The sequence below is a fragment of the Arthrobacter sp. B1I2 genome (assembly GCF_030816485.1).
Lineage (GTDB): Bacteria > Actinomycetota > Actinomycetes > Actinomycetales > Micrococcaceae > Arthrobacter.
The window spans coordinates 56,512-114,182 of sequence record NZ_JAUSYC010000002.1 but is presented as its reverse complement, the minus strand read 5'-3'; the positions used below and the strand labels follow the sequence as shown (position 1 = coordinate 114,182).

Below are 57,671 nucleotides of genomic sequence, written 5' to 3'. Positions count from 1 at the left end.
AAGGTCTCATTCACGGGTTCCACCCCGGTGGGCAAACGGCTGATGGCCGACGCGGCGCAGAATGTGTTGCGCACCTCGATGGAGCTCGGCGGCAACGCACCCTTCATCGTGTTTGAAGACGCAGACCTGGACCAGGCCGTAGAAGGGGCCATGGCGGCGAAAATGCGGAACATGGGCGAAGCCTGCACCGCCGCCAACCGCTTCCTCGTCCACGAGTCAGTTGCGCAGGAATTCACCTCCAAGTTCGCCGCAGCCATGGGCGCCCTGGCCACAGGCCGCGGCACCGATCCCGCCACCCAAGTGGGCCCGCTGATTGATGCCGGCGCCCGCGACGACGTCCACGCCCTCGTATCTGCTGCCCTCGACGCAGGAGCGACCGCCGTTACCGGAGGTGCACCAGTGGCCGGTGCCGGTTACTTCTACCGGCCAACGGTGCTGGGCAACGTTCCCAACGATGCCGAGATCCTCCGCCAGGAAATCTTCGGGCCCGTCGCCCCCGTCACGACTTTCTCCACCGAGGAAGACGCCATCCGGCTGGCCAACTCCAGCGAATACGGTCTGGCCTCCTACGTCTACAGCCGCGACTTCAACAGGCTCCTGCGCGTTGCCGAGCAGATCGAGTTCGGCATGGTCGGCTTCAATGCCGGCATCATCTCCAACGCCGCCGCACCCTTCGGCGGCGTTAAGCAATCAGGACTCGGCCGTGAAGGCGGCTCCGAGGGCATCGCCGAGTACACCACCACCCAGTACATCGGAATTGCTGATCCCTACGCCGGCAGGTAGTTGACAGGGTCCCTCGTCAGCGGGGGAAACCGTACCTTAGGCCCATTTATTACCGGCCCGGGCAGCACCAAACCCTCATCCGTGAGCGATCTCCCTGATCGTCAAACTCAAAGGAATCTTGATGAAAAGCATTGTTCATCAGCAAGCTCAGGGGACGGAACGTGAAGTAGCAGCCCGACGACCGGCAGGCGCCCACGCCCCTGCCGGCCTTCCCGCAGTGCCGGGGCCAGGAGTTGCCCGCCTGCTCCTCGCCCCGGCAAGCACTACGCCCCGGAACTGGACTGCCTCCCCTCGCCTCGAGATGAATGCCGCCAGGTTCACGCCCTCTGAGCGCCAGGCGCTTGGCGCCAGCACTGGTGCCCCTCATGGGATCAATGCGTCGGATTCCGCCGAGCGCTCCCAAGTTCTGCCAAAAGCTGCATTTCAGGTTTTTGACAGCGTCGACTCGCAGGACGGCTGCGAGGAAGGTTGCCACTACTGCAACGGCCCGGAAACTGACTGAGACCTGCAGGTACGGCGGCACCCGTCAGGGGGCCTTTTTAATCAACCTGCCCGGATCTCACCAGAACCGGGAACGCCATAGCTCGTGCCCAGCAGGCAGGCGAAAGCAGACTCCAGGGGAGGTGCATCCAAAAATCTAAAATCCCATGTTTTACATTGCGGTAACACGGTGGAACGAAAAAAGAGGATTTTCCCGCTCAGAATGGGTTTATCACCCAAGCGACCAGCCGTCTACCGTCCGCGGTTGAACATCTCCTCAAAATTCCTCACGTCATCTCTTGCGATTTCAAACATCTAAAACTAGAGTTATCAGTGACGCGGATCACGATGAGCTGATTCCAGCCCCCAAGCAGACTTTCTTTCCTTTCAGCGATAGACGGCGGCGCAGCCGTCCAAAGGAGTCCCCATGTCCACCAATGCCAAGAGTGCGGACCACTCTCCAATAGATGAAGACGCCGAGCAACTCGCCCGGCTGGGCTACACGTACGAAAAACAATTCAAGCGGGAAATGTCGTTCTGGGGGAACGTCTCTCTCGGATTTACCTACCTCTCCCCAGTTGTAGGCGTCTACACCCTCTTCGCCTCGTCCCTTGGCCTGGGCGGGCCACCCATGATCTGGTCATTCCTGATCGTCGGGGTGGGCCAGCTGTTCGTCGCACTGGTATTCGGCGAGATTGTTTCCAACTACCCCGTAGCCGGAGGTGTCTACCCGTGGGCAAGGCGCTTATGGGGGGCCAAGTGGGGCTGGATGACGGGCTGGGTCTACCTCATTGCCCTGCTGACCACCATCGCTGGTGTGGCATACGGTGCAGGAACATTCCTTGATGCCCTGGTCGGCATGGAGTCAACGACAACTTCCACCATCATTTGCGCCATTGCACTCATCCTGGCGGCAACCGCGATCAACCTGGGTGGGACCAAGCTGCTCAGCAAAGTTGCAATGCTCGGCCTCTTCGCCGAACTGGGTGGGGCGCTCGTTGTCGGCATCTGGCTCCTCGTTGCAGCACGCCAGCATGACCTCAGTGTCCTCTTCAACTCCTTCGGTGCCGGCGGTGACGGGAGCAACTACTTCATCGCGTTCGCGGCTGCAGCCCTCATTGGCATCTACCAGTACTACGGGTTCGAAGCCTGCGGTGACGTCGCTGAAGAAGTTCCCAACCCCGGTGTCCGAATCCCCAAAGCCATGCGCATGACGATTTACATCGGAGGCTTCGCCGCCACCTTCGTCTGCCTGTCCCTCATCCTCGCGGTACCTGACTACGCCGCCGTCATCTCCGGAGAGAACACCGACCCCGTCGGCACAGTCCTTGCCGGCGCATTCGGCGAAATTGGCCACAAAGTCGTCTTGGCGATCGTGCTCATCTCCTTCCTGTCCTGCGTCATGAGCCTGCAGGCTGCAGCGAGCCGCCTGAGCTACTCCATGGCCCGTGACCGTATGCTCCCCGCCAGCCACCTCCTCGCCCAGTTCCAGGAAAAGCGCCACGTTCCGCCATACTCGCTCCTGCTGGCCTGCGTCGTGCCTGTCCTGATCATCCTCGGATCCGTTGTCTCCCCGGACGCTCTGGTCGTGATCGTCTCCTTCGCCGCGCTGGGAATCTACCTGGGCTTCCAGCTGGTCGTCCTCGCCGCCCTGCGGGCCCGCCTCAAAGGCTGGAAGCCGTCAGGAGCGTTCCAGCTCGGCAAGTGGGGTGTGCCGGTGAACATCGCCGCCCTGACCTGGGGCGTACTGGGCATCACCAACATGGTCTGGCCACGAACCCCCGACAGCCCCTGGTTTGTGAACTACCTCGTCCTGCTCTCCGCCGTGGTTGTCGTCGGAGTAGGCCTGATTTACCTCTTCGCCAAAAAGCCCTACACCCACAGCGATGCCCCTGCAGCGGACGCCGTCCCGGCCAGCGGAAGCAACGGCTCCGTGGCAGATAACGCCCAGTCCCGCAACGTTGAAAACTACCTGTGAGAGAACCATCATGACTACACCCATTGCTGAAGCCCCGTACCTGGATATTTCCGATCCCACCTTCGCGATGCAGTCCGAAGCACTTCGGAACGCCCGTGAACAAAGCTGGTACGCACGCACAAACTATGGAATCGCCGTCCTTCGCTATGAGGAAGTCACCAAGCTCCTCAAGGACCCCCGGCTGAAGCAGGGCAGCGCTCAGTGGCCCCAGCACCACGGTGTCCACAGTGGCCTGTTCTACGACTGGTGGACCAAAAACCTCCTGGTCCTTGAGGGCGAAGACCACCACCGCATCCGCCGGCTCCTGAACCCTGCCTTCTCGCCCCGGTTGCTTAAGTCACTGGTTCCCAGGTTCCAGGCCCTGGCCAACGAACTTGTCGACGCGTTCATCGACAAGGGCGAATGTGAATTCGTCAGCGACTTCGCCGAGCCCTACGCCACCCCGCGTGCTGACCATCATGCTGGGAATCCCCAAATCTGAATGGCCGACCATCGCCCGCCTCGCCTCAACCATCGGCCTGGCCCTGGGAGTAACCCTCAAGCAGGATCTTCACAAGGTCGAAGAAGCCCTGGCCGAGTTGTATGAGTACGCCGAGGAACTCATCAAGGACCGCCAGGCCAACCCGGGCGAAGACTTTGTCAGCCGTCTGGTGCTTGCCAGCCGGGATGGCGACAGCCTGAGCGACGCCGAACTCCGGAACGCACTTGTGCTGCTGATCTTCGGCGGCATGGACACCACCCGGAACCAGCTCGGACTCGCGATGCAGTCGTTCATGCGCAATCCCGATCAGTGGGAGCTTCTGGCAGAACGCCCAGAGCTTGGATCCAAGGCCGTTGAAGAAGTCATGCGGATCAACCCCACTGTCACATGGGTAACCCGTGAGGCAGTCGAAGACTTCAGCTACGAAGGACTGGACGTCCCCAAGGGCACAACCGTCCACCTCTTCACGCAAAGCGCCGGCACCGACCCCAGAGCTTTTCCTGAACCGGAAATGAACCTGCTGGGCGAGCACGCACCGCACCACGGCTTCGGCGGCGGCGTCCACCACTGCCTCGGTCACTTTGTCGCACGATCGGACATGAGCGAAGCTCTCCCGCTCCTGGCGCGGCGACTCCGCAACCCCCAGATCAACGGCGCGGACGAATGGATGCCTGACTCCGGCAACACGGGTCCGATCCGGCTGCCGATCAGCTTCACCAAAGGCGAATAGCCGGACCCGCCCCCAACGGACCCACAAGAACAGGAATGACCATGAAAATCTTTGTTGACCGCCAGCTCTGTGAAAACCACGGCCAGTGCGCCATCGCCGCGCCCGATGTATTCCGGATGAACTCCGAAGGCATCCTCGAATACGAGGAGAACGTCAACGACTCGCTGCTCGCCGATGTTGAAGACGCCATGGACGCCTGCCCCGTCCAGGCCATCTTCATCCAAGACCAGCCATGACCCGCCGAATCGTCGTCGTCGGCGGATCAATGGGCGGACTCCGCGCTGCAGAACAGCTCCGGGCCGCAGGCTGGACCGAAACCATCACGGTCATCGGCACTGAGACGCATCTGCCCTACAACCGGCCGCCCCTGTCCAAGGAGCTCTTGGAGAACCCAGGAACGACCGCCGATGCCTTTGATTCGGTGAAGTTCCGCCACCGGTCTTCGGTCTCCGACGTCCAGTGGCAACTGGGCACGGAGGTTATCGGCGCGAACCTGGCCGAAAACACCCTCACCCTGGACACCGGCGAGACCGTGGCTTACGACGGACTCGTCATCGCCACCGGTCTCCGGCCCCGCAGGCTGCCATTGCCCGGACCGCTGCGCGGACGCCATGTCCTGCGCACACTCGAAGATGCAGTTGAACTGCACCAGGAACTCCGCCCGGGCACCAAGGTAGCCGTCATCGGCGCTGGTTTCATCGGCTGCGAAACAGCAGCCACCGCAACCAAGCTCGGTTGCACCGTCACCCTCATTGAGGGCACCAGCGGACCAATGCAACGGGCATTGGGTGAAGAGCTCAGCGCCGGTATCCGGGACTACCTGGTCCAGCAAGGCGTGACCTACCACGGGCATGCCAAGGTTGCAGGCCTTCTCTCCACCCAGGCTGATACCGAAAGCGACTCCAGCTGCAACGGCATCAGGCTTGCGGACGGCACCGAGATCATGGCGGATGTCATCATCGAGTCAGTCGGCTCGATCCCTAACGTCGAGTGGCTTGAGGGCAATGATATTGACATCAGCAATGGCGTACTCTGCGACGAACACCTGCGTGTTGTAGGAACAAAGAACGCCGTGGCGGTAGGCGATGTCGCCCGCTTCCCAGATCTGCGGAACGGCTCCGGTGCCCGACGGATCGAGCACTGGTCCATCCCGGGCGATACAGCGAAAATCGCAGCCAAGGCCCTTATTGCCGAGCTTAACAACACGGCACTTCCAGAGCCGGCCATTCCCCTGCCCAGCTTCTGGAGCAACCAGTTTGACCTCAAGATCCAGGGAGTGGGCAGCCCCAACCTGGCAACCAGGATCGTGGAACTGGAAGGCTCCGCAAAGACCCCCCATGACGGAGTCGTCATGGGCTACTACCAGGACCAAGCTCTCGTAGCAGTAGTAAGCGTGGGCCTGCCGGCTGACAGGCAGCTGCACTACAGGCAGCTCGTGGACAAACGGCATTCAAACCAGCCGCAGCAAGACACCCAGCTTCAAGCCATCTGACCCAAGGACCGAGATCACCATGACTACCCTTTCCGAACGCCCCGTCCTTGACATAGTCAGCGACCGCAATGCCTTCGCCGCCCACCAGGAAAAGAACCTCAGCGCCGCCGTCATCGAGGAGATGCAGCGCAAAATCAATGAGGCCGGCGTTGAGTACGTCTACTACATGCTCCCCACCATTGGCTCACGTGTCATCGCGAAGATGGTGCCTGCCAACCACTTCAAACGCAACCTTGAAAAGGGCATCGCGTTCCACCGCACCGCGCTGGCTGATCTTCAGACCGACCGGTTCGGCAACCTCATCGGTGGCGGAATTGAAGCGAAGGAATTTGTCGGGCTTCCGGACCCGGAAACCTTCGCACCCCTCCCGTGGGACACCAGCGTCGCCCGAGTTTTCTGCAGCGCATACGAGCCGCCCCACCTCAACGAAGTCGGTGGCCGCCCGCTGGCAACGGATTCCCGCAGCCTGCTCAAGCGCGCCCACGCAGCATTCACCGAACGCACGGGCATGGAAGTCCGCTCCGGCTGCGAACCGGAAATGACCTGGACCGGTCCGGGCATGGAAGTTATCAAAAAACCAGGCTCCAGCCCCGCCTACCAGGTGGAAAACCTCGAGCGCATGCGCGAGGTTTTCAAGAAGCTCGTGACGTACTCAAAGGCCCTGGGACTCGACATGATCGAGGGTGACTACGAGGACGACGGCCAGCTTGAGCTGAACTGGATGTACGACCGCGTCGAACTGACAGCAGACCGCCTTGTTACCTACCGCCAGATCTGTAAGCAGGTTGCTCGTGAACTCGGCGTTCACGCCAGCTTCATGCCCAAGCCCTACACCGGATCCATGGGCAACGGCTGCCACCACAACATCAGTCTCTGGAAAGGCGACACCAACCTCCTGATCGACGAGGGACGGGTTGAACTTCACCTCAGCGACATCGGCCGCTACGCGGTGGGCGGAATGCTTGAGCACGCCGCGGGATCCATGTCGATCATGGCCTCAACCGTGAACTCCTACAAGAGGTTCTGGGACGCCGGACAATTCGCGCCCAGCGCCGTCAACTGGGGCCTCGACAGCAGGGCCTGCATGGTGCGCATCTCCTCTAACGGGCGGATGGAATACCGCCTCCCGGACGCGAGCGTCAACCCCTACCTTTCCCACACCCTGCTGATCGCTGCCATGGAAGACGGCATCAACAAGCAGACCGATCCGGGCAAGCCCCTCGACGACCAGGTCCGGGGTTCGGCCGAACCCAAGTTCAAGCCCTTGCCGCTGACTCTGGGCGACGCCATCGATTCGCTCAGCGCCGACCCGTACATCCTGAATGCACTCCCCGAACAGCTCGGAGACATTTACACCGCACTCAAGAATGACGAGTGGGCCCGTTACTGCGGCGCCGTCACCGACTGGGACCGCGCCATGTACTGGGAGACCCTGCCGTGAGCGACCGACTGACACTGGCCTGCATCGACTCCGAGGCCCCTCCGCTGTTCAATGCCAGCCCTGACGGTGTGCGCCGAACCGGTTATGAGCCAGAAGCCGCAGCCCTTGTCGCGGGTGAGATCGGCCGTGAGGTGGACTGGCTTATCACGTCCTGGACCGAAATGATTCCGAAAGTCCAGGCCGGCGAAGCGGATGCTGTGTGGTGCGGACAGGGCATCACTGCAGAGCGGCAGGCCCACGTTGATTTCACTACTCCTTACGCGATCTTCGATGAGACGGTGCTCGTCCGCAAGGATGACCCGGCACGGGGACCCGGGGATCTTGCCGGTTACCGCGTTGCCGCCATCGCCAACAGCACGAACATGGCCCTTGCTGAAACTTTTCCAGGCATCATTCCCGTCCCCTTCGGTGCAAGTGATGACGTCTTCGCGGACATGCTGGACGCCCTTCGCAAAGGAACCGTCGACGCGGTCGTGGACGATGACGTCGTCACCGTGCCGCTCGGAGCAGACCCGGACTTCGCGATCGCCTTCACCGAACCGACTGGGAACCGATGGGGAGTTGGGGTAGCTAAGGGCAACTCGGAGCTGCTTCAGCAGTTGAACACGGCCCTGGAGACAGTCATTGCCGACGGACGGCTTGAAGCCATCTGGACGAAATGGATGCCCGATCTGGCCTTCCCACTGAACCAACCTCAAAAGGAACGGTAATGACAACGCCGCAAACCACAGCAGCTGGCGGCAACCATCAGCCCGACGACCAGGCACGGCCGCTGATTGGCGTGCCGGGCATGTGGTCCGGTTCGGTCCAAGGCCTGCGTTTTGACGGCATTGCAGTAGCGGTGGAAGTCCTGAGGTCGATTCTGCGCGCTGGCGGAGAGCCGGTAATTCTGTTCCCCAGCGAAGACCACAACGATCGCTCCCGCTACGCGTTGCTCGACGGTGTGGTCCTGCCCGGCGGCGCAGATGTATCGCCGGAACTCTACGGAGAGGTGCCTGCTGACACCACCCAGGTAGCGCACTACGGAGGGCAGGACGCCGCCGAAATCGCGGTGATCCGGGACTGCATCGAACTGGAGATACCGACGCTCGCCATCTGCAGAGGCCTCCAACTGCTGAACGTCGCATGCGAAGGGACCCTCACCCAGCACCTGGATGCGGAGGAGATCGACCACGTCAACAGTCTGCACACCGTGGACATTTCAGAAGGCTCCCGAACCGCGGCAGCAATTGGCACCCTCACGCCCAAGGTCTCGTCCTATCACCACCAGGCAGTGGCGAAACTGGGGCGCGGTCTCAAGATCGTCGGCCGCGCTGACGACGGGGTGATCGAGGCAATCGAGCACGACAGCGCCCCGATCATCGCCATCCAATGGCATCCGGAAGACAACGCGGCAACCCTGGCATCCGATCAAGCACTGTTCGACTGGGTCGTGCGGGAAGCCCGCACCAGGAAACTGGGCAAGGCCGAAGCACGTGCAGCAGAAGACAAAAAGAAAGTAGACCTTCACTCATGACAAACCGAGACGGCCGCGTCAGGACTTTGGTTCCCATTACGCCAGCTGATGTTATCCCGGCTGGCTTTGCGGAGCTCCCCGGGAATGCGCCGATCATCGCGGTGGTCGTTTCGTTGAACTTCCCTGACATGACCGTCGAGGTTTCCCAGCTGGTGAAGCGTTTCACCAGGACCGCTCTGGAGACCCTGCTTAAAGCGGGGGCCAGGGCAGTCCTGGTGGACAGCAGCGCCACCAACCTGCCAGACCCCAAACACATCGCTGGCGCCAGTGGCGTGCTTTTCCTCGGCGGTGGGGACGTTGATCCCAGCCTGTATGGGGTGCGCGGCCCGGTGCCGAACCTTTATGGAGTGGAACGCCGCGCCGACGAATACTGCATGGAACTGATCGACCAGACGCTGGCCCGCGATGCACCCCTGCTTGCCATTTGCCGAGGGTCCCAACTCCTGAATCTCACCAGCGGGGGGACACTCATCCCTGATCTGGACCCTTACGAGCTGCACCGCGGCGGCAAGGGAGAAAGCATGTTCCTTGACGAACCGGTCACTATCCTGCCGGGAAGCCGCCTTCACGGCATTCTGGGCAGAGACCGTATCACTGTCCGCTCGGGGCACCACCAGGCCGTCGAACAGGTGGGGCCGCGTCTCCGGGTCGCCGCTGTGGCCGATGACGGCATCATCGAGGGAACTGAACATAAGGACAACACCTGGGTCGTGGGCGTCCAGTGGCACCCGGAGGACTCCGACGGAAACGCCGAGGACCGGGAGCTGCTCTTCAAAGCATTTGTCGAACAGGCCAGCAGTCATGCCGAAAAGATGCAGAACCAGGCAATGGTTCACACAGGCGGTCCGGTGTGAACGCCTACGATGCCAGGTACAGGAAATGAAGATCCAGAGCCGGAACTTCCAGCGCGATCTTGTGTGCGCCCGGCGGGGTCTTCTTAACCCGGTCCCCCACCAGGAATCGGCCCGAGTTACTCACAATGACCCGGTCCTGGCTGTTCAGCACAGCCGCGTCCCCCGGTACCGCGCGCATTGCCGGAACGAATACTCCTTCCAGGTCCCTGACCCTGATATCACTTCCCGTAACACCAACGAAGCCACCATTGATGTACAGCGGCACCGTCAGGGTGAGAATGTACTCCCCCATCCCGAGGTAGTCGACGTAAGGCCCTACCAGGGTGTGGTGACCGGTACGGGCAGCAATCGTGAACCAGGGCTGCTGCTCGTAATCGTAGAAGCCGTCAGTATCAGGAACCAGGTCGAACTCCCGCTTGCTGATCCGGCCCGCATCATCCCGGAGCCACCACTCAAGAGCCCCCTGCGCCTTGCTGACGCTGGCCACCGCGAAGATGGCGCCGGCGCCAACGGCGGCATGGTGTCCTTCGAGGAACGAACGGGATATTTCAGGGAGGTCAAGCAAATCAGAATTATTGATCTTGGTGCGGTCGCCCATTCGACGCGTCAGCGATTCGCTCATTTTATCGGAAGCGGATTCAAGGTCCTGGTAAAAGGATTTAAACCATTGGCTGATCTTGTTCGCGCACTCCTGTGCGATAGCGTCATTGCTCATAATTGGTCCCTGTCATGCGTCGCGTATGTCAGCGTTAGTTTGACGTCAATCAGATGATAAATATTCGCACGAATGTGCTCGAGCGCAATTTTTTGGGCCAGCTCCCGGTCATCCCGGCGCAGGGCAGCAACAATGGCGAGGTGGTCCTCCGTCGCGCGGACCTGATCGAACTCCCTGGTAAGGGGCGCCCACAGCAGTTCACCCACTTCTCCCTGAAGGCGGACCTCGGACGTCATGAGCCGTTCGGACTGGGCCACCACCGCGATGCCGATATGAAACCTGCTGTCGGCACGCGTACGGGCGCCGGGGGAATCGGCACGCTCCAGTGCATGAGCCAGCGACTCAAGCATGTCCAGGTCGGTAGGGTCCGCCCGATCGGCCGCCATGCGGATCGCGCCAGCGGCGATGGTCGCGTGCTCGTCACCCAGATCCCGCAGCTCAGCCATGGACAGGGACGTGATGCGTTTGCGCAGCAGGTCCAACGAGGGGCTAGGCGAGCCGACGACGAACGTTCCCCCGAAGCGACCTCTCCGCGTCTCAACAACGTTGAGGTCCCTCAGCGTGGCCAGAGCCTCTCTGAGCGTGGCGACTGCGACACCGAACATTTCGGCAAGCTCAAGTTCGGCCGGAAGCTGGTCGCCAGGACGGATGAGGCCAAGCGACACTGCGGTGTTGATGCGCTGCACGATGGCATCGGCCCTGTCCAACTCGGGAAGGGTGCGGTAAATCTGTGCACTGAAGTCAGCCAGCTCTGCCATGCGCGTTTCAGCCTCCTTCATCAACCGAACTGTTTTCTATTCTATGCGATTCTATATTCCTTCCCGGACGACACAGCAGACATCCCGAGCGTGTTGGATATTGGCCGATTATATTTCTCGAACTTATCCTATTCGAGATCTTTTAACTTCACAGTCCGTCAAAAACTATCGATTGGTAAGGCAAATAAATGACTGCTTATAAAACCATTAACCCCGCTACTGGCGAGACACTTCGTGTATTTCCGGAAGCCACTTCAGCAGAAATCAGTGACGCAATCGCTCGCGCTCAGGAGGAATTCCTTAGGTGGCGTGAGACGCCGGTAGCAAGCCGCGCGAAGATCATTGCCAGGGTCGCAGAGCTTTATCGCGAACGCAACGACGAACTGGCACGCATCATCAGCCTTGAGATGGGGAAACCGCTCGCTCAGGCCCGTGGTGAAGTTTCATTCGTTGCAGACATCTTCGACTACTACGCGGTCGAAGGACCGGGCTTCTTGCAGGATGAACACCTGAGTGTAAAAGGCGGCGGTGAGGCCATCGTCAGGTCGACCCCAGTCGGCGTGCTCCTGGGAATCATGCCTTGGAACTACCCGTACTACCAGGTTGCCCGCTTCGCGGCCCCCAATCTGATGTTGGGCAATACAATCCTGCTTAAGCACTCGGCCAACTGCCCGCAGTCCTCACTGGCCATGGAGAAAATCTTCCATGACGCAGGCCTTCCCGAAGCTGCCTACATTAATGTGTTTGCACGGCGCGAGCAGGTGGCGCAGATTATCGCCGACCCGCGGGTTCAGGGTATCTCCTTGACGGGCAGTGAGGGTGCCGGTGCAGCCGTCGCCGAGGTGGCCGGCCGTAACCTCAAGAAATATGTTCTCGAACTTGGAGGCAGTGACCCGTTCATTGTGCTCGATACCGAGGACATGGATGCAACGGTGAAAGCTGCCGTCAGTGGCCGCATGAGTAATGCCGGCCAGGCCTGCACAGCCGCAAAGCGTTTCATTGTGGTAGCTGATCTTTACGATGAGTTTGTTCAGAAATTTACGGATGAAATGTCCCGGATTAAGCCTGGCGATCCGCTGTCCCCGGACACAAAATTTGGACCGATGTCTACCCAGGCAGCGGCCGATGACTTGATCGAGCAGATCCAAGATGCCGTTGACAAGGGTGCCACGCTGAAGACTGGTGGCAAGCACCTGCCAGGGCCCGGTGCCTTCGTCGAACCCACAGTCCTGGCGGATGTAACCCCGGACATGCGAGCCTTCTCAGAGGAACTCTTTGGGCCTGCCGCCGTTGTGTACAAGGTCGCTGACGTGGACGAAGCCGTCGAGCTGGCTAATAATTCCCCCTACGGCCTTGGCGGGGCGGTGTTCAGCAAGGACGTGGAAAAGGCCAAGGCCGTTGCTGACCGCCTCGAGACTGGGATGGTGTTCATCAACGGAAACACCGATTCCCAGGCCGATCTTCCATTCGGCGGAGTTAAGCGGTCTGGAGTTGGCCGTGAACTCGCGCGTTACGGAATGAACGAGTTCGTGAACAAGAAGCTGATCCGCACTCCTGAACGACCTGCTCCCAAGGTAGGGGCCGGGGATTCAGTAAAGCCCTAAGGCCGACAGGGACATCGGTCGCCAGCGGCGGGAGCCCGTGGATAACGGGCTCCCGCCGCTGCAACTCTTACTGCCCACAGCCATTCAAAGCAACATCACCGAAGCAGCAATCCGATCATCTGAACTGCCAGCAAGTAGCAGGGTCTTCCCAGAGAGCTCCAGACGCCGGCCGTTGAAATGAGTGCGCGCCACGGCTCCTAAGGAACTGAGCCCTTGAAAGACAGTGAAATATACATGAACACAGAAGACAGCGTGATGGGCGGCAGCCGCGTGAAGCGGGGCATGGCTGAGATGCTCAAGGGCGGCGTCATCATGGACGTCGTCAACGTCGAGCAGGCCCGCATCGCCGAAGATGCCGGTGCTGTTGCTGTGATGGCGCTGGAGCGCGTTCCGGCCGATATCCGTGCCCAGGGCGGCGTGTCCCGCATGTCCGATCCGGACATGATCGACCAGATCATCGACGCCGTGTCCATTCCGGTCATGGCCAAGGCCCGCATCGGCCACTTCGTCGAAGCCCAGGTCCTGCAGTCTTTGGGCGTGGACTACATTGACGAGTCCGAGGTCCTGACCCCGGCCGACTATGTCAACCACATCGACAAGTGGAACTTCAAGGTTCCGTTCGTCTGTGGTGCCACCAACCTCGGTGAGGCGCTGCGCCGCATCAACGAGGGCGCGGCGATGATCCGCTCCAAGGGCGAGGCCGGCACCGGCGATGTCTCCAACGCCACGGGTCACATGCGCCAGATCCGTTCCGAGATCGCCAAGCTCGCCGCCCTGCCCGAGGACGAGCTGTACGTTGCGGCCAAGGAACTGCAGGCCCCGTACGAACTGGTCAAGGAAGTCGCCGCTGCCGGCAAGCTCCCGGTGGTGCTGTTCACCGCCGGCGGCATTGCCACCCCGGCTGACGCTGCCATGATGATGCAGCTCGGCGCTGACGGCGTGTTCGTCGGCTCCGGCATCTTCAAGTCCGGCAACCCGGCCCAGCGCGCCGCCGCCGTCGTGAAGGCCACCACCTTCTTCGATGACCCCGATGTCATCGCCAAGGCCTCCCGCGGCCTGGGCGAAGCCATGGTGGGCATCAACGTCGACGAGATCCCCCAGCCGCACCGCCTCGCCGAACGCGGCTGGTAACAAGTACATCGAGCCCTTGAGTGTCGATATCAGATAACAGCTGGGCGGTCCGGTCCTGTCGCCGAGCTGTGCAGTCTTCTCATCAAGCCAAAGTGGGAGCAGTCACCCTTGACCGGCCGAACGCGGGTCGCCCTGGTCACCAGTTTGGACGGCAAGGCTAAGGCGGTCGACGCCATGCATAGCATCAGCTGCTCGCACGAGAGCAAGGTGGGAAAAAGCTTGCGGGTAGTTGCCCGCCATCCGCATCTCTTTTGCGTCGTACTCTTCGCTCAGCAGGCCTAGCTCATTGGTAAACCCTACAAGTTTGTCCATGAGGGACTGGGCATCAGCCCGGCGTCCCGTGCGGACGTACTGCTCAGCAAGCCAAAATGAACAGGCCAGGAAGGGGTGTTCTCCGGGCTCCAGTCCGTCAAGCCCGCTCTCCGTCCGGTAACGAAGCAACAGGCCGCCGTCCGTTAGAAGCTCTTCCTCCAACCGGGCGACGGTTCCCAGCATGTGTTGATCGTTGTAGGCGATGAAGCCAACCTGGGGCAGTACCAATAGGGAAGCGTCGGTCTGTCCCCCTCCATATGTTTGGGTGAAGGAATTGAGCTTAGGGTCAAAGCCCTTGGCCATGATTTCTGCCCGGAGCCGGTCGCGCAGACGCTCCCACAGGTCGGTATCGCCGGGTAGGCCGTGCTGGCGTACTGCCCGAATTCCGCAGTCGAAGGCTGCCCACATCATGACGCGGGAGTGGGTGAAGTATTGGGGTTCACCTCGCATTTCCCAGAGGCCAAAATCCTTATCGTCGAAGTGCTTCCCGACAAATCCCAATAATGCCCGCTGAAGGGCCCAGGAAAAGTGGTCCTCCTTGCCTCCGGCGAGGCGTAACCGTTCCAACGCCACCATCACTTCACCGACAACATCGGCTTGAAATTGCGACACCGCCTCGTTGCCGATACGGACGGGCTTCGAGTCCTCGTACCCCGGAAGATGCAGAAGCTCTCTTTCCGGCAGGTCCCGCTCGCCCCCAACGCCATACATAATTTGAAGATCTTCGGGATCGCCCGCGAGGGCGCGAAGGAGCCAGTTGCGCCACTGCAGTGCCTCCGTTTCGTAGCCGTGGGTCAGCATCACCTCCAGAGTCAGGGCTGCATCCCGTAACCAGCAGAACCTGTAATCCCAATTCCGTGGCCCGCCGAAGTCCTCTGGCAGCGATGTTGTGGGGGCGGCGACAATACCCCCTGTCTCATGATGGGTAAGGGCCCGCAACACCAACAGCGAACGTTTTACCGCGCCCCCATAGGTACCTTCGTCGCGGCAGTGGCTCCCCCACCGTGTCCAAAAGTCGACGGCCTCTTCCAACGCAAGGTCGACATCAATGGCTTGTGGGGCCGGACGGTACGAAGGAAACCAAGTGAATTGGAAATCCAGGGTTTCACCCTCGGATACGTCAAAAGTTCCTTCATGCCCGTGAGCGTACGCAAGTGGGAGTGTAGGTCCTCTTAATGCGAAAGCGTCAGGACCCGCCATCGCGAGCAGGACCGCCACACCTGTGCCGGCAACGTCTTGGACGCGGCTCACCCAGGGCACGACCCCTGCATACCCCGGACGAATAATGAGTTCCTGACGCATTTCCACCGTTCCTGATTGCCCCGTCACCCGGCGCACAAGAGACGAACCTTCGGTCCCTACCGGCATGAAATCTGTGACAAGTACCTGCCCTGTCGTCGTCCCCCAGGTGGTCTGGAGCACAAAGGTTGATTCAATGTAACGGCGTTCGACAACCACTGCTGTTGGCTCATTTGGAGCTAATAACCACCGGCCGTGCTTGGCGGTTCCCAAAAGGCTGCTGAAAACCGATGGTGAGTCAAAGCGTGGGAAACACAGCCAGTCAACGCTCCCATCCCGGGACACCAGGGGCCCGGTACGGAGATCTGAGAGCAGCGCGTAATCCTCTATGGGGGCGGCCATGGCTTCACTCAACCACAACTGTTGTAACGGCGGCAGGCCTCAACTGCGAAAGTAGCCTCTTCTACTCCGTTCCCGTTCAATTAGGAATCGACCAGAGGGGTTCCAGGCCGCCCTGGCCACAACACGTAGACGGCCCAACCCGGGGCACCGTCGCTGTCTTTCTCCTCCTAGGGCACATCCTCGTTCAATCATTTGGCCTTAGATTTTTGAGGCAAAGCGGATAAGCCCGCAGAATCTGCTGTTTGTAGGAGAAACTTTGAACTACCCCTTCCAATTGGAAACATCTAAAACTATAGTTATAAACGAGATCACAACCAGTAGTTGCCGGGGTCGGGACCGATCCGCCATCTACTGCTCGCCGAACTACTTGACACAGTCCAAAGGAGAACGAGATGACTCGGGAAGAAGCCTACGCAAAATGCCCTTCCGATTCGTATGTGGAGTTGTACGGCGGCCAGTGGCTCGTCGTCCCTTTCGCGCCTGTCGTCCAACCCCCGTTTTTCACCTGCCTGCCAGGCACTCAGCATGTGGCACGGCAGATGGCAGTCAGCGGAACCTAGCCGGGCTGGAGCTCAAGCTCCAGCCAACTAAGGCGCCAGTCTGCAGCGACGAACTACGGCAGGACAGACTCGAGCCCGTTCCCCGGAGGATCACCTAAACCACTAGGGCCTCCCACTCTCGCAACTGGGAGGCCCTAGTCCACCACCCCTGGATTCAGTCTGGGAATCTGAGGACATAGGCGTCCGTCAACGGCGACCTCATGCATTAGGAACATCAAGGACCATGACGCCAGCCAATGAACAACACGTGCAAGAGCACCAGGAAGCGTGCCTCAATGCAGCTAGCGGGGACCTTGCGCCAGTAAGTGGTTGGTGGCGGCCGGACGGTGACCCCGCGCCATTTCGCTACCTCGAACAAGGGGAAAACATGCCCCGGCTGGGCGGAAGACCTACCATTTGGACCCTAGTTTTCGACATAGCGCCATCAAACAGAGCCCAAGTTGGCAAGTTGCTGCCCTGACCTGCTGAGAGAACACTTCCGCGCACAGGATTTGAAAGTACGAATACCAGTTCAATCACTGAGACAGGAGGCCAGCATTGGTGGAGCATGAGAGCATCTTCCACGACCCGCTCGCCGGCTTAACAGCATACGAGCTGAACCCTAAGCCCCTCCGACAGCGGGGCAACAGTCCCGGGAAGCGGAAATATCCAAAGACGGCAAGTAGCAGTACTGCGCGGATAGAAGCGATGGCAGCTGTTTCACGAGACCTCGCCCGCCTCGCATCCCGAAATTTGAGCGCAGGTCGCTGAGGGGTGGCGCGGCTGGTCCCCTCGCAGCCCGCCGCTGTCAGCACAACCCAAGATTTAGTACCAATGACAAAGGTCTTAACGACCATATGAGAGGAAATCATGCAAAGGATCATTGCCGATTTGCACGTACAGAACCCGGCAGACAAGGAGACTCAGCTGACCCTAGCGCTGCGAACCGCTATCAAAGCAGCAACAGCTGAAAAAACCTGCGGAGTGCTCGTTACACGCCATAATCACGCCAAATTCACCGTCGCCCTATCTCCGACGGTGCCATATGGGCAGACGCATGAACTCGACCTGACCCCCAGTTACCGGTGAGCAACCGGCATCTAGCAACCTAAGAGGAGGGCAAGAAATTTGGGACTGCCCGCTTTTGATTAGGGTCTTAGGCCGCTTTGAGCGCGGTCCGATTGATTGTTTTACATTCGATTGGCGTGAGTTTTCCCAGCCCACCTCAAGGAAGAACTCTTTTACCGTGTCCGGTTCCTCAACACCGAGGCCCTGGCAACGGCGCTGAACAAGTACGTCCGCTGGTACAACAACGAAAGAATCTCCGCAGCTTAAGGGTCTGAGCCCGGTGCAATACCGGGCCCAAACCCTCGCAGCCTAGAATCCCATTTAGCCAGTCCAACTATCGGGGCCCAGTTCATCAGGGAACGACAGCGGGAAGGCATCGCCCTGGCCCTGTCTTGTGTCGTTCGCCATCATCAAGCCGCGTAACCAGGCAACTGTCGCGACGGTGTCGGCCGGAGTGATCCTTTTGATCAATTCCCGCCTGTGGCTGCAGATGCCGGTGGTGGACCCGATGTCCTTGGCCCTTGTTGCCTGGACCGCTGCCGCAGGAGGCGTCGGATCGGCCGTCCACTCACAGAGGGGATACGTTCAAGCTCCGGAAGGCCAGACACAGGGTGCCGCCGCGACCCGGCGTGCCATCGAACACCGCACTGCTCTGATGCCAACGTTGCTGCTTCGCTACCTGGCGCCGGTGCGTGCTTTCAGCGTTTCCAGGAAGGCGTTCAAAGCTTTGCGTCCCTCAGGTATGGGAAACAAAATGTGAACATGGGGCATCCCCGGATCTTCGAGGTACTGATGGGGCACTTCTTCTTCTGCAAGACGCGTCCGCAGACGGCGGTTTTGGTGAACGAGCAGATCGTCGTCGCCAACGGTGATCCAGGTAAAGGGGAGGTCGGCAAGGCGTCCGTGCAACGGGCTGACGCGGGGATCGTCAAGAGCCAGCGCACCGGCGTAGGCTTTCGCGGACTGTCGGAGCCTATGGAGGTCCAGCATGGGATCTTCAGCGGTCTCTTCGCGCCAGTCGGACATTGTCAGGTCAACCCAAGGCGCGAACATGCCGAGCATCGCGGGCATCGGCAGGCCTGACGCGGCGGCCGCTTGCACCGTTGCCAGGGCAAGCCCGCCACCGGCTGAATCGCCGGACACGGTCACGGCTGCAGGGGCCCAGACGGAAATCAGTTTTTCGTACATGGCATGCCCAACAGCCACTGTTGTTTCGGCCGTTTGCCGGGGCGCCAACCGGTAGGCGGGTATCCACACCTCGGCATCGGCGTCCTTGACCATTCGGGCGCCGAGTGTCCAAGTGCCTACCGATGTGTCTTCAATGTAGCCGCCGCCGTGAAAATACAGAACGGCCCTTCTCGGCTCCCTTCGTTTGGGCCTCAAGCGGAAAACGACTGTGTCTGCAATCATCATCCGTGTTACTGCCAGGCCTGATAGAGCCGAGCGGGTGGGGGTTGGGTCAGGTCTGCCATCAACTTCCTCCGCTTGATATTTAGCGACGGTAGCAGCGATGTCGCTGGTGTTCTTGGTGCGGAGCAGGATGGAGCGCATCAGGCGACTGTGCAGGGAAGGCCGGGGTGAGGTAAGTGTTTTCATGTGCTACTCCGTAAAGGTGTGGTTTCCGTGCCCGACCGTGTACCGCGTCCCGGAGGGCATGACGACCTGGGCGGTGCAGCCGGCAGGAACTCTCACGTCCAGAGTGAACGTACTGTTCTGGATGTGCCATGAGCTGGTGATCGTTCCGCGCGCGGTGCGCATGGTGGCCCGCGCCCACCTCAGTCCGTGTCCGGGCTTGGGCTCGATGCTGAATTGCTCGTACCCGGGGTAGTTTTCGTCGGGACGGATACCCGCGATGTATTCGTGCAGGAACGTGATTACCGCTCCTTTGGAGTAGTGATTCAGCGACTCATGTGGGATCCCGTCCTCGCTGATTCCTTCCCATGATTCCCAGATCGTGGTTGCTCCCCTGTTGAGCATGGTCATCCAACTGGGAGCCGTGTCCTGGAAGAGGAGCTCGTATGCCGTATCTGTTCTGCCGTGATCTGCCAGTACTGGCAGGAGGAAAGGTGTCGAGAGGAAGCCTGTGGACAGGTGGGTGTCCTTTTTCCGGATGAGTTCGACGAGGCGATTGACGGCGTTGGTCTCAAGCTTTGCTGGGATCAGACCGAAAGCGAATCCGCGCACATAGTTCGCCTGTGACTCCACCGTGAGGTGGCCCTCCGCAGTGAGGTACTCGGTCCGCCAGGCGTTAACAGCATTGGTGTGAAGTTCCCGGTAGTGGTGGGCGAGGTCGTTTCGGCCGAGGACGGCGGCGGCTCTAGAGACAATGTCGGAGGAGCGGGCCATGTATGCGGTGGCCACGATGCCTTTGTCCCCGGCAAAGTCGAAGGCTCCTCCCGGCTCGGCCCATTCTCCCCAGTGGAAGCCTGAGTCCCAGAGGAAGCGTTCATGGGGTGCCGGGTTGGGCCTGATTTCCTGGCGGGATTGGTGGCGTTGGGTTGCGGCGATCCGGGCGGCGTAGTTCACCCATCGGGTCATCATGTCGAAGTTCTCTTTGAGGACGCGGGCATCGCCGTAGGTTACGTAGAGCTGCCAGGGCACGATGGTGGCTGCGTCGCCCCAGCCAGCGGACCCGTCAAAGGAAAGCGGGATTTCTGGGTTGTCGACCACTCCCGTGTTGGGGGCGACGTTGGTGATGCAGCCGTTGTCGAGCTGGTCATCGGCCAGCGATTTCAGCCACTTTCTGGAGAACCCGTAAACATCGTCGAGGAAGGCAGCGCTGCGGACGAAAATTTGGTAGTCGCCGGTATATCCCCAGCGTTCCCGCTGGGGGCAGTCAGTGGGCACATCGCAGGCGTTGGCGCGCCAGCTGGCTTTTGCGATGCGGTGAAGCTGGTTGAGGAGTTCGTCGCTGCAATCGAAGGTGCCGGTAGGGGCCAGGTCAGTGTGCACGAGGATCGCAGCGATATCGGTTGAGTTGAGGTCCTCGGGAAGTCCGTCGACGGCAACATAGCGGAAACCGTGGGTGGTGTGGCGTGGTTCGAACACGTCACGGGAATTCCCGCGGGAGATGACAGTGTCGGTCTGGCCGGTGGGCAGCGGGTTGGGGTCCGGGTATTGGGTGTAGGCCAGGTGTGCGGTAGTGAGGTCACCGGTGCGGTCGAGGGCTTCACCATGGGTAAGAGTGATCCTTGTTCCAGCCGGGCCGAGTGCGGACAACCTGACCCAGCCGTTAAGGTTTTGTCCGAAATCCACAATCTGGCGGCCGCCGGGCAGCTTGGTGATCGCCGTGGGCGCGTACTCCTGAACACGCCGAACGGGTGGCGCCGGCGAAAACGATAGCCGGGACCGGTCCAGGGTCAACGAATCACGTGCGATCCTGACAGGCTGCCATGCAATATTTCCGGCTCTCGTGAAGTCCACGGTCTGCCCGTCCATGAGGTCTGCCGCGGTGATGGGGCCGGTGCCGTATTCCCAGTCAGGTCCTGTAGCGATCCTGATGACGTCGGCTGACGTTTGAACTTCAAGCTGTGCGATAAGAGCGGTACGCGTCCCGAAGTTATCGGGAACCCGGCTGGGTCCGCACCTTCCACGGAACCAGCCATCACTCAGCACCAGGCGCAGTTCGTTCAGGCCCGTGCTCAGCAGACCTGTGACTTCGTGGTCCTGAACGTAGAGCGTTTTGGCGTAACTGCTCAGACCTGGTGACAGCTCCTCATCGCCAACACGAAACCCGTTGATAAAGGCTTCGTAGATCCCGTGCGCCGTTACCGCCAGGCTGGCATGCCATGGCACCTCGTCAAGTGTGAATTTTGTGCGGAACTCGTAAGCCGGGCGTGCGCCCGCTGGAGGGATAGTGTCTTCAGCGGCCTGGATCCAGGCGGCCTTCGCAAGGAGGTCCTGGACGGTGGTATTAGTCTTGGCAGTCAAGGAAGTCTTTCTGCAGTCTGTGGAGTCATGGGTGAATTCAGGAATTGGCCCCGTCTCAATGGCATACGACCTGGCCGCGGCCAAACAACGGTTGAGCCATTTTTTCGGGTAGTGGAGAAGTTGGCGACGACCGTCGCGCCGTCCTCGACGGGGAGCGGGGCGGCACTCCTGGATCCACCCCGCTCCTAAGGGTCGCTCTTTTGGGATGGGTGTCGCAGTCGTTCACTTTAGCCCGCGACTACCTGCGCATTCTGAATGGTCTTTTCAGCGCGAACGTCATCGCTGGCGAAGCCCACCATGACAGTCAGGTCCCCGGCTTCGAGCATTCGATGGTCTTCCGAGATGCTGTAGGCGAGCCGGGTGAGAGGGACTGCGAATTTGAGGGTCTGTTGTTCTCCGGCGGCCAGGGATACCCTCTGGAAGGCGACGAGCTGTCGTACCGGCCGGACGATGACTGCGGCCTCGTCGCGGGCATAGACCTGCAAGACGGTGTCTCCGCTGGTGGCGCCGGTGTTGTGTACCGTGGCACGGACCGTAAGTTCATCAGCTCTTGCCGTTACTTCTTCGAGTGTTGTCTCGAAAGTGGTGTAGCTCAGTCCGTGGCCGAAAGCGAACAGTGGTGAGTTCTCGGGCAGATCCGTGTACCCGTGGCGGGTGCCGGTGGGGTGGTCGTAGCCGCTGCCGTACTTGTGTCCGTGATAGAGGGGTAACTGGCCGAGGTGCCGGGGGAAGCTGGAGGGCAGCTTTCCGCTGGGGTTGGTGTTGCCGAATACGACGTCGGCCAGGGCTGGCCCTGCATGTTCACCGAGCAGTGGGGCGATGATGGTCGCGGCTGACGAGGTGACGACGGCTTCGAGGAGCAGCGGCCTGCCAGTGATGACTATAGTGACGACTTTTTTGCCGAGCCGGGAGAGGGCCTGGATCAGCTGTTCTTGGTTGCCCGGCAGGGAAACCAGGGCGCTGGTGCGTCCCTCCCCTGCTGTGTGGTTGCCGACCCATCCGGTGCGCTCACCGACCACTGCGACCACGGTATCCACATCCTCGAGGCTGAGGGCAAGCTCATCCTCGTTGATGGGCGCGGCGTCCTGGTGAACACTGCCGACCGGGTGGTAGCCCGCTCCCGGGGACGCCTTCCGGATAGCGTCGATAATCGTGGGCGTTTCAGGGTGGATTTCGCGGGCGCGTGCCTCGAATACCGGCTCGATGCCAGGCAGGCGGGTTTGGAAGAGATCGGTGAAGATGGCGTTTGCGGGGTCGATTCCGCGGACTTTGCCGGACATGATCTGCATGATGCCCAAGGGTTGCTCTTCGTTGGCGACCGCCGTGTAAGCCCCGAAGTTGATGCGGATTTCATCGGCCAGTTCACCGACGACAGCGATCCGGCGTGCCGGGTTAAGCGGGAGTGTTCCGTCGTTGTCCAGCAACACGATGCTCTTGTCGGCGATCGTGCGTGTCAGGGCCGCGGCGTCCTTGGGCTGAGGGTCCCGGGCTGGCTGGAGTTTGGGCCGTGGTGTCATATCCGGGATCAGCCCGAGTCGGGCTTTGAGTGTCAGGACACGTTCGACGGCGGTGTCCAGGACGTGTTCGGCCAGACGGCCACTGGCGATTTCATCGCGCAGGGACCCGAATGTTTCGTTGCCTGGGAGTTCGACGTCGAGCCCGGCTGTCAATGCCTGAGCTGCCGCTTGGCCGGCGGTTGCGGCGGTGTGGTACGTCTTCAATAGCATGCTGACGGCATCGTAGTCGCTCACGACAAGGCCGCTGAAGCCGAGCTGTCCGCGGAGGAAGTCGGTGAGCAGCCATGAATCGGCAACGGAGGGGGTCCCGTCAATCTCGTTGTAGGAGTTCATGACCAATGAGAGGCCTGCCTCAGTGATGGCGCGGCGGAAGGGCTCCGCGTAGACATCTGCGATGGTCCGCCGGCCCAAGGATGCCATTGCCTGATTAAGGGCGCCTTCGGATGCTCCGTAACCCACAAAATGCTTGGCGGCACAGAGCACACCGGAGTCGTTATGTTGTCCTTGTACCCCCCGGATGTAGGCGGTCCCGATCTGTGCAATGAGTTCAGGGTCTTCGCCGTAAGTTTCGTGAACGCGGCCCCAGCGGGGGTCCCTTGCGACGTCCAGGACGGGAGCGAATGCCAGATGGACCCCGGCAGCGCGCATTTGCCCTCCCACCATGGAGCCGACTTGACCAACAAGCTCAGGTTCCCAGGTGGTTGCCTGCGCCCATGCCGTGGGGAATTGGAAGCCTTGGGCGTGCAGGAATCCGTTCACGCCTTCTCCGTGGATCAAGGCGCCTATCCCAAAGGGGCTGGTTTGCCTGGCGTGTTCCTGAAGCTCCGCTAGGTCCTGTTTGAGACCCCCAAAGGAGGGGTTCAGCAGCCAAGTGAGGGATACATGGCCGACACCGTGAGGGCGAAGTTGGGTGATCCTGGACAGATCAAAGCGGGTCATGGTGGTAGCCGCTTCTGCGTTGGGGTTTGTGTCTAAGAGATCGAAAATGGTGATGCCGTGGAGCTGGGCGATTTTCTCTTCCAGGTCGAGGCGCTGGACCAGTGCGGGAATATCAGTCATAGAGATGTCCTAATTGGAGGCTGTGATGCGTCAGCGAGGTTGTCATAGAGGGAAAGCGATGCACGCCGACGGTGGCGCCTGCGGGTAGTTGGACGCTAAGAATGCCGGATCCCGGGTTCAGCTTCCGGTGGTGATTTGGTCGAAGGGGTATCAATGGTTACTGAAGCGGGGGTGAGCCCGGCTCGGGGGACGGGCGATTTTGCTCAGCGGCAGCCCGGCCGGCCGGGCTAAGTCCGCGGATTCCTGAGATGAACCATTCGACCACCGCGCCGAGTGGCGGGTTCGGATCAGAGGAGGAAGCACCTCGAGCTCATAGCTGATTTGGCGGTCCCGTCGGGACCGGGGCCCTCCAACTGCAGTCGGGACATGGTTAGCGGTATCAGTCGGATGGTTCAGCCTGTCGACCCTCAGCCCGTGTCAGGCGAGTGTCCCCGGCGCCTGCAACGGATGGGAGTTCGTCACGCGCCGGCCGCTCCCGGCAGAGATCACCTCTGGCGCGATGTCTGTAAGTGGGCATGCAAGACTCCGATGTCGTCCGGACCGCGGGTACGCGGTTTTCCTGTGCTCGGAAGACTAGCACGCGCTAGCCAAGACGTAAAGAGTGTGTGTTCTGCCGACCAGCGGCAGAACGCATGAAGCTTTCTCGGCCGGGGACATAGCCCATGATGTCAGTCTCATGGCATCCCGCAGGCGATGGGCGAGTGCCGGACGCGCCAGGCGGAAGAGATGTCAGTGCGCCGTGAGCGGGTTGTCGGTCGATGACTCCCGCGGTCAGGTGGATTCGCGTCGAACGAGGGTGGCAATGGGTGTGGGGTCCTCGGCGGGTGTGACCCGTCCGTCGACGGCAGCCAGGGCATTCATGGCGATTTGACGGCCCAACCCTTCTATGTCGAACCTTATGCTGGAGAGGCTAGGGACGAAGAGCTCGGCCCAGGGATTGTCATCATGGCCGACGACGGCCAGATCGCCCGGCACGGCGACGTTCTCCCGGATGGCGGCGGCGACGACGGCTGCGGCAGTTTCGTCGTTATAGGCAACCACGCCGGTAATGCCGGCTGCCAGCCACTCTTTGAGGGCCAGCTGCGCCGATGAATCATGCAAACTGATGTAGCGGTGGCCCGGTGCTGTCAGGCCCAGCTTTGCCGCGCAGTCCTTGACTACCGCGAACCGGGCTTCGATGATGCGTGCCAGGCGGGCATCATCCGGGGCCGCGAAGGCGACCCTGCGATGCCCCAAACCGGCAAGGTGCTGCACTTGAAGCTCGGGCCCCGCGATGATACTCGGCCCCGTTTCCCACGATGCCGGCTCGGACGACGGGTCGGGAATGATCGCGGAGATACCGCTGGCCCGCATCGAGGTGAGATCGCGTTCGGAAAACGGGAGCAGGCCCATCACCACGTCGGGGTCAAGGACTTCCCAGAGAGGCCTGACTGTTTCGCTCTCGTGCAGCGTATACGTCACCAGGGAATAGCCGGCCTCCTCCAGGACTCTGGAAGCTTCTGCAATATGCTGGCCCAAAGTGTGCTCGACCGGCCAGTCGGGCAGCGCCAGCAGGATAATTTTGCTGCGCCCCCGCGCGAGGGCCTGGGCCGCACTATGCGGCCGGTAGCCAAGGCGCTCCGCCTCAGCAAAGACCCGCTGCCGCGTTCCCTCAGAGATTGTCTGGCCCCGCGTGTTGTTGAGGACAAAGCCCACCGTCGCCCTGGAAATGCCCAACGACCTCGCCACATCCGCCGCTGTCACTCGCCGATTCTTAGCCTCTACGCCCATATCGCCAATACTACCTTGCGCGCGCTAGTTTGCTCGGGTACCATCGATCGAGCTAGCCCGCGCTAGCGATACGCATCACCTTCTTCGCATCGACAACGGAGTCACATAATGAATTCTCCAATAGGCAACACCGCGCATTCCGACGCACCTTTGCCTCACCCTCTCCCCCAGCTGGATGTCTTCCCGGAGTCCCCTGAGGCTGCAGCGACACCATCGGCAGAGCGGTTAACTCCCGTTGGCAAGAAATACATCTGGTTGATGGTGCTCGCCCAGTTCGGCGTGTTCGTCGCCTTCATCACGCCATTGGCCATTTCCCTGGCCATCCGGCTGAGCCAGCTGGCACCGGGACGGGAGGAATACCTCGGCTACATCACCGGTGCAGGTGCTTTCGCCGTCATGCTCACCGCCCCATTCTTGGGGGTAGCAAGTGACCGGACCCGTACCCGGCTCGGCCGCCGCCGCCCCTTCATGATCGGCGGCACGATCCTCGGAGTCATCTCCCTGGTTGTCATGGCCGTTGCCCCCAACGTACTTGTATTGGGAGCAGGATGGATCCTCGCCCAGCTTGGCTGGGGCCAGGTACTGAGCAACCTGCAGATTTCCACTGCTGACCGCCTGCCGGAGAGCCAACGCGGCAAGGTTGCCGGCCTTACCGGCTTTGCCACCCAGGTGGCACCCGTCGTCGGCGTGGTCCTCGCCGGCAGCTTCACCACCAACAACCTGCTGCTCTTCCTTGTTCCCGGAGCCATCGGCGTACTCTTGACCCTCCTGTTCGTTCTCCTGGTGCACGAAAAGGACAGCCGGGGCAACACCTTCGAGGAAAAGCTCAACCTGGGCGGTTTGCTCCGGAAATATCTTTACAACCCGAAGCAGTACCCCGACTTCTCCTGGAACTGGCTGGGGCGCTTCCTGTTCTACTTTGGCCTGACCCTGAACACCACGTTCACCGCGTTCTTCTTCGCTTCACGCCTCGGGGTCAGCGTCACCGAGGTGGCGGGCATCATCGCCATTCTCTCCATGGCCGGGATCCTCGCCACGACCGCCGGTGCCATCGGCGGCGGCTTCATCTCGGACAAACTGCGGCGCAGGCGCGCCTTTATCTTCGGTTCCGGCATCATCTTTGGCGCCGGCGCGATTGTCATGGCGTTCGCCACCGACATGCCAATGCTCGTGGTCGGCTCCCTCCTTGGATCCCTTGGAATCGGCGCGTTCTCCGCAGTGGACCAGGCCCTTCTCCTGGACGTCCTTCCCGAACGGGATACGGACGCGGGACGATTCATGGGCATCACAGGGTTTGCCACCTCCATCCCCCAGTCGATCGCGCCGCTTATCGCCCCGCTGTTCCTCGCTGTCGGGGTGAGCGCCTCAGGGGAAAAGAACTACCTCCTGCTGTACGTCATAGCCGCCGCGTGCACGATCCTAGGCGGCCTGGTCGTCCTCCGTATCCGCTCCGTCCGCTAAACCATCCACGTCTTATTTGAGGAATCCGTTATGCCCCGCAACTGGACCGGCCAGTTCATCACCCCCACCACCTGCCACGGCCAGGAGAACGACCCAGCCGTCTACTTCCGCCGCGAATTCGACGTTCCCGAACTCCCTGTACGCGCCACCCTGCACATCACCGCACTGGGACTTGTCGAACCCCACCTGAACGGGGCAGCAGTGGGCGATGAAGTCCTCGCTCCCGGCTGGACCTCATACAAGCACCGCCTGGCCGTCAGCACCCACGACGTCACAGAAGTGATCACCCTGGGAGCGAACGCCCTCGGCGCCATTGTGGGTCAGGGATGGGCTATGGGCCGGCTGGGCTGGGAGGACAAGCGGCACCACTACACTGATCGCCCGGCGCTCTTCCTGGAATTGGTCCTGGAGTATGCCCACCGGACTGAAACAGTCACGAGCGACGGCTCCTTCCGGGCAGGCACCGGGGGCGTTCGGGCCAACAGTCTTTACGACGGGGAAGACTTCGACGCCCGGCTCGAATCCGACGGCTGGGACCAGCCCGGGTTCGACGACTCGACCTGGAATCCAGTTGAGGTCTTTGACTGGCCCCTTGAGGCGCTGTTCGAAGCCACGGCCGATCCGATCCGCCGGATCGAGGAAATCGCCCCGGTGGAGATCCTCACCACCCCCAGCGGCAAGACCGTAGTGGACTTCGGACAGATCATCTCCGGCTGGGTGCGCCTGACGGTCCAGGGCGCGACCGGTACCGTGGTCACGCTCCGGCACGCCGAAGTGATGACCCACGGCGAGATCGATGTCGAAACCCTGCGCACCGCAAAGGCGACCGACAGGTACACGCTCCGCGGAGGGAAGCCCGAAACCTGGGAGCCGAAGTTCACCTTCCACGGCTTCCGTTACGTCGAGATCGACGGCTGGCCCGGCACCCCCGACAATGATTCGCTGCGGGCGATCGTGGTGCACTCGGACATGCGCCGCGCCGGCTGGCTGGAAACCTCAAACCCGCTGCTGAACCAGCTGCACGCCAACGCGGTCTGGTCCATGCGGGACAACTTCGTCGGCGTTCCCACGGACTGCCCGCAGCGCGACGAACGCCTGGGCTGGACCGGTGACCTGAACGCCTTCGCCCCCACAGCAGCGTTCCTCTACGACGTACGCGCCGTACTGGGATCCTGGCTGGAGGACCTCGCCGCGGAACAGGCGGAAAAGGGCTTCGTGCCGTGGGTGGTTCCCGACGTCCTGTCCACCCCGTCCTCCCCCACAGCACTGTGGAGCGATGTCGCGGTCAGCCTGCCCTGGGCCCTCTACCGCGAATACGGTGACGAGACCATCCTCGCCAACGCCTATGACTCCATGACAGCCTTCATCCGCCAGGTCGCAGGCCTGCTGGACGAGAACGGATTGTGGAGCAGCGGCTTCCAATATGGTGACTGGCTGGACCCGGACGCCCCCATGGACAACCCGGCAGGCGGGAAAACCGACAGGCACCTCGTCGCCTCGGCCTACCTGTGCCGCACCACCCGCGAAATGGCCGATACCGCCAGGATCCTAGGCCGGGCAGCGGACGCCGAAGAATTTACGGCCCTCGCGGCACGTGTCAGGGAGGCGTTCCTCAACGAATACGTCACCAGGAACGGACGCTTGGTCGACCAAACCGCCACCGCATATGCCCTGGCGATCACATTCGGAATCCTTGACACCGAACAGCAGAAGGTCGCAGGAAAAGTCCTCGCCGCCACCGTGGCCAAATCCGGCTACCGGATCTCCACCGGGTTCGCCGGCACTCCCCTGGTCACCGACGCGCTCTCCATGACCGGCCACCTCGACGAGGCCTACCTCCTCCTGCTCGAAACCGGCTGCCCGTCGTTCCTGTATCCCATCACCATGGGAGCGACGACCATCTGGGAACGCTGGGACTCCATCCGGCCCGACGGGACCATCAACCCGTCAGGAATGACCTCCCTGAACCACTACGCCCTCGGCGCAGTCGTGGACTGGATGCACCGCACCATCGGCGGGCTCAGCGCGCTCGAGCCCGGCTACCGGCACATGCGCATCGCACCCCAACCCGGCGGCGGACTGACCCGCGCGACGCTGCGCCACGACACCGTCCACGGCGAAGTACGTATCTCCTGGTCCATCACGGACCGAACCGTGTCCCTCGAAGCCACCATCCCGGCCGGAACCACCGCAGAGGTCACGCTCCCGCTGCACCCTGACTCCCAGACAGTCCACATCAGCGGCGGCACCCACGAATGGTCCTACGACCTGGGAGAAGACGCAGCCGCCGATACTGTCTTCACCCTGGATTCAACCCTTGGCCAGATCGCCGGCAACGCCCGGGCCTGGCGCGCTTTCACCGACGCCTTCGCCAGCCACTTCCCGGGAGTGCCCCTGGACGGCCGCGCACCTGAGGCGGCCGTCATGTCCGTCCGCACGATGCTGGACTACGTCCCCGGCGCCTCCGACGAGCTCAAAAACGACCTCACTTCCGCACTCACCTCCGCTTCCCAAGGAACCCACGTATGACCGCCGACATTTCCTTGCTGACTCTCAAACAGAAGGCGTCCCTGCTGTCCGGAAAAGACTTCTGGACGACCAAGAGCATCGATGAGGCCGGCATACCGTCGATCGTCCTGACCGACGGCCCCCACGGGATCCGCCGGCAGGACGCCGAGTCCGACCACCTGGGCATCAACGACAGCCTGCCGTCCACCTGCTTTCCGCCCGCCGTTGCAGTGGGCTCGAGCTGGGATTCGGGCGTGGCCGCCAAGGTGGGTGCCGCCGTCGGCCGTGAAGCCCTCGCTTTCGGCGTGTCCGTCGTCCTGGGGCCGGGCGTGAACATCAAGCGGTCCCCGCTGTGCGGGCGGAACTTCGAGTACTACTCCGAGGACCCCCTGCTCTCCGGCGTGCTCGGATCCGCCCACGTCACCGCCCTCCAGGAAACCGGCCCCGGTGCCTCCCTCAAGCATTTTGCAGCCAACAACCAGGAAACGGAACGGATGCGTATCAGCGCAGACGTGGATGAACGCACCCTGCGCGAAATCTACTTCCCCGCCTTCGAACGCATCGTCACCGAAGCCCGACCCGCCACCGTTATGTGCTCCTACAACAAGGTCAACGGCGTCTACGCCTCCCACAACAAGTGGCTGCTGACCGATGTCCTGCGCGATGACTGGGGCTTCGACGGCGCCGTCGTGTCCGACTGGGGCGCGGTCAGTGACCGCGTCGCAGGCGTCGCCGCCGGGATGGACCTCGAAATGCCAGGCAGCGGCGGAGGCACCGACCAGCAGATCGTCGACGCCGTCCGCGACGGCCGGCTCACCGAAGACCAAGTCGACGACGCCGTACGCCGCGTCCTCGCACTGACCAACCTTCCCGGCGGGGAAGCCACGAACAAGGTGCCAGTTGACCAGCACCACACCCTGGCCCGCGAAGTCGCAGCAGAATCGATCGTGCTGCTGAAAAACCAGGCAGTCCTGCCGCTGGGCGGAGGACAACGCATCGCCGTCATCGGCCCCTTCGCCGTGTCCCCCCGCTTCCAGGGCGGCGGAAGTTCCCACATCAACGCCACCCGGACTGACTCGGCACTAAATGAACTCACGGCCCTCGCAATGGACCACAACGGGACAATCGATTTCGCACCCGGTTTCTCCCTTGAAGAACCGGACGCCGCGATCCTGCAGGATGAAGCTGTAGACCTTGCCCGGACTGCCGACGTCGCCGTGATCTTCGCCGGGCTCAGCGAACGTGAAGAGTCCGAGGGCTTCGACCGGACCGGTCTTGAACTGCCAGCCAACCAGGTCGAACTGATCCGGGCCGTTGCCGCGGCAGCACCGAAAACTGTGGTCGTGCTGTCCAACGGAGGCGTCGTCTCCCTCGAAGGATGGCACGATGACGTCGACGCCATCGTTGAGGGCTGGCTGCTGGGGCAAGCCAGCGGCGGGGCACTCGCCGACGTCCTCTTCGGTATCGTCAACCCCTCCGGGCGGCTTGCCGAAACCATCCCGCTGCGCCTGGAAGACAACCCAAGCTGGCTGAACTTCCCCGGAGAACAGGGACACGTCCGCTACAGCGAAGGAGTCTTCGTCGGCTACCGCTACTACACCACCGCCGGCGTAAAAGTCCGCTACCCGTTCGGGCACGGACTCTCCTACACGACCTTCGACACCTCCGGCTTGGACGTCGAGACGCTTTCCGACGACAGTGTCACCGTCCACGTGACCGTCACCAACACCGGGGACCGGCCCGGCAAGCACGTCGTCCAGGTCTACGTCGCCACAACGGCCGGCCCGGTCCGTCGGCCCCTCCGGGAACTGCGTGCCTTCACCAAAATCAGCCTTGCACCAGGTGAAAGCAAGCAGGTCGCACTGACCCTGGACCGCCGGGCTTTCGCCTACTGGGACATCGAACTGGGCCGCTGGGTGGTACCGGCAGGAACGTACACCGTACAGCTCTGCTCCGACGCCTCCACCGTTGTGGCCGAACAGGACATCACCCTTGCAGGGGACAGCATTATCCGAGAACTGACCCTAGACTCCACCGTCGGGGACTGGTTCGCCCACCCCACCGTCGGCCCGGCACTCATGGCCGGCCTCAGCGCGTCTATGACCGAAGAGCAAGCCCAACAGGCCCAAGAGAACCCAGCCCAACTCAAAATGGTTGAGTCCATGCCCATGCAGCAGTTCCTGGCCTTCACCAACGGAGCCTTCCCACCGGAAGCCCTGCAGTCATTGATGGAGCTCAGCCGGAAGGAACCCGCAGCCTGATGACCACCGCCGCAAACGGAGCCGCCACCAGGACGGCTGCCCGGACCCGTGTTTTCCTCACCGGTGCAACGGGCAACTGGGGACGCGCCACGCTCCGGGAATTCAGGGAACGCGGGGACCGGTTCAGTGTGACTGCGCTCGTGCTGCCCACTAAACGTGACCGGGCCGCGCTGGAGCAATTCAGCGACATGGAAAACCTGGACGTGGTCTGGGGAGACCTCACCGACCCGGCAGCCGTAGAGCGTTGCGTCGCTGATGCCGACATCATCCTGCACGTCGGAGCCGTGGTCTCCCCCCTGGCTGACCAGCACCCCGAACTGGCCCGCAAGGTCAACATCGGCAGCATGCGCAACATCATCCGGGCCGTCAAAAACCAGCCCGATCCGTCCCGGATCAAAGTGGTCGGAGTCGGATCGGTGGCCGAAACCGGGAACCGCGCTGTTCCCCACCACTGGGGCCGCATTGGTGACCCGATCCGCGTCTCAACCTTCGATGAATACGGGCAAACCAAAGTCATCGCAGAGCGGGAACTGGTCGACTCCGGGCTCCCCCGCTGGGCCTGGCTCCGGCAAACCGGGATCTTCCACCCGGACATGCTCACCATCCGCGACCCCATCATGACGCACTCCACCCTGGACGGGGTTATCGAATGGGTATCGGTAGAAGACTCCGCCCGGCTGCTGGCCAACATCTGCGAACCCGCGGTCCCCGAGGAATTCTGGGGCGGGATCTACAACATTGGCGGCGGAGACCCGTGGCGGCTCACCAACTGGGAACTTCAGACCGCCATCGCCGACGCGCTGGGAGTACAGGACATCCGGCGCTGGTACGACCGCAACTGGTTCGCCACCGGAAACTTCCACGGCCACTGGTACACCGACAGCGACCGCCTGCAAGCGCTCGTACCCTTCCGCCAGGACACCTTCCCCGAAGCCCTGTCACGGGCCGTCGCCACCCTGCCCCCTGCCGTAAAGTCCGCCGGGAAAGTCCCCGGCTGGCTCATCAAACACCTGGTCATGAAACCCCTAACCCGACAGCCACGCGGCACCATGCAGGCCATCAGATCGGGCAACCCCACGGAAATCAACGCCCACTTCGGATCCCTCGCCAACTGGCAGTCCATCGGAGACTGGTCCACGTTCCAGCCCCCGATGCCTGACCGGACACCAGTCCTGCTGGATCACGGGTACGACGAAGCCAAAAGACCATCCGAATGGACCGAAACCGACTACAGATCCGCCGCCGAATTCAGAGGCGGCCAACTGCTGACCCATGACATCGCCCCGGGACAATTCACCAGGACCATCCAGTGGAGGTGCGCATTCGGCCACGTCTTCGATGCCAGCCCCCGGCTGGTCCTGACAGCCGGTCACTGGTGCCCCACCTGCGTTGCCGACACTGCCACCTACCCGGACCAAGCCGCGCGGAACCCTTTCCTCGCCCAACTTGTCCAAACCACGGAACAACCAGTCCCGACAGCCGCAGCATCGGGCGGTGCAGCCGGTACACCACAGCGAAAGCCCTGACCCCGCTCAGGAACGATCACAACACCCAGACACGGAACCCCCAAAGAAGCAAGAGACAGGAACGCCGTGAACCCCAACGAAATCACAGTGAACGGGCCCCCGACCGGACCCAGCACCGGCACAACACCAAGCCACTGGCAGCCAGAAGACGATTGGAGCACCTTGGCTGGCTCGCCCGTCGAGGTTCACCATCTCGGAAAGCTGGTAGACCTCGGGACAGTCGAATGCGTGACACACGACGGAAGCCTCCTGTGGCTGCAGCAGAACGGGGCGGTACCTCGACGCATCATCGAGAAAGGCCCCGACGTGTACGTCCGCCATGCCTAAGCCGCCCCGCGAAGAAAGGGAACTTGGACGATGGGAACGCCCGATCCAAGAACCGGAACTCAGGGGCATCTTTTGGTCCAAACAGCAAGACGTTGCCGCGCTGCTCCAGACAAGTCCAGGCGTTCTAAATGGTTTGTTCCTGCAGGACGTCATGCCGGAGTACACCCCAACCGGACGTCAGGGGGTCGCTGAAATACCGTCAGGCTAGAGTCCTTCAAGGCATTTCTATACTCCCCTGACCAAGAGTCATAGATTCCAAACTGACAGATGGCCCCCTGAGGTCATATCTGCACCCTGTCCTCTTACGGGCTTGAGGAAAGTTGAACCCGTCCAGGAACTCGATGGTGTCGTGCAAAACGCTCGGCTGGACGACTCCAGCCGAGCGTTTCGCATGATCTACTCTTGGCTACTTAACTCATTCACCAGTGGGTCGTAGCGACCCGTAATATCCACCTTTGGACGGGGCGCTTCCGTGCCGTCCTGCTTTAGGCTTCCACCACCGAGTTAGGTGCGGCTTTTGCCTCGAGTGCCTCGGCGGCGGCGCGGCGCTTCAACAGCAGTGTGAAGTACATTGCGGCCCCGGCACCGATCAGGCCGATCACCGCCGTCACGACAAAGTAGACGCTGTTTGCTCCCCCTACATTCTCGCCGAAGTTCGTGTAGATCGCGCTGCTGATTTGCGGCAGGACAATGTCGGGCAAGTAGCCGAAGAAGGAGATGATCCCGATCGCGATACCTGTCACCGCAACCGGCACACGGCACTCATCGAGAATGGACCAGTACACGCCTCGTACCACGTACATCACCAGACCGGCCGCCACAATCAGCACGTAGATTAGGCCGATCGGTGACCCGCCCGGCAGCACTGCGAGGGCAATCATTAGTGCCGCAGTGAGCGCCATGGCAAGCGTTAGCACTCTGGATCGGCCGAACTTGTCTGCGAGGAATCCACCGCCAAATCCACCGATCGGCCGCATCCAGAGAACGATCACTGTTACGACGCCTGCGCCCACTTGTGATACTCCATGGTTAACGTTCAAGAAGCCCGAGAAGTAGTAGTGCCCCCAGAACAACGTGTACCCGCAGAAGAGGATGACGATCATCACCCACACCTCGCGAATCTTCAGAATCCCCGCAATCGCGGTAAACGTCGACTTGACGTTTACCTTGCTCTGCGCGTCCGCCTTTATCTCCTTATCGCGGCCACCCGGCATGAGGAAGAACAAGCCGACGGCGATCACGATAATCGCAATGCAGTACATGTAGACGACCGCATGGAAGCCAGCACGCGTTGCCGCCCCGTCGGCCCCATCCGGGCCGGCAGCCAGCGAGAACACGATGACCGCGGCGCTTGCCAGGATCGCCTCCACCAGGCCGCGGCCGCCGTCCAGTGCACCAAAATAGCGGCCTTCTTCGTTCGCATCTGCGAGCAAGTTCACTGTCTTCAGAATCGCGCTCCAGAACGTGAAGACCGTCGCGAAACCCCAGATGAGATAGATGTACACCAAAGAGGACTTGTCAGGGACTTGCGCGTACCACAGGCCGGTGCCAGCCGTTAGCAGCAACGAGAAGATGATGAGGAACTTGACCGGGAACCGATCGGCCAACCATCCACTGGGCAGATACCCGATGACGAAAATAATGCCGAGCATCGAATACAGGTTGGCCAGCTCCGCCTGGTTCATGTCGAACGAGATGAGGATGGTCTTTTCGAAGTTCTGGCGCAAATAGACCAACGGATAGATTGATCCCGCGGCGAGGATCAAAAGGACTAGCTCGAAAATCTTCCTTGATTGGGCGAGCTTGGGCATGTCGTCATACTCCTATTGTTCGGACAGAATGTTGTGAGTGCGTTCGAGGATCGCATCGGTCTCCGCAGAGATATCCGAATAGACCGCGCCGAGTTTTCGGTATAGCTGCGCGCGGGCCGCGTCGGGCCTGAACCCGTCGGCTTCGTGCACCATTCGTGATGTGGCCTCATCGATGTCGCGGTAGATGCCGCATGCGACCGCCACACAAATCGCGGCCCCCAACCCGGCCGCATTGCGTACTTCATTGCGCACGACGGGCAGATTGAACATATCGGCGAAGATTTGCATCCCCACATCGCTGTTTGAACCACCACCGGAGATGACGAGCTTTTCGACCTGGATGCCGAGCTCGGCTTCCATGTCCGCTACATTCTGTTTCATCCGGAACGAAATACCCTCCAGAATCGCACGGTACATATGCGCGTATCCGTGGCGTTCATCGAAGCCGATGAACATTCCCTTTTTGTGCGGCTGCGTTGGCGAGGCCAGCCAGTCGAGGACGCACATGAGGCCGTCGCACCCTGCCGGAACTTGAGCGGCAAGGGCATTCAGATGTTGTTCAGGAGACACCCCTGCATCTGACGCTGCCTGCGCGATCTCGGTGCCGACCAGGTTTCGCAGCCACGTCACGGTCCACATTCCGCGGCGGATGCCTGCACTCTCGTAAATGTAGCGCTTCGGCTCCGATGCGAAGTTTGTGAAATAGCTCTGTGGCTCCGCCACGAAGTCTTCGCCGACGACCATGCCGGCGATGTACGTGCCGAGCGAGATGAGCGCGGTGCTCCCGTCGCGCAGACCCGCGCCGAGCGCCTCGGTTGCCTTGTCGTTTGCGGTGTGCACGACAGGAAGGCCAGCGGGAATGCCGGTCTCGGCAGCGAACGCATCTGTAAGGTATCCGCCGATCTCCCCCGGCATCTGCAGCTTGTAGAGCATGTTGTGTGGCACGTTGAATGAATCGAAGGTTTCCTGGTCGGCGAACCAGTTCCATGTGTTCACGTCCATGGGCCACGGGCCGATGTAGTTAGCCGCGGTGTCCGTGCGGTTTCCTGTCAGCCGTCCCATCAGATACCCCGACGTGGTTGTCACATAGGCGACTTCGTCGTTCGTGTGCTCGTACGGGCGTGACAGACGATGGTCCATCCAACTCTGCACCGGCTCGGCGAGGGTGCCGTCTGCGCGCACCAAGGCGCGGCAGCACCGAATCGTGCAGAGCCCCACCCCGACGATGTCAGCTACGTCGCCGGTGAAGGCGGTGAGTGCTCGGCGCGCCGCAGCCACGATAGTGTCATACAGGTCATCGTCAGGGTGTTCGGCTATGCCGGGCTTGGGGGTGTGCATCGGCGCCAAAGCTTCAGCGGCCTCGCTTACGATCCGGCCCTCTGTGTCGAAAATGAGCACCTTCGAGCTCTGCGAGCCGCCGTCTATGCCCACGATGTACTTCTTTGTCATCTGTTAGTCGCTATCCTCCGGCGCTCAGCGCACCAGGTATCCGCCGTCGACGCTCAAAATATGACCGTTGACGTAGTCCGAGGCGCGGCTGGCCAAGAACGCCGTTGCACCCATGAGGTCCTGCGTTTGCCCCCAGCGTCCCGCCGGGACGTGATCCATTACGCGCTGGTTGGCTTGGACGTTTGCCCGGGTCTCAGTGGTCAGTGCGGTGGCGTAGTATCCGGGTGCGATTCCGTTGACTTGGATGCCGAACGGAGCGAGCTCGTCGCAATAAGCCTTCGTCAGCCCGGCAATGCCGTGTTTGGTCGCCGCGTAGGCCGGCGACCACTGGCCGCCCAGGAACGAGAAAACCGAGCAGATATTGATGATTTTGCCGCTGCGCTGGGGCACCATATGCTGCGCTACTGCGTGTGACATCTCAAAGGCTGCGGTGAGGTTAAGGGCCACCATCGGATCCCACTGCGCGCGGGTAAATTTCAACACGTCGGGCTCGTTGATGCCCCGGCCCGCGCAATTAATAAGTATGTCGACGCTGCCGAAATCATCGATGCACGCATCTACCACGCGCTTCGGGTTTCCCTCGGCAGTGATATCGGAGCGAAGGTAGGAGTAACGGGACCCTGCATCTTCCACGAGTGTGGCGGTGGTGCCGTCATCGGGCATAATGCTGGCCGCGAGGACGTTCGCACCCATTTTCGCCAGCGCCAGGGTGAAGGCCTGACCGAGCCCTGTATTGCCGCCGGTGACGATCGCGTTTTTCCCTTTTAGGGAAAAAAAGTCCGCGCCAAAATCGGCGATGTTCATGTCGTTCATGAGTGCCTGTCAATTAGTTGGAATAGGGAGCTGTTTTGAGGGAGTGTGGCCGGGGCCACCTGGGTCCCGGCACTATACCCGTAGGGTTCTCGCTACTTCTGAAGTGGGAAAATTGTCCCGCGGTTCATGATTCCGTTGGGGTCGAACGCCGACTTGAGCGTCTCGAGCATGTACAGCGATGAACCGTACTCCTCCGCGAGGAAGTGGGTGCGGTGCTTGCCGACGCCGTGGTGGTGACACATCGAGCCGCCGAGCTTCAGCGTCTCCTCGACAATGATGTTCTGGATCGGGTCGTGGTACGTTGTCCGCTCTTCGGTGGGGTCAACGTCGACCTTGTAGTAGTACACAAAGTACATATTCGTGCCGTTGAGGTAGCTGTGGCTGGAGTGCCCGCCCAGCATCGTGAACTGCGCGGGGATCTCCGCGCGAATGCGCGTGAGCGCGTTTTCGTAGATGTCGCCGATGACGCTCCAGTTGCCTGAGATCTCGGTCGTGAACCCGTTGACGAGCGTTTCCCGGATCTCGATGCGCTCTTCCTCGAGCTTGGATACGTCCCAGTTAAGATGGTTGAACCAGTCCTCGATCAGGGCTCCATCGACCCGTTCAGCGCCCTCGAACGAGGCGACGATCTCTTCGATCGCTGTGCCGGTCGCCTGGGCGATGCGTTCAGGGCCTTCTGCCACAAAAATCAGCACGCACCGGCCGTCGGAGAAGTGCTTGAAGTGGTACAGGCCATCTTCCTTGTCATACAGACGCGCGACCGACGGGCGGTACCCCTGGGTAACAACCTCTCGGAGGATCTGGAGGCCGGTCTTGATGTCGTTGAGCAGGTATCCGTAGAACTTGTTGTTCTCGGGGTAGTACCGGAAAATCTTGACGGTCACTTCGGTGATGTAATTCAGCGCCCCTTCATTCCCGATAACGAGGTGGCGGATGTCCGGTCCGGCGGCGCGGCGGGGGACGTTCTTGATACGGCAAATCTCCCCGTTGGGAAACACCGTTTCGACACCCACGACCATATCTTCGATGCCCCCGTAAAGGGTCGAGAACTGCCCGATTGATCGGGTCGCGACGAGTCCACCGAATTGGGCCAGCGGCTTGGACTGCGGCGAGTGCCCGGTGGTATATCCCATCTCCCGGAGTTCGTTTTCGAGCTGCTCCAGGCCGACCCCGCATTGCACTGTCGCGAGCATGTCTTCAGTGTTGATATCGATGATCCGGTCCATCGTGGAGCCGTCGACCACGATCGAGTTCTCAATGACGGTCTCCAGGCCGCCCTCGGTTGCGCTACCGCCGGTCTTCGGAACGACGTTAATCAGGTGCTCATTCGCGAACGACAGGATCTTCGCCACGTCCTCAGTGCTCGCCGGCTTAAGGACCGCGGCCGGCAGGGGGAGCGAGTAGACGCCGAAAATGTTCTCGACCTTGTAGTAGCGGTCGACGCTATTCTCTTTCAGTACCTGTTCATCAGTAATGACACGGTCAGAGCCGAGCATCTCAGTGTAGGCAGCGACGATCTCTTCGCGTGTGATCTGGTCAGTAAGGGTGGGAGACAAGGAGTCGGGTTCCTTTTCATAGGGAGATCGGACAGAGACGACCTCAAATGGGAGATGAGACAAAAAAAGAACAGCAACCTCCCAAGGAAAAGGAGGTTGCTGTTCTCTAGTCTCTAGCAACCATTCCGCATGATCGCGAAATGTGTATGAAGTTTGTCGTTACTGTAGCACGCGTCACAAGGCTCGTCTAGCGATCGGTACTGAACCGATAGCTAAACTTCTTGTTGCTGCTCAGCGGGGACGTTTGGGACCGCCCCCGGGAGGAACCCTTCACTGATCCGGCCCGTGCGTTCTCCCGCGGGTCCTGCCTTTGGTTTGCCCACGCTACAATCACTCAATAACTCGGAAAGAGGCCATCGGTGACCACTACGCGCGCGGGCAAAGGTGGGCTGGACAACAAAGCCCACCCCATAGAGAAAATTCTGCTGCTGCATCCGGTAATCGCGAGCATCAAAGACGAGGACGGGTTGCGGGCAGTGATGCGGACGCACTGCCCTGTGGTGTTCGTACTTTTCGGCTCAGTACTGACCATCACGGACATCGTAAAAACTTTGAAGGATGATGGGCGGATCGTGTTCGTAGATGTGGACTTGGTCGACGGGTTCTCGACCAAGCCTGTCGTCATCGATTTCTTGACGCAGCACACGGAGGCCGATGGCGTGCTCAGCTCGAAATCCACGATGATCAAGCACGCGAAATCGGTAGGGCTCCTCGCCATACATCGGCTCTTCCTCGTAGATTCATTTAGCTATAACAATGTGCCGAAGCAAGTCGCCATTTCTGGCGCAGACGCCATCGAGATACTGCCTGGCTGCATGCCCCGCGTCATTTCATGGGTGCGCGAGGACACCGACCTGCCGCTCATCGCCGGAGGTCTGGTATGTGACAAGCAGGATGTCATCAGCGCATTGGGCGCCGGTGCGGTCGCCATCGCATCATCCAATCGCGACGTATGGCAGATGTGATCCGGATAAGGGGTCTGTTCGAACCCGAAAGAACGAATCTGTACACCGGCGTTCTTTATCGAGGACGGCTGGTTCAGGCTGGTTCAGTCCAGTCCAAGGCTGCGGTGATTGATTCGGCATCGGGCAGCTCTTGCCTTACGTCGGGCGGAAGTGCGTCGTAAGTGTAGGAGGCAACGGCCATGGGCGAGGTGGTTCGGCCAAGGCTGTAGCGGACTATGTGGTCATTTTTGCTCCCGCAGATCAGTATGCCTACGGTTTCAGCATGGGCTTCTCGCCGTAGGCGGTCATCTACGAGAGCGATGTAGAAGTTGAGCTTGCCAGCGTACTCGGGCTTGAATTTCCCGGTCTTAAGTTCAACGACGATGTAGCGGAGTTGCTCAACGTGGAAAAAGAGCAGGTCGATGTAAAAGTCCTCACCGCCAACGTCGAAGTGCACCTGGCGGCCCACGAAGGCGAATCCGGGCCCGAGTTCGCGGAGGGTCTCGGTAATCCGGTCCATCAGCTTCTGTTCGAGATCCCGCTCTGCTACTTCCCCGGAAAGGCCGAGAAATTCGAAGCTGTATGGGTCTTTGGCGATTTGCTGGGCGAGTTCGGAATCCTGCGCAACAAGCTGTTGCGCAAAGTTGGATGGGGCGGCGCCGGAGCGTTCCAGTGTCTTGTTCATGATCATGTTCAGAAGTACGTTGCGCGACCATCCGAACTCAACAGCAGACGATGCGTACCAATTCCTGGTGGCAGGGTCGAGCTGTTTATCGAGAAGAACGGTGATATGGCCCCAGGGCAATTGCGCAACAGCCTGTTGCGCAATTGGCCCCTCGTCCCAAGCCTTCGCGAAAGTGGTCATGTACTGGATGTTTCGGGCGGACAATCCCTTCATATCCGGGAACTCTCTCCGAAGGTCCTCAGACAATTGCCTGATGACCGCACTCCCCCAGCCCTGAGCTTCCTGTGTTTTGCGGACGTACTGACCAATAGTCCAGTAAAGCTCCACGAGCTGGGTATTGACTATGCGCAGGGTGGCCGTACGGGCTGAACGCACGCGCATCTTCAGTTCATCAAGCAGGTCCGCATAGCCGGAAGGAAAGTCCGGTTCGAGCTGGGTCATGGTCCCACAGTATCCGGAGGCTCTGACGGCCTTTGCCGCGGCCCCAATGTCCGGTCAGACCAGACGCTGCCCCGCTACCGGCTGAGGCCGTTCTTCGCCCGCTCAGCCCCTACTGCTGCACCCGCGCGCGTCTTCCTCGCCTTTGTTGCTTTTCCCACCGTGACCGCGGCGCTGGGGTGCGTGCCCTCGCTGCGGGCTGCTGCAAGGCGGCCGCGGATCTGCGTGTCCTTAGCGCCGGTGTTCTCCAGGGACTCGGCGAACCTTTCATGATGTTCGGCTGAGCCATAGCCGGCGACTGATGCGGTCTCTTCTTTGAGGCCCTGATCATTGGGGCGGGTGCTGTCGTTCCCGGTGACGCGGTCTTCGATCTCTCGGCCAACACCTTCGAGGCGGGCGAAAAGTTCCTTTTCAGCCCGTTCGTACCGCTGCTCGATGGACGCCCACTGCGAACCTTCAAAGCCGCCCTCGGCAAGGAGCTTTGCTTCGTGCAGCTCTTTGGCCGCTTTGACGAACTCGGGGTCCTGGAAGTGGGGTTCGCCGGCACCGTTGAGGTTCGCGGTGGTTTCTTTGCGCAGCTGCTCAATGTCAGGGCCGTTGATTCCGTCCTTGCCGATGAGGAACAGCCGCTCTTTGATGTCAGCGTCTGCAGCCGCAGCAGCTTTGGGCGTTTTCGCGTTATGGGCGCGCTGCAGGGCCTGTGCCAGTTCAGGGTTTGCCAGGTACTCCACGGGTACCTGGTGGCGCTCCATTTCAGGTGCCAGCTTTGTCGCCTGGGCTCGAAGTTCTTCTGCTTGCGCAGCCGCGATCAGCTGCATTGCTTTCTCGTGTTCGGCAGCGGCTTTCCGTGTTTCTTCCTGGCTGCGCGTCAGCTCGTCCAGCCGGGCCGTCTCTGTTGCGATAGTCGTGATCCCAGATTCAAGGTAGGGGGTGTCCGTGCCGATGTCGTGTGTGTCGATACCGTATCGGGCGAGGACTTCTTCGCGGATCTTCGCGGAGGCTTCAAGGGCGGTGGGGTCGTGGTCTTTCCAGCCCTCAGCGACGGCGTGTGCCGGGGCGATGTCAGACGGCTGTGCCTTGTCCCACCACTCATCCTTCTGTACGGGCGCGAGGACGGCGAGGGCTGAGCTGCGTTCAGCCGTAAGGCGCGCTTGGGCTTCATGCGCAGCCTGGGAGTCCAGGTGTTCCTGCTGTCGCTGGGCTTCCTGCCGGCGGCGCGCCAGCGTCTCGGCGATGCGCGAGGCGATCATCAGGGATTGCCGCATCCCGTTGTCGAAAAAGTCGTCGATGCCGTCTGATTCACTCATGGTGTTCCCCTTGCACTAGTGGTGTGATTCTTATCGGTCGAGTCCCGGCCCGGAGTCACGGCGGCTGGGCTGATAGGTCTTTGCTGGTGTCGCCGGTGTAGGTGTCGTGGGAACCACCGAACCCGGGCAGATCGGTGCCATGCCGCGGCGTGCAATATCGACTGCCCTCGGTCGCACCGCAGTCTCTTCGGCCGGCTGTTGTATGGCTCCTACGGGAACGGCCTTGGGCATCGTCGCAGTGAACGGGGCCAGCTGGTTTTCGACCACCGATCGGATGCGTTGGGCTTCCCGGGCTCGGCCGGACTGGGCGTGCATCTCGTACACCGCGAACGCGGTGTTGATCAGCTGCAGCATGAGCGCTGTTTGCGCGGCCGTCTTGTTCTTACTCGACGCTGCCATGAACAACATGGCCGTGCCTGCAATTGATGGCAGCGCGACGGGCTTGCCGTGCTGCCGGGGAGCCCGAAGCTGGGCCGTGCGGGACAGTTCGGCAGCTGTGGCGGCCAGAGGACCGGGCGTATGTTCCAGCCGGTACGACCATGCTGCAAAGGCACCGGATACCTCACGCGCTGCTTTCGCCCAGGTCGCGTGATCGTCACGCGGAATGGTGCGCAGCTGGTCAGCCAGTGCTGCGGCGTTTCGGGTGTATTCCACCCATACATCCGCTGAAGGGGTGGCGTGCTCGGGACCGGCCTTGGAGACCTTGCGCTTGTTGCGAGCGGCGGCGTTCCATTCCGCCGCGGCCTCGGTAGCCAGGTGCGGTGAGTCCATCCATTCCTCACGCAACGCACCAAGCTTCAAGTCGGAAGCAAGCGTGCCACCCCCGAACCAGATAGGGCGCTCCCCCGGCTTGGGACGCTCCGCGACGGAGTACCCGACTATGACGTCTGTGGTGTTCTTGGCATACCGCGGGCGGACCAGCAGTCCGGTGTCCCGGGCGCGGCGGACGAACTCAGCTTCGGTAGCTGAGGCGCTGGCGCTGGCACGTACCTTGCGGGCCAGGGAAGCACGGTGCATTTCGCGGTCGTCCCGGACCGCGGTGGCCTTTTCGGCCCGGTCATAGCCGCGGGTGGCGTGCACGCTGGAGAGCTCTTCGAGGCCGTACTTGGTTTCCAGTTCGCGGCAGGTCTTTTGTGCGCGTTTGTAGTCGCCATGGGTGGAGGCTTTGGTGCCGTCTTCGCGGACCAGGGACACCGCGATGTGGATGTGGTGGTTCCCGTTCTCACTCGTTCCGTGGTTGATCGCCACCCACCGGCACTGGGCTTTTCCGCTTGCCTCGGTGAAGCCCATGGCGTCGACGAAGTCGTGCGCGATGTCGCCCCACTGCTGGTCGGTCAGGGCGCCTTCTTCGGCACGGAGGCTCAGGGAGCAGTGCCACACGTCGGCCTGCTTGTGGCCGTTCGGTACCCGTTCCTTTTTGACCGGGTCCCAGCGGAAATCCTTCTGCAGCACCTCGACGCCGAAGGCCTCGCGGGGCTGGTCCAGATGCTTCGCGATCGCCACCGCGTCGTCCCTGTCCAGGACGCCGTCGTCGTACCACGCCATGATGGCCGCGTCCCCGGCAACCAGGTGGGGATCGGTGTGGGCGTTCTTCGTCTTATCAGTGTCCGTGGAGGCCAGGTAAAGCAGCAGCCCGGACATGCGGGAGCCGCGGGTGATGTTCGGAATCATCTCCCTACATCAGCCCCTCAATCGTCCGGTCAATCCGCATCGCAACCTCTCGCACATACGCAAGTGTCGCCTGGGCATCCTGGGGGAATTCATCGCCCGCGTTGGCATGCCGGGCAATCTGGTTCACGTTGTTCGACACCCGCGCCAACAACGTATGGATTGCCATCAGTTCAGCCATCGCCGCCTTACGCTCCGTCGGCGTCTCCGACGACCCCGACAAAGCAGCGGTAAGCAGCAGGTTCGGGACCGTGACCTTCTCCCGCGCAGCCCTCGCAACCAGAGCCGCTTCCTCCTCCGCTGTCACCCAGACATCACGGCGCTTCTTCGTCCCCGCCGGGGAATTCGCGCGGCGCCGCTTCGAAAGGCGGGAACGCGGCACACTCTCTTCAGACACGCACTCCCCCAATTCCCTCAAAACGGCCCAGCGCAGCAACCCCGAAACCCGGGGGCCACACGACCAGTGTGTCAAGCAAACAACCACAGGAGCATGAGCGACACGCCATTTACACCCGTGTAAATGTATAGCTTGCTGCGCCTCAAACGGCTCCCACGCTTCTCCTCCCTTTGTGGTGCTCCGCTCCCGGAAGTGGCACGCCGCTGCGCGTCGCTGCCCGAAAAACCGCTGCCCCTGTGGTTACCGTGGGTGCATGCCAACCATCGACATCGAACAGACCCGCAACCAGGCCCGCGCCCTCCTGGACTCACGCATCGAATCCGTCACGAACCTGGTCAAGACCAGGCAGCGGATCACTGACCTGCGCGAACAGCTCGCCGACGCAGAACGTGAAGACAAGCGCGCCTACGTGCGCGCCACCAAAGACGGCTGGAGCCCCGAGGAGCTGAAAAAACTCGGGCTTGAATCCGGCGCCGCAGCGCGACGCCGGAAGCCGGCCACCACCCGGACCACGGACGAGGGTTCCCCGTCCTCAGACTGCGGGGCTACCGAGGCTGAGTAAGCTTGCCCTCGCCCACATGGGCACGGCAAAAGCTAACTCCTTCGGGCTTTTCCCGCACACATGTGGACGACGGGACCCAAGTGACCGGCTGCACACAAGCGCCAGGACACCCCCGAGGGAACGTCACCATCGGTTACCGGCGCATGTGCACAGCCTCGACAGTGCCAGCACACCGACGGATAAGTTCCCCATGGTCCAAGACTTGCGCTGCCGACATGCCCGGAGGAGCGCTCGGGTTTTCTTCGGCAGGGACGACACAGGACCACACAGCGGCACACGCGGCACCACTACCAGGGGGTGGCTTCTATGGCACAGGGGGCTTCCCGGGCTGGTACGGGGCGGGGACAAACACAAGTAGCAGGGCGGCGACCTAATCAGCACGAGGCGTTCGAAGAGCCACGTGCCGAAGCGATGTCAATTTTCATGGGCGAACGCAACATCGTTCAGTTGAAATGGGCGCGCCAAGTCGTCATCCGTCAGGTGACGCGAACCAAACGTCACTGCTTCTTGTCAATCCATACCTCCACCTCGGCGAGCATCACCAAACGGGAGGCTTCGTCGACTACCTCCCCCGTATTCGGATCGTCGACCTGCGATCCCAGGTAACGGTTGAGCAACGTAAGGGATACCTGCTTGTACGCATTGGAAGCCCACAAAGTCTTTGGGTCAGGCACCTTGAGGTCCTGGCGGTTTTGTAGCTCATTTTGCGGCAGCGTACGCAGCGAGGTACTGCGGGTGACTTCTTGCTCCCCTTCACCGAGACGGACCTCCACAGTACGGGCACGGTCTGCCCGTATGTAGGAATTCCAATCACTGGCGTTGCCATTAACGACACACATCAGAGCGATCCGCTGAGGACTTGTGAAAGTCAGGACCATCCGGTCTTTGGAGGCTTCAGCCGAGGCTGCCGCGGCGGCATCGTCTCGGGGGGACACAGTCTCTGGCACCCATCCGGAGCCAGGACGACCGTCGAAGGCATTAATTGCTCTTTGGCTTTTCTCCCCGGACTCGGACGACACTTCGACCTTCGCGTCACCCTTTGCTTGCATCGCTGCAATGTCTAGTAACTCCAGTCCCCGAGGGTCCCCGCAGGTGGGCACGACGTACTGCCACCGACTCAATGCTTCGTCGAAAAGGGGAAGAACCGGTGTGACCCCGATGGCGAGCCCGATGGCGAACAACGAGCCCAGAAACGTCACCAGGAGTTGCCGCCCCATTTCGGGCAAATGCCTTTTCCACGACTTTGGCCGGTCCTCAGGTGTGGGTGTGCCCATGGCTGATCGTGTACTCTCCGGGGCGGCAAGTCAAGGTTGACCGCACACACAGACGCCAGCTCACCACGAGCACGAACCTCTCCGCCGAAACCGCGAATGCAGCACAGTCTCGAACGCCAGCACGCACCAGCGGCAGCTTTCCCCATGGTCCAAGACCGACACTGCCGACGCACCCGAAGGGGCGGCAGGTTTTCTTCAGCAGGGACGACACAGGACCGCGGAGGGGGGTATCCCTGAGTGCACACGGAACCACTCGCGGGGGCTGGCTTCTAAGGCACAGGGGGGCTTCCCGGGCCGGTACAGGGCGGTGACAACCACAAGCTGCAGGGCGGCGCTAATCACCACCGACTTCCGCAGCCCCGCGTGATCCGAACAATGGCACCAGCCGCAGCAAGAGGCTTCACAAGAAGCGAGCCTGGTCAGAAAGAGAGGAAGGCCGGCACCCGTCATTGCGTGCCGCCCTTCCCTGTCTCAAACGCTCGCGGTTTAGTTGTCCGCGGGGGTCTCGCCCTCGGGCACCTGGCCGGACGCGATCCGTTCCGCTGTCTTCTCGTAAGCGGCATCAATGTACGCTGCCAGGTCGTCTTCCCGGACCCGCCAGATGCCCCTGGGCCCGAACTGCGCTCCCCTCAGCTCGCCGCTTCGCAGGAGCGCGTAGACCATCGGTTTTCCAAGGTTCAGAATTTCCTGGACCTCGGCCATCGTCAGCATCTTCGGGAACGGCAGAGACGTCCGGACGCCGGTCTTGTTCACTTCGTCAGTCCACTGGCCCATCGTTACGTTTCCTCGTTTCGGTGCTGCATTTCATCCATCGTCCTCTGCCCTCGCCGCAGCTCGCCGGCCTGCACGGGAGGCCACGGCTTGCCGCCGTTGTACTTGCGCTGCAGACGCTTCACTTCACGCATCGTCGCACGGACGATGAAATCCGAGACGCTGGCATCGCCCTCCTGCAGGCCGGCCGCCTTGAACGCGGCACGGACCTGCCCGGCCTGGTCTTCGGTGTAGTACGGGGTGAATGCCGGAACCTTCTTTGGTTTCGCCATCAAGAATCTCTGCTTTCAGGCGCCCGGTGCACTCGGGCAGGTCCCCAGATTGCTGATCATGAGTCCCCCTCTGTTTTGTATCCCTGCCCGGCGATGGCGTTCTGCGCCTCGGCCAAATGTTCGCCGAGCTGTGCAGCCAAGCCAGCGGCAGCACGCATATGCTCAGCGGCCACGGCGGCAGACTGAGCCGGATCCCGGCCGTCATCCTCGTAGACGTTGTATTCGGTAACTGACCTCTCCAGGCCGGCGGCGAGTTGCTGAAGGGCCTGGGCCAACATGTGCCCCGTGGCTCCTTTCAGATTTCCCAGCACCTTGTACACCATGGGCGCCGGGTGAGTTTCGCTCATGTGGCAGATCGCGCGTACCGCGTCATAGATGGCATCGGCTTCCTGGACAACGGCGGGCGTTTCATCACTCATGGAGGGCTCCTTGCTTCTAGGGGACGCGCCGTTTCAGCTACGCGTCCCTGGTGTTCTCTGACCGGGATTCGGACAGTCGTGCGTCGGGGTCAGCGTATCGGCTGCCCCCGACGCTTGGGCTGTTTTAGAAGGGGGGTTCAGAGTCGGGTCCGTTGCCCCATCCCCCGGCGGCGTTGCTGTTGGCCGGCACGGCCCAGGGATCATCCTGCGGGCCGGACTGTGGCTGGTTGTTGCCGTTGCCTTGGAGGCCGTTCCCCTGGCCGCCCTGGTTGCCGCGCTGCGTGCGGTTGACCTTGGCGTTGGCGGAGCGGAGTGAGGGACCGATCTCGTCCACTTCGAGCTCGATCACGGTGCGCTTCTCGCCTTCCTTGGTTTCATAGGATCGGGACTTCAACCGGCCCGTGACGATGACGCGCATGCCTTTGGTCAGGGACTCGGCTACGTTCTCAGCAGCTTCCCGCCACACGCTGGCACGGAGGAAAAGCGTCTCCCCGTCCTTCCACTCGTTGGACTGACGGTCGAAGGTCCTGGACGTTGAAGCGATGGTGAAGTTCGCTACGGCCGACCCACTCGGAGTGAATCTCAGCTCTGGATCTGATGTCAGGTTTCCAATGACAGTAATCGTGGTTTCGCCGGCCATGATGGTTCCTTTTCCTCGTGTGCTGGTGATGTTCTCGGTGTGTGTTGTGGGTTCGTTCTGAGGTTCGGTCCCACCCGGTTCTTCGTGGGTGAGGTCGTTGGGTTGGTACTGGTTCGCGGTGTGCTCGTCCCAGAGCCCGCCTTCCCCGAGCGGGGCTCGGCTGATCGCCTCAAGGTACCGGTCATCCCCTCCCTTGTCCGGGACGGCGTAAAAGCCCTCGCACAGGTCCTCCATGAGGGGTTCCACAATGGCGGGCTCTACAACGTCGGGTTCCACAACGTCGGGGTAGATCCTGCCGCTGGGGTTGACCTGCCGGAACAGGTCCACCTCCAACGGGATCCGCGGGCTGAGTTTGAACCCGACGACCGGGCGAAAGTTCGTCACGGTCCTCACGCCGCCTTGTGACTCATGGCCGCGTGGACAAGCTTGTCACGGCGCAGGCCGGACCAGTGGTCCTGGTCATCGGAGTTGTTCACGACCACGGGTGCCTGGGAGTAGCCGAGTTCGGCGGTGATGTACTCCAGCGCTGCCGGGACTTCGGTGATGTCCACGGTCGTATAGGTGATGCCCTTGGAGTCGAAGTAGTCCTTCGTCTTTTCGCAGTTCGGGCAATCGGGCTTGGTGTAAACCGTGTAAGCGGCCGGTGTTGCAGTCATTTTCAGCACCTGGTTTCGTATCAAATAAGTTTCGTTCGTCTGGGTGACTTGCTACCTCAATTTTAGCAATCATTCAACTGAATGAATAGGGGTTTTAGCCCGTATTTCCAAGGGTTTTTATTGGTACTTGTGCTGCCAAGGGTATGCAGCTCTATCTCACTGCGCTACAAGAAGATTGTCGATTTCAGAAGCTGACTGCACGGATGTCAGAAGTCATCTGCACAGCCCGCTCACGGTTCATCCACTAGGCTCGCTTTTGGTCCGTTGTGGGCCTTGACTCGGCTACGCCGGACCTATTTGGGGGCACATTGATGGCGGGAACTGGCAGTACATCAAAGACGACGATGGGCCTGCCCCTAGTCCGGCCAGCGCTGGTTGTTGTGCTGTCGCTGGGACTGGCAGGGTGCACTTACGAGGGTGCTCCAAGCCAGGCGCAACCGGCCGTCGTCAAGACGACCCCCGTTGCAGTTGCGTCTTCCACCGCGAAGCCGGCCCTGAGTGGAGAAACTGTACAGGACTCGTTTGGCAACGCCGACTTCTACACCACCGTTCCTGGAGACACCCTCTCGGCCGTCGCGGCGGCGTACAAGCTATCCGAGGCGAAGGTCGCCGGGTTCAACGGACTCCAGCCCGGAGCTCCCCTCACTCCGGGCACACGGCTGCGGCTGATCCCGGACGGTCCCATGCCGGGTGCCATGGGCGCTGCCACGGTTGACGCAAACGGCGTTCCAACGAGTTACACAATTGAGCCCGAAGACAGCCTGGCGGGGATCACCTACCGGTTCAACCTGACCGATGAGCAGTTGGCGGAAGCGAACAAGGTGGCGTTCACGTACGAGAAGGGGAACGTCTTCTTTGTCCGGGCCGGCAACCACATCCAGCTCCAGAAAAACCCCGTCGATAGCAGATCCGGCCAAGGAAAGAGCGTTAAAAATTCTTTCGGCCAAGCCATTTACTACACCACCGTCGACGGTGACTCTTTCGACAGCATCGGCTACCAATTCCGGTGCACCACAGACCAGTTGCTCCGGTGGAACACAACCCTTGCAGCAGACCGGCCCATCCCGGCGGGAACCAAGGTAAGACTCATGCCCGGCGAAGTCACGATCGACGGTGCACAGGGCACCTTCACCACCGACGCCGACGGGATTCCTCTGACTTACACCACGGCACCCGGGGACACCCAGCGCCAGGTCGCCTTCCGCTTCGGGATCCCCGAGATCGCAGATCTGTCAGCGGCGAACCGCCCACTCACCGGCACAGACCGCGTCTGGTACGACTTCACTGATCTGTCCGCCGACGAACTGGCCCCGGGCCAGACCATCAGCCTCAACCTGACCAAACCTATCCACCAATAACCCGGTGGAACCACTGACCATGCCGCTGGGCGCTCCAGGCGCTGCTATCGCCGCCGCCAAAGAGCGCTTCTGCATGTGCTTGAAGGAGCGCCGCCCGTATGAGCTATGACCAGCAGTATTCCCACCAGCAGCCATGGCTTTCGAAGCCAGAACCCGAGGTAGAAATCCTCTCCCCGCTGGACGCTGAGAAGTCCCGGCGGTGGCGGCTCGTCCTGGGGTGCAGTTCCGTGTTCCTGGGCCTCATGTCGGGCTTCTACGCTTATACCGACATCTCCGTGGTCATCCGCGCAATGAATACGGCCGCGACGTCCGGCGGCTACATCCCCGGCGATGCCATGAGCCACGTCATAACGATCATCGCGGTCTTCTGCGTACTAGCCCTGGCCTACATCGGAGTAGGGACCTGGAACATCATTGCCCGTCACTCCACGTCCAGGCCACCTTTGGTCGGCGCTATTATCCTGACGGCCGCTGCATCCATCCTGATCGTCCTCTATATGATGACAAAGTCACCTGGCGGAGTCGAGTTCAGCGCGCTCGGCCTGAACGCGCTCATCATCTCCCGATGCGTTATCGTCATGCGGATGAAAAAGGCCCCTGTTTATCCCTCAGCTGCAGGATGGACGAACTGAAATGTGGCCGGAGCACTCCCGCGGGGTGCCGGGCTGAGGTTCAAGACTCATTGAGGTCGCTGATTTGTGAACAGGTGTGCAGGGCAGGCGGACACTTGTGCACAGGAGTAGCGGGCAGTCACTAATCACAACCCGTGTGCACAAACCGCGGGATTCAGCGGGCAGCTGTGCAGTCAGCTTCTGAAATCGACAGTGACGCCGCCGGCGACTGTGGCCATCCCCGTAGGTTCCCCCGGCGGCAGCCCCCATGCGCCTGAGATGGCTACGGACGCCCGGCTGACGTTCGCGCGAGTGCTTGGCGGGCAGCCTGAATAGGTGTCGTCCCTGCTGGTGATCATTGACCCCCGCGGCCGGTGCGTCGGCAGCGCAGGGTATGGACCATGGGGAACGTGTCCGAGGTGCTTCTACAGGCAGCTGCCTTGGAGTTGCTTGATGGCGGCGCGCTCGACCAGGGCGGGTACCATCGTCCGCACCGGACCCGAATTGAAGGTTGAATACTCTTCGCAGACCGCGTCCTCGATGTCGGTCCTGGCGCGGCCCGGAAACCTGCCGGCCAGGTTGTTGATTACCGACACCACAGCGTGCTGTTCGTCATTGCACTCCATCGTTCCCCTCATCGTTGAGTCTGTGCCGCAGCTTGAATGATAAGCATGCTTGCTATTATTGTTTGGAGTCAAGCTTCTTCGCCTGGCCCCCATCAGGCGAAGTGGTTTCGAGGAAAGCCCTGCAGCTCCCAGCGTTGCGGGGCTTTTCGCTACCCGCGTTGCAGCGGGTGTCAGCATCCGATCGGCAGAGGGAGTGTGCAGTGGCTCAGGGCGATATCGAGACGTACTACGAAGACGGTTCATGGAAGAACAAGCGCGAGGGCACTGGCCGCGCGTTCGGTGCCGGCTACGGCACCAAAGACGAAGCGGTAACTGCGGGCCGCGCAGCGGCCCAGGTTGACAAGGTGGAGCACGTCATCAAGAACCAGGACGGCCAGATCAGTTCCAAGAACAGCTACGGCAACGATCCCCGGAACGTACCGGGCTGATTGCTGAGCCGCGCCTTTGCGGTGCGGCCTGTCTGGAGACACAAGAAAGGCCGGCGGTTTTGAACTGCCGGCCTTTCTGCGTTCTCCTCGGCAAAGGAAACTTATGGATTTAGCTTAGCTGAAGGGTTCTCATCGTGTGCTGCGGCGTGGGAGCGTCGTTGTTCCCTGGGGCGCGGCACTTGCTGGGCGAGGACGTGCGGTGCGTTAATCGGCGGTCCGCCGCTGGTGAGTGGTTGCTGTGGTTCGCCCTGGGCGGCGGACCGCCCGACTTCTGGAAGGTTCCGTCCCCGCCTGTGGCGTTTGGCTGGGGCCTTGCCGGGCGGTGGGGGGGCCGCCCGGCAAGGGGTCTTTATGCCGCTGGTTCGTCCTCGACCGGCTTGCCGCTGTCGATGATGATCTGCTCGACCTCGCTTGCCGTGTATCCCCAGAGGACCAGCTGGTTCAGGTAGTCCCGGTGGGTTTGGCTGGGTGAGCGCCACGAGTCTTTTTGGATGGTCTTTTCGTACCCGGCGCAGACCAGAGCAATCAGGCCGAATTCCGGGCGTGCCGTCGTTTTGGCGACGTGATCCCTGAGCGGGTTCCACGCCCACTGGTTGGATTCCTCGACCTTGGCTCCGACCATTTCGGCGGCCACCTTGCCCTCGTAGCCGCTGGCGGTTTCGGGGTGGTGGGTGATCGCGTGGAGGGTGAAGTACTGCCAGCCCTTGGGGGCCTGCTTCTTGGCCAGCAGGTTTTTGACCCATTCGCGGCGGACGGTGGTCGCTGACTGCATCAGCTTGTTGTTCTCGATCAGGGTTTTCCGTTCGGCTTTCTGCTCGTCGGTCATGGGGCCTTTCGGGGCCGAGGACGTGCCGTAGCCGCTGTAGTAGCGGAGGGTGAAGCCCAGGTCTTTCCAGCCGGTGACGACGGCGACGGCGGAGTGCTGGCCGCGATAGTCCGTCTCGATGTAGACGGCGTTTCCGTCCTCGTCGTTGGCCGGTTCCCCGTCGGCCCTTTTCAGGGACGTAACGCGGAGGGTTTCGCTGTCCTCCCCGTACCCGCATTCGGGGACAACGATGGTTCCTGCTGCTTCCAGTTCGGCGGTGAGTGCTGCCAGCGCGGCGGCGCGGTCGCGCTTGTCGCGCAGCTGCTGGGTGACGTGCAGGAGCATGTCAGGTTCGTCCATGATGACCGATTCAAGCTCGGCCGTGGCTTCCTCGTCCGCTTCAAATTCGGCCAGAATGAGGGCTTCTTCGATGGTGTACCCCTTGCCCAGGGCGGCGGCTCCTGTCTCGGTGGACTTTGCTTTGAGGGCGGACTCGACGGTGGTCTTGGTCCGTCCGGTCTTCTTGGCGATTGCGGCGGCCGAGACGCCGATCAGGGACAGCTGGTGGTAGGCGTCGGCCTCGTCGGCTTCGGTGAGTTCGGCGCGTTGGATGTTCTCCACTACCTGCGTGACGATGCGTTCGGCTTCCTCGGGGGACTCGATGATCATGACGGGGATCAGGGGCCGTCCGGCTTCGACGGCGGCACGGGTGCGGCGCTGGCCCATCAGGACGTGGACGGTTCCGTCGTCCTTGCGGTGGGCGATCACGGGTTCCATGACGCCGTGTTCCTTGATGCTGGCGATGAAATCTGTGGTCAGGGCGGCGTCTTTGCGGACGTTGATATCGACGGTCAGCGTTGCCGGGTCAAGCATTTCCAGCGTGGGTGCTGCGTTCATTGGTGTTGCTCCTTCTTGCCGAGAAGTTGGGTGGGTGGGGCGGCTTAGGTGACCGGCCAGCTCCCCTCTCCCCCCGTTGTTTTTGGCTGCTGGCGAAGCTTGCGGAGCTGTGCCCGTGCAGGCCCGTCTACCCGCAGGGCAAGACCCGGGAAATCTTCGGAGGAAATAAGCGACGAAGGAGCGCCGGAGAAGACTTTCCCGGGCCGCAGGCCCCGGAGGAACGGAGGGGCTAGAGGGGCCGGAACGGGCACTTACAATCCGAAGGACAGCAGCCAAAAACGTCGTAGACACACAGGGCCAGGGGGTCCGGAGCTCTGCGACGGTGGGCCCTGGACCCAACAGCCGGCCGCGCCAGCGGACGCCCATCAACTGGTTGGAGCGCAGCGGAAACCAGGGCGAGCCCAGCGAGCCTGCCTCTCCCCCAGGGCCCCGGGACAACCCAACGCCACCATCATCTCTGGCTTGCCGCCGGCGGCCGCCAGCCATGCACCTGTTACTGCGGGATTGGCGGTCCGCCGCCGGCGACCACCACCAAAGCCGGCCACAGGCGGCGGACCGCCCGCGGTGACCGGCCCCGAAAGACCGGCCACCCTTGGGGGGTTAGCTAGCAAGCAGTTCGGTCAGCTCGGCCGCGTCGGTGACCAGTGCCGCGCCGCCTTCTTTCAGGAGCCGGTGGCATCCTGCGGAGTTGGCGCTGTGGACGCTGCCGGGGACGGCGGCGACGTGCCGGGCGATGGTTTCGGCGTGGTGCGCGGTGTTCAGTGCGCCGGAGCGCCAGCGGGCTTCGACAACACAGGTCACTCCGGCCAGCGCGGCGATGATGCGGTTCCTCTGCAGAAAGCGGTACCGGGTGGGTGCCGATCCTGGGGGCAGTTCGGAGAGGGTCAGGCCGTTGGCCCGGATCGCGGCCGCGAGGTCGGCGTTTCCGGACGGGTAGTCACGGTCCAGTCCCCCGGCCAGAACGGCGATGGTGGCCGGGCCTTCTCCGGTGCTTCCGGCCAGTGCGGCGCGGTGTGCGTGGGCATCGATGCCGTAGGCGAGCCCGGCGATGACGCAGATTCCGCGTTGGGCCAGGCTGTAGGCGAGGTCACCGGTTACGGCGGCGCCGTAGCTGGTGCAGTCACGTGAGCCTGCCAGCGCGGCGCAGTTGGATGGCTCGGGGATCCCGTTCCCGATGTTGCCCCGGTACCAAAGTCCCAGGGGCGCATCCGGGAGGTCGTCCAGGCCGGTGGGCCAGTGCTCGTCGCCGGGGATCAGGAAACCACCGCCCAGGCGTTCCATGGTGGCCAGGTCCTTTTCCGGGTCCAGGTCCGGAACTCGGGGTGCCCAGCGCTTCAGCGCGGCCGCCAGTTCCTCGGGCGTCACGTCCGGAAGGGTGTGGGCGGGTTGGGTGCCGGTGGCGAGCCGCAGGGCGGCGTACGCGCCGAGCCTACCCACAAGGGCCCGCCCAACCGTGTCGTTCGGTTCGAACAGTCGGGTCAGGGCTGCGCGTGCAATGCGGTCGTTCATGGTGTTGCTCCTTCTTGCCGAGAAGTTGGGTGGGGCGGCTTAGGTGACCGGCCAGCTCCCCTCTCCCCCCCGTTGTTTTTGGCTGCTGGCGAAGCTTGCGGAGCTGTGCCCGTGCAGGCCCGTCTACCCGTGAGGGCAAGACCCGGGAAATCTTCGGAGGAAATAAGCGACGAAGGAGCGCCGGAGAAGACTTTCCCGGGCCGCAGGCCCCGGAGGAACGGAGGGGCTAGAGGGGCCGGAACGGGCACGTACAATCCGAAGGACAGCGGCCAAAAACGTCGTAGACACACAGGGCCAGGGGGTCCGGAGCTCTGCGACGGTGCGCCCTGGACCCAACAGCCGGCCGCGCCAGCGGACGCCCATCAACTGGTTGAAGCGCAGCGGAAACCAGGGCGAGCCCAGCGAGCCTGCACTACTCCCTGAGTAGGGTTAGGACATGAGCGATCCAGCTCCACGCCCTGGCCACAGCAGTGAAGCCAGGGCCGCAAGCGCATGGCTGTCTCCGAGGACCTGCTGGGTCCTGGGCGTGGTGTTCACCGTTGCTGCGCTCGGATCGGTGGTGCTGGTGGTCGTGGATCTGGTGGTCGGCCGGCCTGCTGCCGGTGACCTCTTTATCGTCTTCCTCAACGGCCTCGCGGCCGTGATCCTGTGGGTGCTTGCACGGCGAACATGACGAAGGGCCGGCACGTTGATGTGCCGGCCCTTCGTGGTTTTCCTCGGCAAAAGGAAATCTATGGGTGCAGCGTCGGTGCTGCTTGCGTTTACAGCTCGTAGTGTCGGTGGTCTTTCCTGGGCCGGTCCACGGGGCCGGTGGCTGGGCCTGCGGTGAGCAGGCTCAGTTCCAGGATGTCTTCAAGGGGGCTTGCGTCCGGAGAAACGGTATCGTCCTCGGTCATGCGGAATTGATCGGCCACGCTCGGGACTCCTTGGCTGTGCGGGGATGAGGCTCCCTTTCACAGTATCGGCAGTTCCTGCGCGCGGGCTGGAAGTGGCTCCGCCCGCGCAGCGTTTACGCGGCCGGCGGAGCGAAGCGGGGGAGGCCGCCGCGCACCTGGGGACGCTTTACGATGAGGGCCGGACCCCTCTTTGCAGTGGAGTCCGGCCCGGTGTCGAGGCTAGCGCTTCAGGCGGCGGTCATAGGCCTTTTTGGGATCCCGCGTGCAGTCCGCGATGAGGCCACGATTGACCAGTTCGCCCAGCAGCTCCGCCAGCCGGAATCCGGCCACGTCCTCCAGCGCGAGCTTGAAGTACCGGGCGGCGAAGCTGGACCGTCCTTTGAGCCATTCCAACCAGCCGATCAGGCACAGCATCGGGGCCCGCTGCCCTTCCGGGGTGGCTTTCATCAGTTCAAAGGCGACTTCCTGGGCAGTGTCCACGCGGGCCCAGTCCGGGCGGCTCAGGAAAACACCCAGCATGACGGAGGTGAACTGCTCCGGGGCGTGAGGGACGATGTCACTCATCATGTAGTCACGGATAGTGGGGTGCTGCAGCGCTCCTGACAGCTGGTGCGCGGTGTGGGTCGTCAGGCTCTTCGGGTCGTCCAGTACCTTTGCCCACGCGGCACGGCTTGCTTCGAGGTCTTCGGGCCAGCCGTCAGGCTTGTGCGCAGCGATAGTCTCGCGTGCCGTGTCGTCGCCTACGAAGGGTGCGGGCGCGGTAAATCCGGTGACCGCGCTCCCCCGGTAGATCAGGGCGGCGTTGCCGTTGCTCGTGGTGATGGTGTCCAGAGACTGGGCAGGGCAGCAGCTGCTGTCGGTGCAGTGGTAGTTCCGCCACAGTTCGGAGGTCACCAGCCATGCGTCCTGCAGCGGCATTCCAGCGGTTTCCAGCTCGGTGCGCAATGCCTCCACGTGCCCGCAGTAGGGACGGCTGCCGTCGCTGGTCTGCTCGTCG

At 61.7% G+C, this 57,671-nt stretch carries 48 protein-coding genes and 1 pseudogene (2 of these 49 only partly in view); 23 read left to right on the top strand and 26 right to left on the bottom strand.

Annotated elements, in window-relative coordinates; genetic code table 11:
- The 10 genes from QFZ57_RS20495 to QFZ57_RS20450 all read left to right on the top strand — a co-directional run.
- Positions 1 to 783, top strand: partial view of an NAD-dependent succinate-semialdehyde dehydrogenase gene (locus QFZ57_RS20495; RefSeq protein ID WP_306901756.1) — the 3' portion only. It extends 726 nt beyond the left edge of the window; only the last 783 of its 1,509 coding nucleotides appear in the window; the start codon falls outside the window, past its left edge; it ends in the stop codon at positions 781 to 783.
- A gap of 907 nt (positions 784 to 1,690) precedes the next feature.
- Positions 1,691 to 3,241, top strand: coding sequence for an APC family permease (locus QFZ57_RS20490; RefSeq protein ID WP_306901755.1), 1,551 nt, complete (start codon positions 1,691 to 1,693; stop codon positions 3,239 to 3,241).
- A gap of 10 nt (positions 3,242 to 3,251) precedes the next feature.
- A complete protein-coding gene (locus tag QFZ57_RS20485; RefSeq protein ID WP_306901754.1) occupies positions 3,252 to 3,722 on the top strand; it encodes a hypothetical protein in 471 nt (156 codons plus the stop codon).
- Positions 3,688 to 4,452: a cytochrome P450 gene (locus tag QFZ57_RS20480; protein WP_306901753.1), complete on the top strand. Its 765-nt coding sequence runs from the start codon at positions 3,688 to 3,690 to the stop codon at positions 4,450 to 4,452. The genes QFZ57_RS20485 and QFZ57_RS20480 overlap by 35 nt, the downstream gene beginning before the upstream one ends.
- A gap of 41 nt (positions 4,453 to 4,493) precedes the next feature.
- On the top strand, positions 4,494 to 4,688 hold the full coding sequence (locus QFZ57_RS20475; RefSeq protein WP_189016673.1) for a ferredoxin: 195 nt from the start codon (positions 4,494 to 4,496) through the stop codon (positions 4,686 to 4,688).
- A complete protein-coding gene (locus QFZ57_RS20470; RefSeq protein WP_306901752.1) occupies positions 4,685 to 5,944 on the top strand; it encodes an NAD(P)/FAD-dependent oxidoreductase in 1,260 nt (419 codons plus the stop codon). Before QFZ57_RS20475 ends, QFZ57_RS20470 begins: the two co-directional genes overlap by 4 nt.
- 19 nt (positions 5,945 to 5,963) lie before the next feature.
- Complete coding sequence (locus tag QFZ57_RS20465) at positions 5,964 to 7,385, top strand: glutamine synthetase family protein (protein WP_306901751.1); 1,422 nt, start codon at positions 5,964 to 5,966, stop codon at positions 7,383 to 7,385.
- Entirely contained in the window at positions 7,382 to 8,095 is a 714-nt protein-coding gene (locus QFZ57_RS20460; RefSeq protein WP_306901750.1) for a substrate-binding periplasmic protein, read from the top strand. Before QFZ57_RS20465 ends, QFZ57_RS20460 begins: the two co-directional genes overlap by 4 nt.
- Positions 8,095 to 8,901, top strand: coding sequence for a gamma-glutamyl-gamma-aminobutyrate hydrolase family protein (locus tag QFZ57_RS20455; protein ID WP_306901749.1), 807 nt, complete (start codon positions 8,095 to 8,097; stop codon positions 8,899 to 8,901). Before QFZ57_RS20460 ends, QFZ57_RS20455 begins: the two co-directional genes overlap by 1 nt.
- The gene (locus tag QFZ57_RS20450; protein ID WP_306901747.1) at positions 8,898 to 9,755 is read left to right on the top strand and encodes a gamma-glutamyl-gamma-aminobutyrate hydrolase family protein; all 858 of its coding nucleotides are present in this window, start codon (positions 8,898 to 8,900) and stop codon (positions 9,753 to 9,755) included. Before QFZ57_RS20455 ends, QFZ57_RS20450 begins: the two co-directional genes overlap by 4 nt.
- Positions 9,756 to 9,759: 4 nt before the next feature.
- On the opposite strand, the gene QFZ57_RS20445 is transcribed toward QFZ57_RS20450, so the two are convergent.
- Together QFZ57_RS20445 and QFZ57_RS20440 are read right to left on the bottom strand one after the other, a co-directional pair.
- Positions 9,760 to 10,470 (bottom strand): cache domain-containing protein, encoded by a 711-nt coding sequence (locus QFZ57_RS20445; RefSeq protein ID WP_306901745.1) that lies wholly within the window; start codon positions 10,468 to 10,470, stop codon positions 9,760 to 9,762.
- The gene (locus QFZ57_RS20440; RefSeq protein ID WP_306901744.1) at positions 10,467 to 11,249 is read right to left on the bottom strand and encodes a FadR/GntR family transcriptional regulator; all 783 of its coding nucleotides are present in this window, start codon (positions 11,247 to 11,249) and stop codon (positions 10,467 to 10,469) included. The genes QFZ57_RS20445 and QFZ57_RS20440 overlap by 4 nt, the downstream gene beginning before the upstream one ends.
- 167 nt (positions 11,250 to 11,416) lie before the next feature.
- On the opposite strand from QFZ57_RS20440, the gene QFZ57_RS20435 reads away from it, so the two are divergent.
- Together QFZ57_RS20435 and pdxS are read left to right on the top strand one after the other, a co-directional pair.
- Positions 11,417 to 12,832, top strand: coding sequence for an NAD-dependent succinate-semialdehyde dehydrogenase (locus QFZ57_RS20435; protein ID WP_306901743.1), 1,416 nt, complete (start codon positions 11,417 to 11,419; stop codon positions 12,830 to 12,832).
- A 234-nt stretch (positions 12,833 to 13,066) separates the two neighbouring features.
- Complete coding sequence (gene pdxS / locus QFZ57_RS20430; RefSeq protein WP_306901740.1) at positions 13,067 to 13,963, top strand: pyridoxal 5'-phosphate synthase lyase subunit PdxS; 897 nt, start codon at positions 13,067 to 13,069, stop codon at positions 13,961 to 13,963.
- A 102-nt stretch (positions 13,964 to 14,065) separates the two neighbouring features.
- Here the strand turns inward: pdxS and QFZ57_RS20425 are convergent, their stop codons facing one another.
- On the bottom strand, positions 14,066 to 15,916 hold the full coding sequence (locus QFZ57_RS20425; protein WP_373461325.1) for a glycoside hydrolase family 15 protein: 1,851 nt from the start codon (positions 15,914 to 15,916) through the stop codon (positions 14,066 to 14,068).
- 1,772 nt (positions 15,917 to 17,688) lie between these two features.
- Here QFZ57_RS20425 and QFZ57_RS21650 point away from each other — a divergent pair.
- Positions 17,689 to 17,790, top strand: a pseudogene (locus QFZ57_RS21650) (IS3 family transposase); the annotation flags it as partial.
- A 408-nt stretch (positions 17,791 to 18,198) separates the two neighbouring features.
- Here QFZ57_RS21650 and QFZ57_RS20415 read toward each other — a convergent pair.
- From QFZ57_RS20415 to QFZ57_RS20400, 4 genes are all read right to left on the bottom strand, one after another.
- Complete coding sequence (locus tag QFZ57_RS20415; protein WP_306901737.1) at positions 18,199 to 19,119, bottom strand: alpha/beta hydrolase fold domain-containing protein; 921 nt, start codon at positions 19,117 to 19,119, stop codon at positions 18,199 to 18,201.
- A gap of 3 nt (positions 19,120 to 19,122) precedes the next feature.
- A complete protein-coding gene (locus QFZ57_RS20410; protein WP_306901736.1) occupies positions 19,123 to 21,453 on the bottom strand; it encodes a family 78 glycoside hydrolase catalytic domain in 2,331 nt (776 codons plus the stop codon).
- A gap of 227 nt (positions 21,454 to 21,680) precedes the next feature.
- Complete coding sequence (locus QFZ57_RS20405; RefSeq protein ID WP_306901734.1) at positions 21,681 to 24,029, bottom strand: glycoside hydrolase family 3 N-terminal domain-containing protein; 2,349 nt, start codon at positions 24,027 to 24,029, stop codon at positions 21,681 to 21,683.
- Positions 24,030 to 24,800: 771 nt separating this feature from the next.
- Entirely contained in the window at positions 24,801 to 25,772 is a 972-nt protein-coding gene (locus QFZ57_RS20400) for a LacI family DNA-binding transcriptional regulator (protein ID WP_306901733.1), read from the bottom strand.
- A 135-nt stretch (positions 25,773 to 25,907) separates the two neighbouring features.
- Here QFZ57_RS20400 and QFZ57_RS20395 point away from each other — a divergent pair, with 135 nt between their 5' ends.
- Genes QFZ57_RS20395 through QFZ57_RS20380 form a run of 4 tightly spaced genes read left to right on the top strand, consistent with a single transcriptional unit; the run spans position 25,908 to position 33,555 of the window.
- Positions 25,908 to 27,260: an MFS transporter gene (locus QFZ57_RS20395; RefSeq protein WP_306901732.1), complete on the top strand. Its 1,353-nt coding sequence runs from the start codon at positions 25,908 to 25,910 to the stop codon at positions 27,258 to 27,260.
- A gap of 30 nt (positions 27,261 to 27,290) precedes the next feature.
- Positions 27,291 to 29,789: a glycoside hydrolase family 78 protein gene (locus QFZ57_RS20390; RefSeq protein WP_306901731.1), complete on the top strand. Its 2,499-nt coding sequence runs from the start codon at positions 27,291 to 27,293 to the stop codon at positions 29,787 to 29,789.
- Complete coding sequence (locus QFZ57_RS20385; protein ID WP_306901730.1) at positions 29,786 to 32,029, top strand: glycoside hydrolase family 3 C-terminal domain-containing protein; 2,244 nt, start codon at positions 29,786 to 29,788, stop codon at positions 32,027 to 32,029. Before QFZ57_RS20390 ends, QFZ57_RS20385 begins: the two co-directional genes overlap by 4 nt.
- On the top strand, positions 32,029 to 33,555 hold the full coding sequence (locus tag QFZ57_RS20380) for an NAD-dependent epimerase/dehydratase family protein (protein WP_306901729.1): 1,527 nt from the start codon (positions 32,029 to 32,031) through the stop codon (positions 33,553 to 33,555). The genes QFZ57_RS20385 and QFZ57_RS20380 overlap by 1 nt, the downstream gene beginning before the upstream one ends.
- Before the next feature lie 812 nt (positions 33,556 to 34,367).
- On the opposite strand, the gene QFZ57_RS20375 is transcribed toward QFZ57_RS20380, so the two are convergent.
- The 4 genes from QFZ57_RS20375 to QFZ57_RS20360 form a co-directional block, all read right to left on the bottom strand.
- Positions 34,368 to 35,693, bottom strand: coding sequence for an MFS transporter (locus QFZ57_RS20375; RefSeq protein WP_306901728.1), 1,326 nt, complete (start codon positions 35,691 to 35,693; stop codon positions 34,368 to 34,370).
- Positions 35,694 to 35,705: 12 nt separating this feature from the next.
- Positions 35,706 to 37,142 carry an FGGY-family carbohydrate kinase gene (locus QFZ57_RS20370; protein ID WP_306901727.1) on the bottom strand — a complete coding sequence of 479 codons (1,437 nt, stop codon included), beginning with the start codon at positions 37,140 to 37,142 and terminating at the stop codon, positions 35,706 to 35,708.
- A 24-nt stretch (positions 37,143 to 37,166) separates the two neighbouring features.
- Positions 37,167 to 37,955, bottom strand: a complete 789-nt coding sequence (locus QFZ57_RS20365) for an SDR family NAD(P)-dependent oxidoreductase (RefSeq protein ID WP_306901726.1) — start codon at positions 37,953 to 37,955, stop codon at positions 37,167 to 37,169.
- Between the two features lie 92 nt (positions 37,956 to 38,047).
- Positions 38,048 to 39,511 (bottom strand): FAD-binding oxidoreductase, encoded by a 1,464-nt coding sequence (locus QFZ57_RS20360; protein ID WP_306901725.1) that lies wholly within the window; start codon positions 39,509 to 39,511, stop codon positions 38,048 to 38,050.
- 359 nt (positions 39,512 to 39,870) lie between these two features.
- Here QFZ57_RS20360 and QFZ57_RS20355 point away from each other — a divergent pair, with 359 nt between their 5' ends.
- Positions 39,871 to 40,476 (top strand): glycerol-3-phosphate responsive antiterminator, encoded by a 606-nt coding sequence (locus QFZ57_RS20355; RefSeq protein WP_306901724.1) that lies wholly within the window; start codon positions 39,871 to 39,873, stop codon positions 40,474 to 40,476.
- A gap of 73 nt (positions 40,477 to 40,549) precedes the next feature.
- Here the strand turns inward: QFZ57_RS20355 and QFZ57_RS20350 are convergent, their stop codons facing one another.
- The 4 genes from QFZ57_RS20350 to QFZ57_RS20335 all read right to left on the bottom strand — a co-directional run bounded on the left by QFZ57_RS20350 (position 40,550) and on the right by QFZ57_RS20335 (position 44,950).
- A complete protein-coding gene (locus tag QFZ57_RS20350) occupies positions 40,550 to 41,581 on the bottom strand; it encodes a PDDEXK nuclease domain-containing protein (RefSeq protein ID WP_306901723.1) in 1,032 nt (343 codons plus the stop codon).
- 74 nt (positions 41,582 to 41,655) lie between these two features.
- The gene (locus QFZ57_RS20345) at positions 41,656 to 42,885 is read right to left on the bottom strand and encodes a hypothetical protein (RefSeq protein ID WP_306901722.1); all 1,230 of its coding nucleotides are present in this window, start codon (positions 42,883 to 42,885) and stop codon (positions 41,656 to 41,658) included.
- A gap of 30 nt (positions 42,886 to 42,915) precedes the next feature.
- On the bottom strand, positions 42,916 to 44,556 hold the full coding sequence (locus QFZ57_RS20340; RefSeq protein ID WP_306901721.1) for a relaxase/mobilization nuclease domain-containing protein: 1,641 nt from the start codon (positions 44,554 to 44,556) through the stop codon (positions 42,916 to 42,918).
- Between the two features lie 4 nt (positions 44,557 to 44,560).
- A complete protein-coding gene (locus tag QFZ57_RS20335) occupies positions 44,561 to 44,950 on the bottom strand; it encodes a MobC family plasmid mobilization relaxosome protein (RefSeq protein WP_306901720.1) in 390 nt (129 codons plus the stop codon).
- 253 nt (positions 44,951 to 45,203) lie between these two features.
- On the opposite strand from QFZ57_RS20335, the gene QFZ57_RS20330 reads away from it, so the two are divergent.
- Positions 45,204 to 45,512 (top strand): hypothetical protein, encoded by a 309-nt coding sequence (locus tag QFZ57_RS20330; protein WP_306901719.1) that lies wholly within the window; start codon positions 45,204 to 45,206, stop codon positions 45,510 to 45,512.
- A gap of 497 nt (positions 45,513 to 46,009) precedes the next feature.
- On the opposite strand, the gene QFZ57_RS20325 is transcribed toward QFZ57_RS20330, so the two are convergent.
- From QFZ57_RS20325 to QFZ57_RS20300, 6 genes are all read right to left on the bottom strand, one after another.
- A complete protein-coding gene (locus QFZ57_RS20325) occupies positions 46,010 to 46,786 on the bottom strand; it encodes a hypothetical protein (protein WP_306901718.1) in 777 nt (258 codons plus the stop codon).
- 486 nt (positions 46,787 to 47,272) lie between these two features.
- Entirely contained in the window at positions 47,273 to 47,560 is a 288-nt protein-coding gene (locus QFZ57_RS20320) for a helix-turn-helix domain-containing protein (RefSeq protein ID WP_306901717.1), read from the bottom strand.
- A gap of 2 nt (positions 47,561 to 47,562) precedes the next feature.
- A complete protein-coding gene (locus tag QFZ57_RS20315) occupies positions 47,563 to 47,829 on the bottom strand; it encodes a ParB family protein (protein ID WP_306901716.1) in 267 nt (88 codons plus the stop codon).
- Between the two features lie 56 nt (positions 47,830 to 47,885).
- A complete protein-coding gene (locus QFZ57_RS20310) occupies positions 47,886 to 48,248 on the bottom strand; it encodes a hypothetical protein (protein ID WP_306901715.1) in 363 nt (120 codons plus the stop codon).
- Positions 48,249 to 48,372: 124 nt separating this feature from the next.
- Complete coding sequence (locus QFZ57_RS20305; RefSeq protein WP_306901714.1) at positions 48,373 to 49,272, bottom strand: single-stranded DNA-binding protein; 900 nt, start codon at positions 49,270 to 49,272, stop codon at positions 48,373 to 48,375.
- Positions 49,273 to 49,277: 5 nt separating this feature from the next.
- Complete coding sequence (locus QFZ57_RS20300) at positions 49,278 to 49,544, bottom strand: glutaredoxin family protein (RefSeq protein ID WP_306901713.1); 267 nt, start codon at positions 49,542 to 49,544, stop codon at positions 49,278 to 49,280.
- A 344-nt stretch (positions 49,545 to 49,888) separates the two neighbouring features.
- Between QFZ57_RS20300 and QFZ57_RS20295 the strand changes: the two genes are divergently transcribed.
- Positions 49,889 to 50,902 carry a LysM peptidoglycan-binding domain-containing protein gene (locus QFZ57_RS20295; protein ID WP_306901711.1) on the top strand — a complete coding sequence of 338 codons (1,014 nt, stop codon included), beginning with the start codon at positions 49,889 to 49,891 and terminating at the stop codon, positions 50,900 to 50,902.
- A gap of 98 nt (positions 50,903 to 51,000) precedes the next feature.
- Entirely contained in the window at positions 51,001 to 51,534 is a 534-nt protein-coding gene (locus QFZ57_RS20290; RefSeq protein ID WP_306901710.1) for a hypothetical protein, read from the top strand.
- 404 nt (positions 51,535 to 51,938) lie between these two features.
- Here QFZ57_RS20290 and QFZ57_RS20285 read toward each other — a convergent pair whose 3' ends face one another.
- Positions 51,939 to 52,151 carry a three-helix bundle dimerization domain-containing protein gene (locus QFZ57_RS20285; RefSeq protein WP_306901709.1) on the bottom strand — a complete coding sequence of 71 codons (213 nt, stop codon included), beginning with the start codon at positions 52,149 to 52,151 and terminating at the stop codon, positions 51,939 to 51,941.
- A gap of 188 nt (positions 52,152 to 52,339) precedes the next feature.
- On the opposite strand from QFZ57_RS20285, the gene QFZ57_RS20280 reads away from it, so the two are divergent.
- Positions 52,340 to 52,567 (top strand): DUF2188 domain-containing protein, encoded by a 228-nt coding sequence (locus QFZ57_RS20280; RefSeq protein WP_306901708.1) that lies wholly within the window; start codon positions 52,340 to 52,342, stop codon positions 52,565 to 52,567.
- A 349-nt stretch (positions 52,568 to 52,916) separates the two neighbouring features.
- Here QFZ57_RS20280 and QFZ57_RS20275 read toward each other — a convergent pair whose 3' ends face one another.
- A complete protein-coding gene (locus QFZ57_RS20275; protein ID WP_306901707.1) occupies positions 52,917 to 54,269 on the bottom strand; it encodes a ParB/RepB/Spo0J family partition protein in 1,353 nt (450 codons plus the stop codon).
- A gap of 600 nt (positions 54,270 to 54,869) precedes the next feature.
- A complete protein-coding gene (gene dprA / locus QFZ57_RS20270) occupies positions 54,870 to 55,778 on the bottom strand; it encodes a DNA-processing protein DprA (RefSeq protein WP_306901706.1) in 909 nt (302 codons plus the stop codon).
- Positions 55,779 to 56,214: 436 nt separating this feature from the next.
- Here dprA and QFZ57_RS20265 point away from each other — a divergent pair, with 436 nt between their 5' ends.
- Positions 56,215 to 56,451 carry a hypothetical protein gene (locus QFZ57_RS20265; RefSeq protein WP_306901705.1) on the top strand — a complete coding sequence of 79 codons (237 nt, stop codon included), beginning with the start codon at positions 56,215 to 56,217 and terminating at the stop codon, positions 56,449 to 56,451.
- An 88-nt stretch (positions 56,452 to 56,539) separates the two neighbouring features.
- On the opposite strand, the gene QFZ57_RS20260 is transcribed toward QFZ57_RS20265, so the two are convergent.
- Complete coding sequence (locus QFZ57_RS20260; protein WP_200953146.1) at positions 56,540 to 56,692, bottom strand: hypothetical protein; 153 nt, start codon at positions 56,690 to 56,692, stop codon at positions 56,540 to 56,542.
- Between the two features lie 201 nt (positions 56,693 to 56,893).
- Positions 56,894 to 57,671: the 3' portion of a DUF4192 domain-containing protein gene (locus QFZ57_RS20255; protein WP_306901704.1), read on the bottom strand. Its footprint extends 236 nt past the window's final position; 778 of the gene's 1,014 nt are visible here — the last part of the coding sequence; the start codon falls outside the window, past its right edge — the gene reads right to left on this strand; the stop codon is at positions 56,894 to 56,896.

Bases quoted from the DNA above. Each gene is read 5' to 3' on its own strand.
- QFZ57_RS20365 (WP_306901726.1), bottom strand. From the start codon at position 37,955: ATGAACGACATGAACATCGCCGATTTTGGCGCGGACTTTTTTTCCCTA.
- QFZ57_RS20475 (WP_189016673.1), top strand. From the start codon at position 4,494: ATGAAAATCTTTGTTGACCGCCAGCTCTGTGAAAACCACGGCCAGTGC.
- QFZ57_RS20295 (WP_306901711.1), top strand. From the start codon at position 49,889: ATGGGCCTGCCCCTAGTCCGGCCAGCGCTGGTTGTTGTGCTGTCGCTG.
- QFZ57_RS20370 (WP_306901727.1), bottom strand. From the start codon at position 37,142: ATGACAAAGAAGTACATCGTGGGCATAGACGGCGGCTCGCAGAGCTCG.
- QFZ57_RS20445 (WP_306901745.1), bottom strand. From the start codon at position 10,470: ATGAGCAATGACGCTATCGCACAGGAGTGCGCGAACAAGATCAGCCAA.
- QFZ57_RS20455 (WP_306901749.1), top strand. From the start codon at position 8,095: ATGACAACGCCGCAAACCACAGCAGCTGGCGGCAACCATCAGCCCGAC.
- QFZ57_RS20300 (WP_306901713.1), bottom strand. From the start codon at position 49,544: ATGACTGCAACACCGGCCGCTTACACGGTTTACACCAAGCCCGATTGC.
- QFZ57_RS20425 (WP_373461325.1), bottom strand. From the start codon at position 15,916: ATGGCCGCCCCCATAGAGGATTACGCGCTGCTCTCAGATCTCCGTACC.
- QFZ57_RS20490 (WP_306901755.1), top strand. From the start codon at position 1,691: ATGTCCACCAATGCCAAGAGTGCGGACCACTCTCCAATAGATGAAGAC.
- dprA (WP_306901706.1), bottom strand. From the start codon at position 55,778: ATGAACGACCGCATTGCACGCGCAGCCCTGACCCGACTGTTCGAACCG.
- QFZ57_RS20465 (WP_306901751.1), top strand. From the start codon at position 5,964: ATGACTACCCTTTCCGAACGCCCCGTCCTTGACATAGTCAGCGACCGC.
- QFZ57_RS20385 (WP_306901730.1), top strand. From the start codon at position 29,786: ATGACCGCCGACATTTCCTTGCTGACTCTCAAACAGAAGGCGTCCCTG.
- QFZ57_RS20435 (WP_306901743.1), top strand. From the start codon at position 11,417: ATGACTGCTTATAAAACCATTAACCCCGCTACTGGCGAGACACTTCGT.
- QFZ57_RS20325 (WP_306901718.1), bottom strand. From the start codon at position 46,786: ATGGGCACACCCACACCTGAGGACCGGCCAAAGTCGTGGAAAAGGCAT.
- QFZ57_RS20290 (WP_306901710.1), top strand. From the start codon at position 51,001: ATGAGCTATGACCAGCAGTATTCCCACCAGCAGCCATGGCTTTCGAAG.
- QFZ57_RS20320 (WP_306901717.1), bottom strand. From the start codon at position 47,560: ATGGGCCAGTGGACTGACGAAGTGAACAAGACCGGCGTCCGGACGTCT.
- QFZ57_RS20485 (WP_306901754.1), top strand. From the start codon at position 3,252: ATGACTACACCCATTGCTGAAGCCCCGTACCTGGATATTTCCGATCCC.
- QFZ57_RS20450 (WP_306901747.1), top strand. From the start codon at position 8,898: ATGACAAACCGAGACGGCCGCGTCAGGACTTTGGTTCCCATTACGCCA.
- QFZ57_RS20265 (WP_306901705.1), top strand. From the start codon at position 56,215: ATGAGCGATCCAGCTCCACGCCCTGGCCACAGCAGTGAAGCCAGGGCC.
- QFZ57_RS20330 (WP_306901719.1), top strand. From the start codon at position 45,204: ATGCCAACCATCGACATCGAACAGACCCGCAACCAGGCCCGCGCCCTC.
- QFZ57_RS20285 (WP_306901709.1), bottom strand. From the start codon at position 52,151: ATGAGGGGAACGATGGAGTGCAATGACGAACAGCACGCTGTGGTGTCG.
- QFZ57_RS20310 (WP_306901715.1), bottom strand. From the start codon at position 48,248: ATGAGTGATGAAACGCCCGCCGTTGTCCAGGAAGCCGATGCCATCTAT.
- QFZ57_RS20395 (WP_306901732.1), top strand. From the start codon at position 25,908: ATGAATTCTCCAATAGGCAACACCGCGCATTCCGACGCACCTTTGCCT.
- QFZ57_RS20470 (WP_306901752.1), top strand. From the start codon at position 4,685: ATGACCCGCCGAATCGTCGTCGTCGGCGGATCAATGGGCGGACTCCGC.
- QFZ57_RS20340 (WP_306901721.1), bottom strand. From the start codon at position 44,556: ATGATTCCGAACATCACCCGCGGCTCCCGCATGTCCGGGCTGCTGCTT.
- QFZ57_RS20345 (WP_306901722.1), bottom strand. From the start codon at position 42,885: ATGAGTGAATCAGACGGCATCGACGACTTTTTCGACAACGGGATGCGG.
- QFZ57_RS20405 (WP_306901734.1), bottom strand. From the start codon at position 24,029: ATGACTGATATTCCCGCACTGGTCCAGCGCCTCGACCTGGAAGAGAAA.
- pdxS (WP_306901740.1), top strand. From the start codon at position 13,067: ATGAACACAGAAGACAGCGTGATGGGCGGCAGCCGCGTGAAGCGGGGC.
- QFZ57_RS20375 (WP_306901728.1), bottom strand. From the start codon at position 35,693: ATGCCCAAGCTCGCCCAATCAAGGAAGATTTTCGAGCTAGTCCTTTTG.
- QFZ57_RS20440 (WP_306901744.1), bottom strand. From the start codon at position 11,249: ATGAAGGAGGCTGAAACGCGCATGGCAGAGCTGGCTGACTTCAGTGCA.
- QFZ57_RS20315 (WP_306901716.1), bottom strand. From the start codon at position 47,829: ATGGCGAAACCAAAGAAGGTTCCGGCATTCACCCCGTACTACACCGAA.
- QFZ57_RS20415 (WP_306901737.1), bottom strand. From the start codon at position 19,119: ATGAAAACACTTACCTCACCCCGGCCTTCCCTGCACAGTCGCCTGATG.
- QFZ57_RS20350 (WP_306901723.1), bottom strand. From the start codon at position 41,581: ATGACCCAGCTCGAACCGGACTTTCCTTCCGGCTATGCGGACCTGCTT.
- QFZ57_RS20275 (WP_306901707.1), bottom strand. From the start codon at position 54,269: ATGAACGCAGCACCCACGCTGGAAATGCTTGACCCGGCAACGCTGACC.
- QFZ57_RS20390 (WP_306901731.1), top strand. From the start codon at position 27,291: ATGCCCCGCAACTGGACCGGCCAGTTCATCACCCCCACCACCTGCCAC.
- QFZ57_RS20380 (WP_306901729.1), top strand. From the start codon at position 32,029: ATGACCACCGCCGCAAACGGAGCCGCCACCAGGACGGCTGCCCGGACC.